General features: G+C 42.5%; 51 protein-coding genes, 1 tRNA gene and 2 pseudogenes (2 of these 54 only partly in view). 5 read left to right on the top strand and 49 right to left on the bottom strand.

The window, feature by feature from the left end; all coding sequences use genetic code 11:
- On the top strand, positions 1–77 hold the final stretch of the coding sequence (locus VZF35_RS23755; protein ID WP_407308879.1) for a hypothetical protein. The gene continues 334 nt to the left of window position 1, outside the view; the window shows 77 of its 411 coding nt (coding positions 335–411); the start codon falls outside the window, past its left edge; the stop codon is at positions 75–77.
- Between the two features lie 212 nt (positions 78–289).
- Here VZF35_RS23755 and aldA read toward each other — a convergent pair whose 3' ends face one another.
- The 10 genes from aldA to VZF35_RS23705 form a co-directional block, all read right to left on the bottom strand.
- Positions 290–1,738, bottom strand: a complete 1,449-nt coding sequence (gene aldA / locus VZF35_RS23750) for an aldehyde dehydrogenase (RefSeq protein WP_407308878.1) — start codon at positions 1,736–1,738, stop codon at positions 290–292.
- Positions 1,739–1,896: 158 nt separating this feature from the next.
- Positions 1,897–2,925 (bottom strand): autoinducer 2 ABC transporter substrate-binding protein, encoded by a 1,029-nt coding sequence (locus tag VZF35_RS23745; RefSeq protein ID WP_407308877.1) that lies wholly within the window; start codon positions 2,923–2,925, stop codon positions 1,897–1,899.
- A 130-nt stretch (positions 2,926–3,055) separates the two neighbouring features.
- Positions 3,056–4,024 (bottom strand): ABC transporter permease, encoded by a 969-nt coding sequence (locus VZF35_RS23740; protein WP_407308876.1) that lies wholly within the window; start codon positions 4,022–4,024, stop codon positions 3,056–3,058.
- Positions 4,021–5,013 carry an ABC transporter permease gene (locus VZF35_RS23735; protein WP_407308875.1) on the bottom strand — a complete coding sequence of 331 codons (993 nt, stop codon included), beginning with the start codon at positions 5,011–5,013 and terminating at the stop codon, positions 4,021–4,023. The genes VZF35_RS23740 and VZF35_RS23735 overlap by 4 nt, the downstream gene beginning before the upstream one ends.
- A 36-nt stretch (positions 5,014–5,049) precedes the next feature.
- Positions 5,050–6,540, bottom strand: coding sequence for a sugar ABC transporter ATP-binding protein (locus VZF35_RS23730; protein WP_407308874.1), 1,491 nt, complete (start codon positions 6,538–6,540; stop codon positions 5,050–5,052).
- A gap of 165 nt (positions 6,541–6,705) precedes the next feature.
- On the bottom strand, positions 6,706–7,020 hold the full coding sequence (gene rhaM / locus VZF35_RS23725; RefSeq protein WP_407308873.1) for an L-rhamnose mutarotase: 315 nt from the start codon (positions 7,018–7,020) through the stop codon (positions 6,706–6,708).
- 42 nt (positions 7,021–7,062) lie between these two features.
- On the bottom strand, positions 7,063–7,890 hold the full coding sequence (gene rhaD, locus VZF35_RS23720) for a rhamnulose-1-phosphate aldolase (RefSeq protein WP_407308872.1): 828 nt from the start codon (positions 7,888–7,890) through the stop codon (positions 7,063–7,065).
- Between the two features lie 26 nt (positions 7,891–7,916).
- Positions 7,917–9,188 (bottom strand): L-rhamnose isomerase, encoded by a 1,272-nt coding sequence (gene rhaA, locus VZF35_RS23715; RefSeq protein WP_407308871.1) that lies wholly within the window; start codon positions 9,186–9,188, stop codon positions 7,917–7,919.
- A 91-nt stretch (positions 9,189–9,279) separates the two neighbouring features.
- Positions 9,280–9,603: an FGGY-family carbohydrate kinase gene (locus VZF35_RS23710; protein ID WP_407308870.1), complete on the bottom strand. Its 324-nt coding sequence runs from the start codon at positions 9,601–9,603 to the stop codon at positions 9,280–9,282.
- Positions 9,593–10,735 carry a rhamnulokinase family protein gene (locus tag VZF35_RS23705; RefSeq protein WP_407308869.1) on the bottom strand — a complete coding sequence of 381 codons (1,143 nt, stop codon included), beginning with the start codon at positions 10,733–10,735 and terminating at the stop codon, positions 9,593–9,595. The genes VZF35_RS23710 and VZF35_RS23705 overlap by 11 nt, the downstream gene beginning before the upstream one ends.
- A 453-nt stretch (positions 10,736–11,188) precedes the next feature.
- Between VZF35_RS23705 and VZF35_RS23700 the strand changes: the two genes are divergently transcribed.
- Positions 11,189–11,947, top strand: a complete 759-nt coding sequence (locus VZF35_RS23700; protein WP_407308868.1) for a DeoR/GlpR family DNA-binding transcription regulator — start codon at positions 11,189–11,191, stop codon at positions 11,945–11,947.
- Between the two features lie 578 nt (positions 11,948–12,525).
- On the opposite strand, the gene VZF35_RS23695 is transcribed toward VZF35_RS23700, so the two are convergent.
- The 9 genes from VZF35_RS23695 to VZF35_RS23655 all read right to left on the bottom strand — a co-directional run bounded on the left by VZF35_RS23695 (position 12,526) and on the right by VZF35_RS23655 (position 21,284).
- Positions 12,526–13,683, bottom strand: a complete 1,158-nt coding sequence (locus VZF35_RS23695) for an acyl-CoA dehydrogenase family protein (protein ID WP_407308867.1) — start codon at positions 13,681–13,683, stop codon at positions 12,526–12,528.
- A 23-nt stretch (positions 13,684–13,706) separates the two neighbouring features.
- The gene (locus tag VZF35_RS23690) at positions 13,707–13,934 is read right to left on the bottom strand and encodes a CoA-transferase (protein WP_407308866.1); all 228 of its coding nucleotides are present in this window, start codon (positions 13,932–13,934) and stop codon (positions 13,707–13,709) included.
- A gap of 11 nt (positions 13,935–13,945) precedes the next feature.
- On the bottom strand, positions 13,946–14,365 hold the full coding sequence (locus VZF35_RS23685) for a CoA-transferase (RefSeq protein ID WP_407308865.1): 420 nt from the start codon (positions 14,363–14,365) through the stop codon (positions 13,946–13,948).
- A 151-nt stretch (positions 14,366–14,516) separates the two neighbouring features.
- Positions 14,517–15,278, bottom strand: a complete 762-nt coding sequence (locus tag VZF35_RS23680) for a CoA transferase subunit A (RefSeq protein ID WP_407308864.1) — start codon at positions 15,276–15,278, stop codon at positions 14,517–14,519.
- A gap of 205 nt (positions 15,279–15,483) precedes the next feature.
- Entirely contained in the window at positions 15,484–16,854 is a 1,371-nt protein-coding gene (locus tag VZF35_RS23675; RefSeq protein ID WP_407308863.1) for a sigma-54 interaction domain-containing protein, read from the bottom strand.
- 342 nt (positions 16,855–17,196) lie between these two features.
- Positions 17,197–17,382 carry a hypothetical protein gene (locus VZF35_RS23670; protein WP_407308862.1) on the bottom strand — a complete coding sequence of 62 codons (186 nt, stop codon included), beginning with the start codon at positions 17,380–17,382 and terminating at the stop codon, positions 17,197–17,199.
- 159 nt (positions 17,383–17,541) lie between these two features.
- Positions 17,542–17,617: transfer RNA gene (locus VZF35_RS23665), tRNA-Lys, on the bottom strand.
- 111 nt (positions 17,618–17,728) lie between these two features.
- Positions 17,729–19,132: a dipeptidase PepV gene (gene pepV, locus VZF35_RS23660; protein ID WP_407308861.1), complete on the bottom strand. Its 1,404-nt coding sequence runs from the start codon at positions 19,130–19,132 to the stop codon at positions 17,729–17,731.
- Between the two features lie 106 nt (positions 19,133–19,238).
- The gene (locus tag VZF35_RS23655; RefSeq protein WP_407308860.1) at positions 19,239–21,284 is read right to left on the bottom strand and encodes a penicillin-binding protein; all 2,046 of its coding nucleotides are present in this window, start codon (positions 21,282–21,284) and stop codon (positions 19,239–19,241) included.
- Between the two features lie 119 nt (positions 21,285–21,403).
- Here VZF35_RS23655 and VZF35_RS23650 point away from each other — a divergent pair, with 119 nt between their 5' ends.
- The gene (locus VZF35_RS23650) at positions 21,404–21,571 is read left to right on the top strand and encodes a hypothetical protein (RefSeq protein ID WP_308895744.1); all 168 of its coding nucleotides are present in this window, start codon (positions 21,404–21,406) and stop codon (positions 21,569–21,571) included.
- Positions 21,572–21,744: 173 nt separating this feature from the next.
- Here VZF35_RS23650 and VZF35_RS23645 read toward each other — a convergent pair whose 3' ends face one another.
- From VZF35_RS23645 to VZF35_RS23605, 9 genes and pseudogenes are all read right to left on the bottom strand, one after another.
- Positions 21,745–22,698, bottom strand: a complete 954-nt coding sequence (locus tag VZF35_RS23645; RefSeq protein WP_407308859.1) for a rhomboid family intramembrane serine protease — start codon at positions 22,696–22,698, stop codon at positions 21,745–21,747.
- A gap of 14 nt (positions 22,699–22,712) precedes the next feature.
- Positions 22,713–23,474: a LarC family nickel insertion protein gene (locus tag VZF35_RS23640; RefSeq protein ID WP_407308858.1), complete on the bottom strand. Its 762-nt coding sequence runs from the start codon at positions 23,472–23,474 to the stop codon at positions 22,713–22,715.
- Entirely contained in the window at positions 23,471–24,250 is a 780-nt protein-coding gene (gene larB, locus VZF35_RS23635) for a nickel pincer cofactor biosynthesis protein LarB (protein ID WP_407308857.1), read from the bottom strand. Before larB ends, VZF35_RS23640 begins: the two co-directional genes overlap by 4 nt.
- A complete protein-coding gene (larE, locus tag VZF35_RS23630; protein ID WP_407308856.1) occupies positions 24,243–25,079 on the bottom strand; it encodes an ATP-dependent sacrificial sulfur transferase LarE in 837 nt (278 codons plus the stop codon). Before larE ends, larB begins: the two co-directional genes overlap by 8 nt.
- 188 nt (positions 25,080–25,267) lie before the next feature.
- Complete coding sequence (locus tag VZF35_RS23625) at positions 25,268–25,549, bottom strand: ferredoxin family protein (RefSeq protein ID WP_407308855.1); 282 nt, start codon at positions 25,547–25,549, stop codon at positions 25,268–25,270.
- Positions 25,546–26,838 (bottom strand): FAD-dependent oxidoreductase, encoded by a 1,293-nt coding sequence (locus VZF35_RS23620; RefSeq protein WP_407308854.1) that lies wholly within the window; start codon positions 26,836–26,838, stop codon positions 25,546–25,548. The genes VZF35_RS23625 and VZF35_RS23620 overlap by 4 nt, the downstream gene beginning before the upstream one ends.
- Before the next feature lie 12 nt (positions 26,839–26,850).
- A pseudogene (locus VZF35_RS23615) lies at positions 26,851–28,181 on the bottom strand (FAD-binding protein).
- On the bottom strand, positions 28,181–29,014 hold the full coding sequence (locus VZF35_RS23610; protein ID WP_407308853.1) for an electron transfer flavoprotein subunit beta/FixA family protein: 834 nt from the start codon (positions 29,012–29,014) through the stop codon (positions 28,181–28,183). Before VZF35_RS23610 ends, VZF35_RS23615 begins: the two are co-directional and overlap by 1 nt.
- A gap of 258 nt (positions 29,015–29,272) precedes the next feature.
- A pseudogene (locus VZF35_RS23605) lies at positions 29,273–30,077 on the bottom strand (FAD-dependent oxidoreductase); the annotation flags it as partial.
- Positions 30,078–30,280: 203 nt separating this feature from the next.
- Here VZF35_RS23605 and VZF35_RS23600 point away from each other — a divergent pair.
- Positions 30,281–33,028 (top strand): UPF0182 family protein, encoded by a 2,748-nt coding sequence (locus tag VZF35_RS23600; RefSeq protein WP_407308852.1) that lies wholly within the window; start codon positions 30,281–30,283, stop codon positions 33,026–33,028.
- A 121-nt stretch (positions 33,029–33,149) separates the two neighbouring features.
- Here VZF35_RS23600 and VZF35_RS23595 read toward each other — a convergent pair whose 3' ends face one another.
- The 10 genes from VZF35_RS23595 to VZF35_RS23550 all read right to left on the bottom strand — a co-directional run bounded on the left by VZF35_RS23595 (position 33,150) and on the right by VZF35_RS23550 (position 41,611).
- Positions 33,150–34,460 (bottom strand): hypothetical protein, encoded by a 1,311-nt coding sequence (locus tag VZF35_RS23595; protein ID WP_407308851.1) that lies wholly within the window; start codon positions 34,458–34,460, stop codon positions 33,150–33,152.
- A gap of 31 nt (positions 34,461–34,491) precedes the next feature.
- Entirely contained in the window at positions 34,492–35,457 is a 966-nt protein-coding gene (locus tag VZF35_RS23590) for a phosphodiester glycosidase family protein (RefSeq protein WP_407308850.1), read from the bottom strand.
- Positions 35,458–35,562: 105 nt separating this feature from the next.
- Positions 35,563–35,838 carry a hypothetical protein gene (locus tag VZF35_RS23585; RefSeq protein ID WP_407308849.1) on the bottom strand — a complete coding sequence of 92 codons (276 nt, stop codon included), beginning with the start codon at positions 35,836–35,838 and terminating at the stop codon, positions 35,563–35,565.
- 309 nt (positions 35,839–36,147) lie between these two features.
- Complete coding sequence (locus VZF35_RS23580; RefSeq protein ID WP_407308848.1) at positions 36,148–36,570, bottom strand: OsmC family protein; 423 nt, start codon at positions 36,568–36,570, stop codon at positions 36,148–36,150.
- 59 nt (positions 36,571–36,629) lie between these two features.
- A complete protein-coding gene (locus VZF35_RS23575; RefSeq protein WP_407308847.1) occupies positions 36,630–37,214 on the bottom strand; it encodes an ANTAR domain-containing response regulator in 585 nt (194 codons plus the stop codon).
- Positions 37,215–37,516: 302 nt separating this feature from the next.
- Positions 37,517–38,182: a hypothetical protein gene (locus VZF35_RS23570; protein WP_407308846.1), complete on the bottom strand. Its 666-nt coding sequence runs from the start codon at positions 38,180–38,182 to the stop codon at positions 37,517–37,519.
- A gap of 191 nt (positions 38,183–38,373) precedes the next feature.
- The gene (locus VZF35_RS23565; protein ID WP_407308845.1) at positions 38,374–39,111 is read right to left on the bottom strand and encodes a phosphatase; all 738 of its coding nucleotides are present in this window, start codon (positions 39,109–39,111) and stop codon (positions 38,374–38,376) included.
- Between the two features lie 149 nt (positions 39,112–39,260).
- Positions 39,261–39,839, bottom strand: coding sequence for a hypothetical protein (locus VZF35_RS23560; RefSeq protein WP_407308844.1), 579 nt, complete (start codon positions 39,837–39,839; stop codon positions 39,261–39,263).
- 97 nt (positions 39,840–39,936) lie between these two features.
- Positions 39,937–40,806, bottom strand: a complete 870-nt coding sequence (locus tag VZF35_RS23555; protein ID WP_407308843.1) for an ATP-binding protein — start codon at positions 40,804–40,806, stop codon at positions 39,937–39,939.
- 37 nt (positions 40,807–40,843) lie between these two features.
- On the bottom strand, positions 40,844–41,611 hold the full coding sequence (locus VZF35_RS23550; protein WP_407308842.1) for a DnaD domain protein: 768 nt from the start codon (positions 41,609–41,611) through the stop codon (positions 40,844–40,846).
- Positions 41,612–41,833: 222 nt separating this feature from the next.
- Between VZF35_RS23550 and VZF35_RS23545 the strand changes: the two genes are divergently transcribed.
- Positions 41,834–42,424 carry an HD domain-containing protein gene (locus VZF35_RS23545; RefSeq protein ID WP_407308841.1) on the top strand — a complete coding sequence of 197 codons (591 nt, stop codon included), beginning with the start codon at positions 41,834–41,836 and terminating at the stop codon, positions 42,422–42,424.
- A gap of 25 nt (positions 42,425–42,449) precedes the next feature.
- Here VZF35_RS23545 and VZF35_RS23540 read toward each other — a convergent pair whose 3' ends face one another.
- The 11 genes from VZF35_RS23540 to cooS all read right to left on the bottom strand — a co-directional run.
- On the bottom strand, positions 42,450–44,186 hold the full coding sequence (locus VZF35_RS23540; protein ID WP_407308840.1) for an MBL fold metallo-hydrolase: 1,737 nt from the start codon (positions 44,184–44,186) through the stop codon (positions 42,450–42,452).
- Between the two features lie 184 nt (positions 44,187–44,370).
- Complete coding sequence (locus VZF35_RS23535; protein WP_407308839.1) at positions 44,371–45,006, bottom strand: response regulator; 636 nt, start codon at positions 45,004–45,006, stop codon at positions 44,371–44,373.
- Positions 44,981–46,144, bottom strand: a complete 1,164-nt coding sequence (locus tag VZF35_RS23530; protein ID WP_407308838.1) for a sensor histidine kinase — start codon at positions 46,142–46,144, stop codon at positions 44,981–44,983. Before VZF35_RS23530 ends, VZF35_RS23535 begins: the two co-directional genes overlap by 26 nt.
- A gap of 123 nt (positions 46,145–46,267) precedes the next feature.
- Positions 46,268–47,368, bottom strand: coding sequence for a hypothetical protein (locus VZF35_RS23525; RefSeq protein ID WP_407308837.1), 1,101 nt, complete (start codon positions 47,366–47,368; stop codon positions 46,268–46,270).
- A 156-nt stretch (positions 47,369–47,524) separates the two neighbouring features.
- On the bottom strand, positions 47,525–48,319 hold the full coding sequence (locus VZF35_RS23520) for a methyltetrahydrofolate cobalamin methyltransferase (protein WP_407308836.1): 795 nt from the start codon (positions 48,317–48,319) through the stop codon (positions 47,525–47,527).
- Between the two features lie 75 nt (positions 48,320–48,394).
- A complete protein-coding gene (locus tag VZF35_RS23515) occupies positions 48,395–49,357 on the bottom strand; it encodes an acetyl-CoA decarbonylase/synthase complex subunit delta (RefSeq protein WP_407308835.1) in 963 nt (320 codons plus the stop codon).
- A 15-nt stretch (positions 49,358–49,372) separates the two neighbouring features.
- Complete coding sequence (locus VZF35_RS23510) at positions 49,373–50,134, bottom strand: AAA family ATPase (protein WP_407308834.1); 762 nt, start codon at positions 50,132–50,134, stop codon at positions 49,373–49,375.
- A gap of 24 nt (positions 50,135–50,158) precedes the next feature.
- Positions 50,159–52,069 carry an ASKHA domain-containing protein gene (locus VZF35_RS23505; protein ID WP_407308833.1) on the bottom strand — a complete coding sequence of 637 codons (1,911 nt, stop codon included), beginning with the start codon at positions 52,067–52,069 and terminating at the stop codon, positions 50,159–50,161.
- 100 nt (positions 52,070–52,169) lie between these two features.
- A complete protein-coding gene (gene acsC / locus VZF35_RS23500) occupies positions 52,170–53,498 on the bottom strand; it encodes an acetyl-CoA decarbonylase/synthase complex subunit gamma (RefSeq protein WP_407308832.1) in 1,329 nt (442 codons plus the stop codon).
- A gap of 90 nt (positions 53,499–53,588) precedes the next feature.
- Complete coding sequence (gene acsB / locus VZF35_RS23495; RefSeq protein ID WP_407308831.1) at positions 53,589–55,769, bottom strand: acetyl-CoA decarbonylase/synthase complex subunit alpha/beta; 2,181 nt, start codon at positions 55,767–55,769, stop codon at positions 53,589–53,591.
- A gap of 17 nt (positions 55,770–55,786) precedes the next feature.
- A protein-coding gene (cooS, locus tag VZF35_RS23490; protein WP_407308830.1) for an anaerobic carbon-monoxide dehydrogenase catalytic subunit crosses the window boundary here: on the bottom strand, positions 55,787–57,671 show its 3' portion. Its footprint extends 134 nt past the window's final position; the window shows 1,885 of its 2,019 coding nt (coding positions 135–2,019); its start codon lies off the right edge, out of view; its stop codon occupies positions 55,787–55,789.

Genomic DNA, 57,671 nt, shown 5'->3' with positions numbered 1-57,671 from the left:
CTCAGTTTAACATCAAAGTCGATTGTCACAAAGATCACTTTGTGACAATGGCCAAAGAGGTTGGATTTAGATATTAATCAACTAAAGGCATCCCATTGGGGATGCCTTTAGTCATTTTTGATAGATAAATTTATATTAAAACTTCTTCATTGTTATTTGGCAAGGCCGCCTGACTTCAAACAGGCGGCCTAAATGTTGTTAACTCAACTAATATTGCCGGGGATGACTGGTTAGTTTCCCAGCAAAAGTCCGAAGGTACCTTAATTATAATTATTCAATCCATGTAACTCTACTTCGCCTGTTGATTGTATTGTAGATAAACCACATGGGTCTGGAGATATTCTTCTAAACCATGCTTCCCATCGGCACCACCAATACCTGACTTACGCCACCCAGCATGAAACCCTTGCATTGCCTCGAAGTTCTCTCTATTAATATAAGTTTCACCAAATTTAATTTCATTGCTTGCTCGCATTGCAACATCTATATTCTGCGTATAAATAGATGAAGTGAGCCCGAACTCGCAATCGTTAGCCATCTCAATGGCCTCGTCTAAATCTTTGAACGTTGTAATTGGAAGAACAGGTCCAAAAATCTCATTTCTCATAATATCCGTGTCGTGGTTACAGTTCGTGAGCACAGTAGGCTCATAAAAATAACCTTTTGGACGTTCGGAAAGCTTGCCGCCCAAAATGAGTCTGGCACCATCTTTGATAGCCTGTTTCACAGCTGCATCGACGTTATCAAGTTGTTGTTTGCTTACTAGAGGCCCCATATCGAGATCTGATTCCGTCAAAGGATTTCCATACTTAGTGTTCTGCATTTCACGAGTTACTTTTTCAATAAACCTCTCTGCAACGGACTCATGGACATAAACTCTTTCTGCACAGTTACACACCTGACCCGTGTTGATAACCCGCGAATCGCGAATGGCTTTGGCAGCTAAATCCAAATCGGCATCCGCCATTACGATTGCCGGCGCTTTCCCTCCCAGTTCTAAGGATACTTTGGTCACATTATTGGCGGCAGCCCTCATTACTTTAATACCACCCTCAACACTTCCGGTAAGGCTTACCAGACCAACCTTCGGGTGACTTGCAAGGGCCTCGCCCACTACTCCACCTGACCCAGATACCAAGTTGAAAACACCTTTCGGCAATAACGCTTTTTCAACGATCTTGGCAAATTCAAAAGCATTATTAGGCGTCTCAGAACTTGGCTTAATCACGATCGTATTTCCTGTAACTAAGGCCGGAGCCATCTTTCTGGCAATCAAGAAGAAAGGAAAGTTCCAGGGCAGTATTCCCGCAACAACGCCAATGGGCATTTTGTAAAGGAAAATATTTTCATTTGGACGATCACTTTGAATGATTTCTCCTTCATACCGGCGGGCAAATTCAGCCATATAGTCCATATAATCTGCGGAAAAATTAACTTCTACCCGTGCTAACTGGATGACTTTTCCCTGTTCTTCAGCAATAGTTCTCGCCAAATTATCAACATTTTCCCGTAGGCCATCGGCAATCTTGTGCAAGTACCCTGCACGTTCTATTGCAGGCATTTTGGCCCAGGATCTTTGAGCTTTTTCTGCAGCAGCTACTGCATCACCTACATCTTCCACCGTTCCTGCTGGAACTTCGGAAATAACTTCTTCAGTTGCTGGATTTATGACAGATATCATCTTCCCGGAAAGCTTTGACACAAACTCACCATCTATGAACATTTGATATTGTTTCATCCTTAATCCTCCAATCTTCATTTTGCATATTATGACAACAGTTTTTCTGAGCCTTAGCTCGTTTTTTTCTTAGTCAATGGAAGGTTCCACACCCCACATTTTCGAGATAGGAACCCCCATAATCATGAAGACATACTGTTCTTAGATGAAACAATGAATTAGAAATTAAATTGATCAACGTTATCTTTCGTAAAGTCCAAAGGAGCACCCATAATAACTTCTTTATTGCCCGCTACATATTGGATTTTTCCTACATTTGGAACATCCATATCATTCGCTACAGTCTGCCCATCGAGCAGTTGCTTGGCCATATAAATGGTTAGCTCGCCAAGCTTTCCTACATCCCACAGGGTGGCACTTTGCGCCGCGCCACTTTTCAAATATTGCTTCATACCGTTAGGAGTTGCAAGACCGACCAGTTTAACTTTACCATCGAGTCCCATCTGTTCAATAGCCTGGGCAGCACCCGGTTCGGCAACCGTTGATAAAGCCGCAATTGCTTTTAAATTCGGGTATGCTTTAACAAGGTTTTGCGTCTGAGCGAAAGCCTTTTGTTGATCTTCTTCACTGGGAGCAATCGTATCCAGCTTGATATCAGGATACTTAGCAGCCAGTTGATCCTTCATCCAATTAATCCAAACATTTTGATTCGAGGCTGTCAAAGATGCCGTTAGAATCGCGAACTCACCTTTCCCACCGATTTCCTTGGCAACATTGTCCATGATGTGTCGCCCCAGTATTTCGGGAGTGGTTTGGTTTACAAAAAGATCACGCGCATCGGGGTTGGAATCAGCATCATAGGTTATGACCTTAATTCCAGCACTCATAGCTTTCTTCAAAACAGGTGCTACGGCGTCTGGGTCATTCGCTGAAACAATGAGAACATCTACTTTTTTATTAATTAAATCTTGGATTACGTTGACTTGCTGAGCTGCGTCTGCTGTGGTTGGCCCGGTATAAGTAAATTTCATACCTAATTGAGCAGCCGCTTTCTTAGCCGCATCTGCAGCAGTATCAAAATAAGGGCTGCCAATTACCTTAGGAACCATAGCTACCGTTTTCTCGCCCGACTTAGCTGTTTGCTGCTGACCGGTAGTATTATTAGCAACACTATTACCACACCCACTCAGCAAAGTTGCCATTGCCAATAAAGTGGCCACAAATAGGGCTATCGTCTTTCTTGACATTTATTATCACTCCTCTTAATTATTTATAAAAGTCTGGATTATCTTTCCGGTTTCTTTACTCAACATCTACCTCCTTTGCGCTAAAGGAATTTCTTCGAAGTTTTTCAGTCCTCCTTATTTTCCACCACCTTTACTTGAAGTAGAGTTGGGTAAAGATTGCAAACTTATTTCTGATGATGGCATGATTGCTGATCAATAGGATTACTATTAGGGCCAAACCCATCATCAAATTTTGGGCAAACGGGCTCACACCTAATAAATTCAACCCGTTCGATAGAACCGCGAAAAGGCATACCCCAATCACCGTACCTCCAATTGTACCTGATCCACCGGCAATACTTGTTCCACCTAAAACAGCAGCCGCGATGCACTGCATTACGTAAACAGAACCCAGATCGGCCCTGGCAGTAGAAACCCGCGACGAGATAATAAGACCCGAAACAGCGGCCATCAACCCGCCAAACACATATACATACATCAGTACCCGCTCAACTTTAACTCCTGAGTAAACAGAGGCAACCCTGTTATTACCAATGGAATATACTCTTTGCCCCCACGGGGTATGGGACATTAGAACCGATGTAACAATGGCCAGAACGGCAAAGATCACTGTTTGGACCGGTATGTTGCCAAAGAGATATCCCTGTCCCCAAAAATAGTATCCATCAGGAAATTTGGAAATGGCATTTCCTTTACTGATTACAAGTGCAATTCCGTTAAAGAATGTCATAGTGCCAAGGGTCACCAAAATAGGCGGGACGCCTATGCGGGCAATCAGAATGCCATTAAACAAACCGCATAACACACCGGTAACAATGCCGGCAAGTATAGCCAGCCCTAAATTGCCGGAGGCGCCATAGGATACCGCTATCACGACAGTCGTGAGTCCCGCGATCGATCCGACCGAAAGATCAATTCCGGCTGTAATTATGATGACCGTAACACCCAAGGCCATGATTCCGAGTTCCGACATTTGTTGCGTTACCGCCATCAGATTATTAATCGATAAGAAATAAGGCGACAATATTGACATGACTGACATTAACACCAGGAAAAGCACAAGCAAAATTACTTCGTGAGTAAGTTTAATCTTTTTCATAGGCTGCTTCCCGCCTTTACATCATCGGCAACATCAATAATTTGCCTGCTCATCTCATTCTTTCGATTGTTGATCACGTCAAACGTCACAGCAATGATGATGATCAGTCCCATTACTACGTTTTGCCAATAAGGTTCAATATGCATCATAATTATTCCATTTTGGAGCGTTCCAAGAATCAATACGCCAATCAATGTGCCCAATAAACTGCCACTCCCACCGAGAACATTAGCGCCACCGATAACTACCGCCGCAATGACTGTCATTTCGAAACCTGTGCCACCATTCGGATCAATCGTCCCCAGCTGTGCTCCGTAGAGTACACTGGAGATCCCAGTTAATGCACCCATATAGGCAAACACGAACAGCGTCACCAAGCCAGTATTGATACCCACGCGAGTGGCCGCGATAGAATTACCTCCTAAGGCATATACACTCCTTCCCAGCGTGGTGTATTTAACCAAGAAGTGGGTTAGAGCCAAGACCGCAACAAAAATCACAATTGGCATAGGTATCATTAAGATCTTTGTGTTATACAAATTTGTATACCAAGCAGGCATTGAAGTCACCCACCTGCCATTGGTGTAAAGCAACAAACTCCCCCGAAAAACATTTAACGTACCCAGTGTCACCACTATTGCCGGAATCTCAGCAACCGTAATCAAGATTCCATTGACCAGACCCAGCAAAATTCCACAAACAATACCAATTAATAGAACCGTAAAAATATTAGAAGACGGCTGTAAGGCCATAAGCCCAACAAAGATGGCCGCAAAGCCCAATTGAGACCCGACCGAAACATCGATGCCCGCAGTTACTACAACCAATGTCATACCCATGGCCATAATTGCCAGAATGATGTTATTCATGACAATACTTAATAAATTGGATGGAGCCAGGAATGAGGGTGCTACTAACGAAATACCCCCACCGATAGCCAATAATATCAGAAACATGACAAACTCACGATTTTTCAGCAAATTTTTCATTTCGTGAGCTCCTTTCCTTATTTTAGCTGCAACGCATTAGGCACCCAACGCTTTTGCCATGATAGACTCCTGAGTTGCTTCATTTTTAGCAACAATACCCGCAACGGTTCCTTGACGCATGATTAATACGCGATCACTGAGCGCTAATATTTCAGGAAGCTCTGAGGAAATAACAATTACCCCGATACCGTTATCCGCTAACTCGCGCAGAACTTTATGAATTTCGATCTTCGCGCCGATATCTACTCCATTTGTGGGTTCATCCGTAATTAAAATTCTTGGTGAAGTCACCAGCCATTTTGCCAGAACCACTTTTTGTTGGTTGCCTCCACTAAGAAATCTAGTTTCTTTCAAAGGATCATGAGGTCTTAGATCGAGCTTTTCAATATATTCCTCAGCTATTTTCAAACTTTTTTTCCTGTCGATAAACATACGATGGCATATCTTATCCAATATCGGCAAAGTAATATTTCTAAACACGGAATCTTTGAGAATGAGCCCCTCTAATTGCCTATTTTCTGGTACATAGCCGATTCCATGGGTCAAAGCATCTGAAGGAGAACTGACAGTCACTGGGTTGCCTTCAATGAAAATTTCTCCTGAATCCGGCTTGTTTAAACCAAATAGAGCTTTAGCCAGTTCAGTCCGTCCCGACCCTACCAGACCTGTAATACCCAAGATTTCTCCCTTTTTGAGGCTAAAAGATATGTTGCGGAAATTTCCCTTTTTGTTCAAACTTTTTACCAGTAAGATATCTTCATTGTAAGCAGTTCGTGCATTCATTTGCTGATAGGCAACATCACGGCCAACCATTAGTCGGATCAATTCCTGCTCATTAACCTCGTCAATAGCGTGTGAAGCAATATATTTACCATCTCGCAAAACGGTAACACGATCCGCCACTCGATATATTTCGTCAAATTTGTGACTAATGAATAATATGGCAATGTTCGCTTTCCTGAGGTTATCAATAATCTTATATAGATTTTCAACTTCGCGAGATGACAAGCTCGATGTTGGTTCATCCATAATAATTAAACTGGCGTTAAAACTGATCGCCCTGGCAATTGCGACGATTTGTTGCGATGCAACATTTAAATCTTTCAAAATCGTGGCGGGATTTAATTTGAAGCCCACCTTGTCAATTGCCGCCTCCGCCAGTTGCGTGATCTTCCCCCAATCCAGCTTTTTCCGCCAAATGGAATTGTTGCCTATACAAATGTTTTCTGCAACGGTTAGGTTCGGAAACAAGCTAATATCCTGGTAAATGACCGAAATCCCTTTGCGTATTGAGTCTAATGGATTCTTGATAATGGCTTGCTTTCCATTAATATATATCTCTGCACCTTCATCAGGAAAATGGACACCAGCCAGAACCTTAATTAAAGTAGATTTTCCAGCACCATTTTCACCGACTAAAGCATGCACTTCACCTTTTTTAATCTCTAAAGAAACCTCGTCCAAGGCTTTTATTCCCCCGAAGGTTTTGCTGATATTCTTTAATTTAACAAAATATTCTGATGCCATTACCAACACCTCCTTAGTAGTGAACTCGTTCAGCCTAAGCTGAACATCGAGACTTCGGTGGGACTCTACCCACCGAAGCAGAGTACGGAGGACCCACTCCCACTTGTAGAAGTGGGAGTCTTACGATTGGATGAAAGTGGATTACCTGTTCTCAGTCTTTAGTTGTCACTTCAAGTAAAAGACCTCTTTCAAGTCGATAGTTACCGGCGAATTGTCCGAATTGGTTTCCATAATATCCTTCATATAAGCCCACCAATTTTGACAGATTTCTGTTTCCGCGCTCAACTTCCATTTTTCCTCATCTTCAATTTCCAGGTAGGCAAACAAGGTATTAGCGTTCGGATCAAGGTGGATAGAATAATTGTTGGCACCATTCTCTTTTAGCATCCTTACCATGTCAGGCCATATTTCAGCGTGCCTTTTTTCATACTCCCTATTATTACCTGGAAGCAATTTCATAATGAATGCCTTACGCAACATTCTTGTTACCCCTTTCTCGCAAATAGCCCTCTGCCTGTCATATCAGACGTTCAAAATACCTTTTACAGGAGTAACTCCAAAAGCTTCGGCCAGCTCAAGCAAGTTTTGATCGGTCATAGGCTGTACGATCTCTTTATGTTGATTGACAAGCATAAAAATTTTCGCTGCTTTCTCGACGGTCTCAATCAGTCCGAATGTTTCATCCATGGTTGTTCCAGCCCCAAGAATTCCGTGCTGGGGCCATACAACCAAACGACAATCTTTCATCTTATCCGCAGTGGCACGTCCTATCTCATTGGTCCCTGGAACAATCCATGGAATTACCCCAATTCCGTCTGGAAAAACAACAAGACATTCGGTACACATTTTCCATAATGTCTTTGTGAAGGATTTTTCATCGAGTTCATGAACAAAGGTCATTGCCAGCACATTAGTTGCGTGGCTATGAATGATAACGCGATGTTGTGGATCTCTTTTTAAGCGCTCAATATGGCTCATGAAATGGGCCGCCAACTCACTGGTCGGCCGGCAGCCGTCTGCATATCCCCACAAAATTTCTATGCCGTTTCCGTCCTTTGTAACGCGTATTATACCAAGATTTTCTTCAGGATTTAGGCTCACATTCTTAAAATACTTACCGGTCCCAGTCACAATGAAATATTTTCCCGCCAGTTCGCCCACCGGAAACTGCAAGGGGTAGGTACATTTGACATTATTTATGTCAATGTACTTTTTGATTTCGGCCTCATCAAGAATATAGCTGATATTACCACCGTTGCGTTCATCCCAACCCATTACCCACATATTGCGTGTAACTTCCATCATCTCCCTTACAAAAGGGATTTCATTTTGAATCATTATCGAACTCACTTGTATTCCTCCCCATCTTCTACAGATCACGACTTCCTTGTTGGATATCGTTTCATTAATATTTCACTCTCATATTGTTTCACGTCCACCAGCCACGTTTCCCGCACAGGAATATCCATCTTTGCACAATAATAATCCCAGACCGAACCGAAGGGATAGGATTTTAATTCTTCCAGCATAGCCAAGCGGGTTGTGAAATCGAATTCCGCTTCCGCTTCCTTTAGTTTTTCCGTTGGCTCAAGCATAGCTAGAAGCAAGGCTTTGAGTATGTTGCGTGCTCCAATCACCCAGGCAGCAATTCGATTGATGCTGGCATCAAAATAATCCAGCCCAATAAAAGTCTTGTCCAACAGATTGTTACGCACAAGTTCGTGGGCGATGGCCTGTAGTTCGTCATCCATTATGACAACATGGTCGCTATCCCAGCGAACCGGCCGACTCACGTGGAGAAGAATCTTGGTGTCGAACAAGGCAACACTGGAGATTTTTTGGGAAATCTTTTCGGTTGGATGAAAATGACCTGCATCCAGGCAAACCAACTTATCGTGACTGAGGGCATAACCCAGGCAAAATTCATGGGAGCCAACGACATAGCTTTCTGAGCCAATGCCGAACAATTTACTTTCAACAGCATCCAAATTATATTGCGGGTCGATTTTCTCGGAGAATATTTCATCCAAGGCTTCCTTCATCCGTTTTCTGGGTGCCATACTATCCACTGGCTTTTCTTTAGATCCATCTGGAAACCAAAAGTTAGTAATACAAACTTCTCCTAGTTCCTTGCCAAAATATTCTCCAATTTTACGGGCAGTTTTACAGTGTTTAATCCAGAACTGCCGAATTTTGGGGTCCGGATGGCTGATAGTAAATCCGTCGCGGAAGTTGGGGTGAGAAAAACAAGTTGGGTTGAAATCTAGTCCCAGACCCCTCTCTTTGGCCCATTCTACCCATTTTAAAAAATGTTCAGGTTGCAACTCATCAACCTCAACTTTTTCGGTACTATCGGCATAAATTGCATGCAAATTAACCTTGTGCGTACCTGGAATTAGCGACAATGCTTTTTCTAGATCTTGACGGAGCTGTTCTGGCGTATGAGCAGCTCCCGGGTAATTGCCGGTAACTGAAATTCCTCCTGACAATGCTTCGTTTTTGAGAAATCCATGTACATCATCCCCTTGCCAGCAGTGCAAGGAAATCTTGACTCTCTTCAATTTTTCTAACACTGCATCCGTGTCCGTACCGAGTTTGGCATAAAGCACTTTTGCCTGTTCATATTGATTTTTCAACAGTTGATCCACGTTTGTCTCCCCTTATCTCCTGAGTTTTTTACTTTTCGAATATATTTTCTTCTAATTATAGCCATATATCATCCTCTTCATTGAAGTTACGCTATGCAGAGACCAGCCGGTTAAACTTCTCAAAGACTTCGTCTAGGTTCGGAATCTTTCTGGGTTGGTACACTTTGATATCGAAAGAAACCATCACCAGTTCTCTTGCCGCTTTGATATTTTCCAGCTCACCGGAATAGATCATTTGGACCAAAATATTCCCCAGCGCCGCGGACTCCACCGGACCGGCGAACACTGTGCGTTCCACGACATCTGCTGTGAGTTGGCATAACAGATGATTTTGTACTCCCCCACCGACAACATGCAACGAGCGAATGGGGTGACCAGTCATTGTGGAAATATCCTCCAGTGTTTTACGGTACATCAAAGCAAGACTGTCGAATATGCAGCGGGCAAGTTCCCCCCGTTTCTGGAATAACCTGTCCTGTTTCGCGGCAATATTGTTGAATTTCCAGGATCATGTTGGCAGGTTTTAAGAAACGTTCGGCATTGCAATCAATCAAAAACTTAAAGGGCTCTATAGTCTCTGCTTCGGCTGCCAGAGCAGCAAACGACGGTTGATGGCCTAAACAGCGGCGAACTTCTTGTATTAACCAAAGCCCCATAATATTCTTCAAAAAGCGGTATGTTCCGTAAGCACCCCATTCGTTCGTGTAATTGTTAGCCTGCGAAAGTTCACTGATGATCGGAAAAGTATTTTCCACACCGATCAACGACCAAGTTCCGCTGCTAAGATAGGCAAATTGTTCGTCTACTCCTGGTACCCCAAGAATAGCAGAAGCTGTATCATGCGAGGCCACACAAACCAGTTCACATTGAGGCAGATCATATTGCTTACGCAGTGTTTCTCGGATGGGTCCCACCATTTCTCCAGGTTCTCTGAGACTGGCAAATTGTTCACGCCGCACACCAATAATTCTCAATAAATCTTCATCATAATCTTTGGTTTGAATATTCAGCAATTGCGTCGTGGAAGCGTTGGTCTTCTCGCTAATCATCTTTCCGGACAAACAATAGTTCAGATAATCAGGAATCAGGAGTATCTTACTTGTCTTATGAAGTTGTTCCTTATCATGGACATACAATTGAAATAAGGTGTTAAAATTCAAGATCTGAATTCCCGTTGTTTTATAAACTTCTGTAAGTGCTTTTAAGTTTTGAAAGTCTTTGATGGCATTTTTGGTTCGACCATCACGATAGGCATAAACTTCACTGACCAGGCTTCCGTCTCTTGCCACCAAAGCATAATCTACCGCCCATGTATCAATGCCTAAGGTGCATTCAAGAACGCCTAATTCTTTTGCAACTTTTAAGCCTATTAGAATTTCGCTCAATATCTTTTCGATATCCCAGAAGCAGTTTCCGTTTTGTTCAATGATCTTGTTTTCAAAACGGTAGATTTCCATCAAATTAATTTTTTCGTTGGTAAGAGTTCCGAGCACCAAACGGCCACTCGAGGCACCTATATCCACTGCAATATGATTCTTCGTCTTCAATCACCCCTCAGCTAGACAAAATCTCTATGATCTCCAAATATATTTTGTTTGTAAGAAACTATCCCCAGAGTGTTTTGTCTGTATTTTGTCTTGAATACGAATATTCTGTAATCCCAACACCTTTATTTTAACTCGTTTTTAAACATTGTCAACACAAATCAATAAATTTTTCTTTTGTTGTCTTTGTTTATGTTGGATATTTTCCATCCTCCGTCCAGTTTCCACCCTAGTGGTGTTATTCTATGTTGATTTCACTCTCCGCCAGATAATGATTGTTTGAGATGAGGAATTAATTGTTTACTACTCATAAATTTATAGAGTTTATCTGCTTTTAAAAGTATTTTTAAGTACTTTTAGCAGCTTTCCGTAAAATTAATCTGTTATTTTGTTTGTTTTTGGTTTACTATAGTTATAATTAAGTTAGTATGACATTTTTTAAAGGGGGTCCCATTAATGCTTGCCATAGTGCGTCGACAAAAAATCGCAGAAATAATTCATAAGGATAGGAAAGTATATGTATCAGACTTAAGTCAGCTCTTCAGCGTCACGGAAGAGACCATCCGCCGTGACTTAGAAAAGCTTGAAAGTGAAGGGTTATTGACCCGAACTTATGGAGGCGCTATAACTAGTCAACATACCAATGAAGATTTGCCATTCCCCTTAAGAACAACCATGAATCTAGAAAGCAAACAGGTGATTGCTGCAAAAGCAGCAACTTTAATCAACGACGGTGACACAATTGCCATAGATGCCAGCACTACCTGTTCAGAACTGATGCAGACTCTGGGAAAGAGCAAAGTTGACCTGACAGTCATTACAAACTCTGTAAAAATACCATGCGATTTTATTTCCTCTAAATTTAATATTATTTCCACAGGTGGAACGCTTCGTGCACATTCCTTTGCCCTGACAGGACCTGTAGCCCAAAGCACGATTGAAAATTATTATGTAGATATTGCTATCATGAGCTGCAAGAGCCTATCTCTAGACAAAGGGATAATGGAATCTAATGAACCTGAAGGTGAGATTAAAAAAAAGATGATCCAACAGGCAGAAAAGACTATTCTGCTTGTGGACCATAGCAAATTTGATAAAACTTCTTTTGTAAAGCTTTTCGAGTTTGATAGCTTTAATTATATCGTTACTGACCGTGAACCAGCCAGTGTATGGATGGAACTTTTTCGAAAGTATGACATTCAGGTGATTTACTAATATTAGTACGCAAGAAATTTAGCCAATGTGACGCATCTCTCATCCTCCAGCTTTACCGGTTTGGTAAGGGGGAGCGCCTTTGGTTATCCAATGGGTAAGGACATCGGCGGCATTACCCGTTAGGGTTCCTTTTCGCCCGCCAACACTCCCGGCGTGGTTCGATCTAATCTAGCAACATACCCACACCTCTAAGTCACCCACTATCCCTTCACTCCACCCCAACCTACCCAAGTCGAGTAAACCCGAGGACTTTCACCCCGAGCTTCTCAGTCGAGTAAGCCAAGGGAATTTCGCCCTTAACTTCTCACGGAACCGGACTTGAAGTAGAGTAGGCACCCAGCGAGTTGCTATCCTATAATAGTACTTCTCCAGATGCCCCTCTCAGAACGGAGCGTGCAAGTTTCCTGTACACTCCGCTCGCCAGCGATTTACTGTCAGCTGACATTAGCATTACAATAACGTCCTATTCTACTTCTACGACCGACTAATATCAAGGTTTTTACTTAACCTAGATATAGCACTGTTATTGTCTCTAACATGCCTGTTTCGATATAATCCATAAGCTATCTTCCAATAGATTAGCAATTTACTCCGCCTTTCATCTTTGCGACAGCTGAACCCACAACCATCTTCAGCACTTCCGATGTGCCCATCCCGATATCGAGCAGTCTTGCATCCCGTGCATAGCGTTCCAAATCGTTGTACTTCATGTAGCCGTGACCGCCAAATATTTGCAGGGCCTTGTAACAAACTTCATTAACGACTTCAGCTACAAATATTTTTGCCACAGAAGTATCCAAAGCGTAGTCCTTTCCGCTATCTCTTTTCTTTGCCGTTGCAAAGACCAGCAAGTTAGCGGCTTCTAATTTTACATACATATCCGCTAACATTTCCTGAACCGAAAAAAGTGTGTTCAGTGGTTTGCCGAAGGCGTTTCTCCTGTTTGAATATTCCGCTGCAGTCTCCAAGGCGCCTTCGGCTATGCCCAGCCCCATGGAGGCCATTCCAAGACGTCCCCCTACTAAACCGTACATGGCGATTTTAAAACCGTCATTTATTTTGCCGATAATGTTGTCATGGGGGATGACGCAATCCTTAAAGCTTAATCCTGTGGTATAGGAACTACGGCAGCCCATTTTTTCTTCCGGAGCGCCAATCGCAAAACCAGGCATCCCTTTTTCTACGACGAACATGCTGATGCCTTTTGCTCCGGCATCCACATCGGTCTTAAAAGCGACGAGATAAATATCGGCTAACCCGCCATTGGTGCAAAAATATTTAGCTCCATTCAAAACCCAGCCGGCATCGGTATTTGCAGCCACAGATTTAATTCCGGCAGCATCAGAACCGGCCTGAGCCTCACTGATATCATAGGCGGCAATTTTTTTACCCTGAAGAAGATCGGGCAAGTATTTCTGTTTTTGGGCCTCGGTTCCAAATTTCAAGAGGACGTCAACCGCCATCCAATGAACATGAAAGGTTAGGGCTACCCCGGCACTCGCTTTGGCCAATTCTTTAGCAAACATATGGGTTGTCACGGAATCACAGCCACCACCGCCGTACTCAGTGGGATAATTCATCCCAAAGAATCCCTCTTCGGCCATCGTACCTGACAATTCACTCGGGAACCTACACTCTAGATCAAGATCCCTGGCAATAGGCCGGAGGTGATTTTTACAGAATATCCTGGTTCTCTCTATAACATCACTACATGCTTCATTTTCTGAAACGTTCATAAATCCACCTCCTTTTGAACAGATTACAATTTCATTTCACAGAAAGTATCGGCAACGATAAAGTCAGCCTCAGTACATGCTTTAATCTCTTGGAGGGTTACACTCGGGGCATGTTCTTTTAAAATAAGGACATTTTCTCCGATATCAAACACAGCCTTTTCGGTGATGATCGTCTTTACACAGCTTTTCCCCGTAAGTGGGAGGGTGCATTTTTTAAGAATCTTGGATTCCCCTCTTTTGTCGGTATGCATAAGGCACGCAATCACTTGTTCTGTGCCATAGCAGAGATCCATAGCTCCCCGATCCCTGGCCACCACTTGCCGTTGCGTTGAACCGCCCAGTTGGCAACGTTACCTAACTGGTCAACTTCCAGCGCACCCAAGACGGTAATATCCAAGATCCCGCTGCGCATTGCTCCTAATGAAGTCGCCAAATCCATAATGGCTGCCCCAGGTAAAAGAGTCACGGGTTCCGAACCGGCATTGGTCATATCAGCTTGAGCTGCTGAGGCTTTCGGTTTGGGCCCAACCCCAAAAACGCCATTTTCCGCATGAAACATAACCTTAACGCCCTCAGGCAAATAATTTGAAGCCTGGGTTGGCATGCCAAATCCTAAATTGACAAGTTGTCCGTCTTTCATTTCATGTGCGACGCGTTTTGCAATTAATATTCTCGGATCCATGTTAGTTCCTCCTCAATTGTTAAGCTATTCTTTGAGAGCTTGCAATTTCGGCAAAAGTCTATCCTCAGGCGGTAGCGTTCCTAAGAAGTAGCGCCTTCGGCGATACTGTCCCCCGGACAGTATCGTACCGGAGACTTTCGTCTAAAAGTTCCTATTCTTCAAGGGTCAATTTTCCGATTTTGAGCCAATGCCGGCGATAAATCTCGTCATGTTCTTCCAGGCTTAATCCTTTAAACACCGCTTGAACAAAAGGAGCCGGGGTTCCTACCCGCTCCGGAGCAATGGTACCAACAGGAACAATCTCTTCCACTTCGGCCACTGTATAATCACAGGCCATGGCAACCATCGGGTTACAATTCATGCTGGTATGACGATACTCCAAATTACCCATCTCATCGGCGCGCCATGCTTTGACCAGGCCGACCGGCGCTCTTAGAGCAGGTTCAATAAAGCATTTAATCCCGTTGACATCTACCACTTGTTTCGGTTCTTTCAACTCAGGGAAGAGTGCTGGATCGTTCAGAATGCCTACACCAACAGGAACAAGGACACCGCCAAGTCCCATGGCACCGGCCCGGACTTTTTCAATCCAGGTACCCATCGGGTAAAACTGTTCCACTTTCAAGTTGCCCTTCAGGTATTCGTCAGTCGATTCTTGGGTCGTTCCAACGTGAGATGAAATAATTTCTTTTACTAAACCGTTCTTGTATAACATGGCCCTGCCGAAACCGCTTAAGCCGGGTTCATTGGTAATCAGGGTAATTTCACGTATTTGGTTTTTGATCAACCACTCAATACAACAAGTGGGTTCTCCGGCACCAACAAATCCTCCCATCATAATGGTAGCGCCGTTTTGGGGGATAACGCTTAGTGCTTCATCTATAGATTTAAGTTTGTTTGCAAATTTGGACACTTACATTCCCTCCACAAAATCGTAATCTTTCGTTGGTTTAAAACTGATGGCCATCAGCATCTTCATATTGATGCAATAACCATGCCAAAGACGTATACAGCAGCAATCAGAGTGTTTGTAATAAAAAAGCCCCTGGTTGTCTATTCCAGGAGCTTTTTTGCTGTGACTTTAGAGGACAGGTGTCGCAAAAACCTTCACTTAAGATTTATATTAGATTCAGTTTTTCCATCTTTCTATACAATACAGAACGCTGCATATTTAATACTCGTGCTGCCTTAGCCTTGTTGCCGTTCGTTTGTTGTAAAACATGCAGAATCATGTCGCGTTCGGTGTCGGCGATATGACTGCGAAAACTTTGGCATTCAATCACGGTCGAATTTCCCGGGCCGGGCTCATTCTCCCAAGGCCTGATCGGAATATTGCGAATGTCGATGATCGAATCCTGACTCCAGTTAATCGCTTGCTCAAGAATATTTTCCAGTTCCCGCACATTTCCTGGCCAGTGATAAGCTTTCATAATCTTCAGGGATTCCGGGGTTAAGCCTTTGGCATCAGCACCAATTCTCAAGTTGATCCGAGTAATCAAGGCCTCTACTAAGAGAGGTAAGTCTTCAACTCTATCCCGCAGAGGCGGCATAATAATTTCCAATACATTTAAACGGTAGTAAAGGTCTTCACGAAACTTCTTTTCTTTGACCAGCTTTTTTAAATCCAAATGAGTTGAAGCAATAACCCGGACATCCAGCTTGGTGGGAGAGGTGGCTCCAATTCGCCATACTTCCCTTTCCTGCAAGACCCTGAGCAGCTTAACCTGCATATAGTGAGGCATATCGCCTATTTCATCCAATAAAATGGTGCCACCGTCAGCCAACTCAAACTTACCTGGGTTTCCTCCCTTTTTAGCTCCCGTAAACGCCCCCTCAACATAGCCAAATAATTCGGATTCGAGAAGGTTTTCCGGTATTGCGCCACAGTTAACACTTATAAAAGGGCCCTCCCGCCTGACCGAGCGGGTGTGAATCGCTTGGGCAATAATTTCTTTGCCGGTACCGCTTTCCCCGGTAATTAGTAAGGTCGAGCTGGTTCGGGAAGCTTTCCGGGCTAGTTTTTTCACATATAACATAGGAGGTGTTTCGCCCATAATATCCCGGCAAGTACAAAGCATCCGCGCAGTGCTTTCCGGTTTACCCGGCCGCGCTAGTTTTTGCACGATTTCCTTGGCGATGGTTTGATCGGGGAACAACGTTTTGACCATCGCCCCAATAATCTGGCCGTCAATTTTTAAGGGGAAACGGGCCACCAGAAATTCTCTGGCATTGATCTTCAGTGTCTCTCCCCAAATAGAATAGCCTTGACCAACTGTCTCAAATAACCTGCAGTTAGGAATTACATCCCAAATTTTTTTCTCCAATACATCCTTCTCAGCGTAATTAAGAATTTCCAGGAAAAACGAGTTAATAAAAAAGATGGTTCCTGTGTTGTCGATCGCCATAATACCTTCAAAGGGATTGTCCAGAATTAACCTTAACCTGTCGTTTTGCCGAAAGCTTAATTGTTTAGCAACTACAGCGTTCATGACTAAACCTCCTGACTAATCCTTAAACTTCTAAATATATACTCTCTTGCAAAAACAGTACCAATCACACGTTCCCTCAAAATACGGACCTTTTAATTTAACCCTGAATTAATTATGTCTCTTTTAGTGACACTTGTCCACTATTGAGTCATTATAAAATAAAAAATCGTCTTAAACTGTTACACTGTTTACTTATTTTATACAGTGTTTGTCATTATAGTTGGCGCTAACTCATTAATTTTATAGGTTATTTTAAAGAACTCATCCACGGCAGAGAAATCTGGAGCTAACTTGACCGGGGAACCTACGCCGGATGCTTCAAGGGACGGAAAGGAAGATGTCTTACAACTTTTCCGCGTAGACCATTCGCTCGATCGGTGTTGAGGCTAGTAGCCGACCAGTAGGTTTAACATATCTCTCAGCCATTTCATCATAACCCATGTCCTCTACTACCTGCCAAACGTATTCTTTTAGAAAGTTTGGCCACGCTTTGGGGTCCATTCCAAAAATCCAAATCTTACTTGTCACGTACCTTTTGTAGCCCTTTTCCCAGTCACACATAGCTTGCCCATCAAGAAAAAAGCGTGCTATCGCACGCGCTCAGAGCAGTTATCCACAGGTCGCCAATTATATACTTTCCTAAGCAAAAATAAAAACCCGCAATTACTTGCGGGAGTAAGACTTTATTGGTGCGCCACCCAGGATTCGAACCAGGGACCTGCCGATTAAGAGTCGGATGCTCTACCAGCTGAGCTAGTGGCGCAATTAGAAGAACAGTCTCTAGTATACCCAAGGATCTTAGAATAGTCAAGCCTTTTGTCGATCTTTCAATTCTGACTATTTAAGACCATTTTCTAAGTAGTTTCTTAGTCAATTAACGATATTCAGGATCGCTGGCTATATTTAAAATAGCCTGAGCGTATACCTTTGTCGTTAAAAGAATATTGTCAATGGAAATGTATTCATCTGCACAATGAATTACTTCGGGTTCTCCCGGAAAAACAGGACCAAAAGCAACTCCTTGAGGCAGTGCTTTGGCATATGTCCCACCCCCAATGGCAAAGGCATAGGGTTCAAGCCCAGTGACATCAGCATAAGCTTTAAGCAGGGATTGAACTAAGGCACTATCTTTAGGGACATGATGGGCCTTCTGATGGTTGATCACTTGAAGACTATAACCTCCTTTCTGGGCAACTTTCTCAATAGGCAATACCACATCGTCCCGCCCATACGTTACAGGATAGCGTATATCAAGAACGAAACGTATCTCACCGGACGTCAATTCTAGAATACCTAGGTTGAGAGATAGTTGACCTGAGGGTTCATCACGTAAGGCAATCTCGAAACCTTCTCCAAAGAAGCCTGTGCCCGGATACGTTAAAATAAAATCGAGAGTTTCTTGCTCTTCCGCGCTCAGAGGCAAAAGCCGCAAAAATTTCAAAGCATAGAGAACCGCATTCTTACCGTGTTGAGGAAGACTTCCATGAGCGCCAACACCCTTAAAAATAAGCTTCATTTCCTGTCCGGCTTGTTGATCTTGCAATTGCCCGTTGACATCCTCCGGAAAAGCAAATTCCTTTAAGGATTGGGCAACACTGTCGCGATCAAGTCCAGTCAAAATAACTTCACATACATCCGGAACAACATTGGCCCGTTCTCCGCCCCGGATACTGACAAGATGCGGCAAAGCGGCTGCAAAAGATTTTTTAAATTCAAGATGAAGTATCCCTTTTTCGGCATGGATCAATGGGAACTCAGCGTCGGGTGCAAAACCCATATAGGGAACTTCTTCTTTTTGAAGATAATAATCCATGTCAGCCCAGCCAGATTCCTCATCCGTGCCAAGTATCAAACGAACTCGCTTATTCAAAGGTATTTTAGCATCTTTTATTGCTTTCATGGCAAATAGAGCGGCCAAAGACGGTCCTTTATCATCCAAAGCGCCCCGCCCATAAATTTTTCCATCTTTAATCGTTGCACTATAGGGTGGAACAGACCAACCGTCCCCTTCTGGAACAACATCTAAGTGACCCAATATTCCCAAGAGATCTCCAGAACCCATTTCTATATGACCTGCATAACCATCGACATTTTTAACATCAAAACCAAGCTTTTCACCTAATCTCAAAGTCCACTCTAAAGCTTCTCTTATTCCAGGCCCAAAGGGAGCTCCTTGAGCGGCGTGGGCATCGTCTTTAACACTCTTAATTCGAATACAAGCTTGGACAGCTGAAACTATGTCTTCTTTCATCTTGTCAATTTGATCTTCGAGACGCATTATCAATCATTCCTCCGTCTTTTAATGTTGTTCTTAATTCATCCTATCATACCCAGCTTGGTAAATGAAGTTGCATCACAGGAAACTCTGACCTACAAACCAAGAACTAAGGCGTTAACGTTGAAAACTTAACATTAATTGTTGTACCTTTGGTCACTACTTTTCCTGCCTGAGGATTTTGTTCAGCTACTAGGCCACTACCTGAAAAGTTAAAATGAAGTTCGGACTTTGCCAGTATATCACCTGCCTGACGCATAGTCATTCCTGTTAGGTCAGGAGTAACAACTTCTCCGCCAACTGGCGAGCGGTCTGGGGTGACAGATTTCGGAGAAGGTCTTACCGGAGAATCGCCGGAAGATATAGTAACCGTGCTTTGAGTATCTTTAGCTACCGGTAAACCATAATATTGCAAAGCCCCTTCTATAATGGCTTTAGCTGGAGGGCCTCCTAAAGTTCCACCTTGATGCCCTTCGGCGCTTTTAGGTGTATCAAGGATCACTAGAACCGCTATTTTAGGATTCTCTGCTGGGGCATACGCTGCGAAGGAAGCTACGAAGTCTGTCGTCGAATATTCCCCGGTCTTAGGATCCACCTTTTGAGCAGTTCCAGTTTTACCAGCAACATTGATGCCGGGAATTTGAGCAAGATGACCTGTCCCCCCTGATACAACTTGTTCAAGGATACCGGACATCTGTGAAGCTGTCGCTTTCGATATCACTTGACGAATTGGAATAGGTTTTTGTTGTTGAACCACTTGGCCATTCGGAGTAGTAATTTTATCCACGATATAGGGTCGATATAAAGTTCCGCCATTGGCAACTGCTGATATTCCAGTCAATAATTGAATGGGTGTCACCAGATTAGCTTGTCCAAAGGACATGGTTGCTAGTTCCAGATCCCTAGCTTTATCTTGCGGCACAAGCAAACCACTTTCCTCGCCTGAGATGTCAATACCGGTTTTCGAACCAAACCCAAAGGCTTTTAAATACGTATAAAAGGTATTCTTTGTTAATTTCATACCTACTTGAGCCAGTACAACATTTGAGGATAGCTGCATCCCTTGGGTGAATGTAGGGTTTCCATGTGGTTTTTGGTCTGAGTCCCAATTCGTAATTAGGCGGGGACCTACCCGCAGATAACCGGGATCGGGAAACGTTTCATCGGGGCTGATCACACCTTCTTCTAAGGCGCTGGACCCCGTGATAATTTTAAAGGTTGAACCAGGTTCATAAGACATGCTGATGGCTAAATTTCGTCGGTCTTCAGGAGATGCTTTTGAGTAATTGGTCGGATCAAACGTTGGCCGGGAGCCCATTCCCAAAAGACGTCCCGTCATAGGATCCATAGCTAGAATTGTCACGCTGTTAGCCTGAGTCGTATGTTGTAAATTATCTAATTGTTGCTCGATTAAGTATTGAATCGTTGAATCTAAGGTAAGTGTCAGAGAATTTCCCGGACGAGAAGGAGCACCTTGATCATTGGCTTCAAGAATGGAACGGGCCCGGGTGTCTTGTTCCTGTGACTGAAAACCCGGTTTACCAAACAGTACTTTATCATAATAAGACTCTATACCTTCTACCCCATGGCCTTCCAGATTAACGATACCAAGAGCTGCCGCTGCTAAGCTTCCCATAGGATAAACACGTTTTTCTTCCTCATTTATTCCTACCCCCGGAATTTTCAGCGCCATGATTTGATCCGCTTTTTGAAGGTCCACTTGATGAGCTAGGCTAATCCAAGACAAATTCTTATTCAATTTATCAAGAATATCCTTGGAGTCAATTTCTAATATTCCCCCGAGTTCTTTGGCCACATTCTCTTTAGTATCTTTGAATTTTTTTTGGGACATTAAATTACTTAAAGTTTTAGGGTCAGCATAAATTTCTTTCACGGGAATACTCTGGGCTAACACATTTCCCTGTGAATCGTAAATTGTTCCACGTTCAGGCTGGAGACTTTGATCTGTTGTCCGACGTTGAATTCCCTTAGCCTGAAGATCAGATGCCTGAACAACTTGCAGAACAATAAGCCTCCCTACTACTAGGAAAACCAGAAGAAACAGCCCGATATGGACCCATCGATCACGTGCAAAATAGTTTATAATGCGCTTGTCCCTTTTTTTCAAAAAGCTCTCCACCCTCCTTTTGTTCATTATAGCATTTAAACACTCACTTCCTAGCCCCTTTTTAAACTTAAGAAATAAGCGAACTATGCGCACGGATTATTATAAACATCATAAGCTATAGAAAAAAAGCAGAAGGGAGTTTTGTTATGAACAGTCCTCAGGAGATTGCGACACGTATTACTATGGCTTGGTTAAACGCTTTTGCCACGGTTACTAAGGAGTTAGGCCATGTCGATCAACATATTCCCACACCACAAGAAGTGAGTGAATTTTTCATTGAAATTCATCGCACAGCTCAACAAACCAATACTTAAGAGTAATAACTGAAAAAAGTAAACCGTCAAAAGAGCTTACGTTATCTTAACTAACGATGGCATTATTAAAGCCACCTCGCTAAGAAACCGTAAGCTCTTGATGGTATTTTGCCCTCAGTTGGGTGGAAACTATGCCTGTTAAGAAGAGGTATATTTATGAAAGTTTGGTACACTTAGGTTTTAACATTTAAAAGCTGAGATAATAAAAAACCCATTGCCACTCCAGAAAGAAGTCCGCCTAAATGAGCAAAATTGTCAATTCCCGGTTGAGAAATTCCAAACCCGAAATTTACTAAGATAACAATTACAAGATTTAATCCCAAGCCGGATTTCCAAAGATACGGTCGTTGGTAACTATAAACTAACTGGGCACCCAAAAGACCGAAAATCGCCCCGGAGGCTCCGGCCGAAAGTGCCGGAGAAAATATATAGCTTGCCAGAGATCCTCCTAGCCCGCTTAGAATGTAAATCGCAAAATACTTCCAATGTCCATAACTTTCTTCGGTCAAAGGTCCCAGGGCCCATAATGAGTATAAATTAAAGGCTAGATGCATGACTCCTATATGGATAAACATGCTCGTTAATAAACGCCACACTTGACCGGCTTGAATCAAGGAATTCACTTTCGCCCCAAAGGTAATCAGAACAAGTTGATTTGTCGATCCACCTGCTAATGTCATAAGCAAAAAAACAATAAGGTTAATTCCTAAAAAAGTAAATGTGACATAGGGAGTGCTATGATTTCGGTCTTGTGGCCCAGGCTCCAGCGAGATTGGAGAACCGCTGGCAATCTGCCGAAGCAGGCGGGGAATTTCTTGTTTTTGCGAAGGAGGATACGGGAACAAATTGCCTAGTTTCAAATCCCAATACCATAATTGAATGTCCGGGAAACGATGTTTCTTCAACTCTGAGGAGTCAACTCCCGAAGGGCAAAAAACGATAGCATCCCATTTTGACATACCGGCAAATTCGGAAACCTTAGGCCTGAAATCCGCAGGCAACTCACTTAAATACCCGAAAAGAAGCCCCCGCTGCAGAGAGTCGTGAGTGGCACAAACCCAGTTGTCCTCAAAAATTCTAACGCTCCAGCCAGATTGTCTGAGGTTAGAGGTAATTTGTTCTAACATGGCATCTCCTTGCTCTATATCTCTCCAATAACCCCACGAAGCAGGCTCGGTATTCCATAGTCATTTTTACCAGAACCATAGCCAACGTTATGGATAACCATTTCCGGAAATTCTGTTTGCTGGGCTAAAGCTCTAATAAGAGCCGCTCCTGTAGGGGTAATAAGTTCGCCTGTAATTCCAGAATCCCGGAATTTGAACCCACGTAACAACATAAGAGTTGCTGGAGCGGGCAAGGGCAACGTCCCATGAGCACATTGTACAAATCCTTTTGACCACGGAAGTGTGGATATCCGAATCTCCTCAATATTTAACTGATCAAGAGCGATGCAAGTACCTACAATATCGACGAGAGAATCCACTGCCCCAACTTCATGAAAGTGGACTTGGTCAAGAGTCGTTCCATGGACCTGGGCTTCTGCTTCAGCTAAGACGTTAAAAACCTGTAAAGCATTTTTTTGGGAACGTTCGGATAAAGTTCCGCTCAAGATCATTTTCTGAATATCAGGAAGTCTCCGATCGTGATGGTGGTGATGTTCATGTTCAGACTGATCATCGGCATGATGATGCTTATCAAGATGATCATGAATAATAACATCAATGTCAGTCGCTTGGATGCCCTGGACTTGACGGGAACGAATATCTAGTTTAAATTCTGTTAAACCCATAGAATGCAATTGCTCTACGATCGCTTCAGAATCCGCACCCAGAGCAATTAATGAACCTAAGGCCATATCTCCGCTGATACCAGCAAATGTGTCCCAATAAAGAATTCTCAAGTTGAAGCTCCTCTCAAATGATGTTTAGATATTCTGTGAATAATGGTTGACGCTAAAGAAGCAGCACCAAAACCATTATCAATATTAACGACTCCTATCCCAGAGGCGCAACTGTTCAACATACTGAGTAATGCTGCTAACCCTTGAAAGTGTGCGCCATAGCCCACACTTGTCGGGACGGCTATGACGGGTTGCTCGACTAATCCGCCGACAACACTGGCCAGTGCTCCTTCCATACCAGCGACGACGATCAGGACCTCTGCGCTGTCCATCGTCTCACGCTGGGCAAGAAGACGGTGTATGCCCGCAACTCCAACATCGTAAATTGTATCAACTTCATGACCCATATAACGGGCTGTTATCCATGCTTCCCGGGCAACCGGCAAATCTGCAGTGCCTGCCGTCATGATTAAAATTTTACCCGGAATTGTTGGTTCTTCTAAAGGACATAGCAGAAGACACCGTGCTAGAGGGTCATACTGAGCCTGGGGAAAATGAGGCAGGATCAAATCAGCATGTTCTGGGATGAGACGTGTCGCCAAGACATTTTTAGATTTAGCACCTAAATGCCTTAAGATCGAGATAATCTGTTCCGGTTGTTTCCCTTGACAAAAAATAACTTCGGATTGACCTGTTCGCAACCCTCTATGATGATCCAAACGAGCAAATCCTAAGTCTTCAAAAGGTAGTTCTTTCAATTGGCCCAAAGCTTCTTGAGGAGTGCATGAACCCTCCTTGACTGCCTCGAGAAGAGCTTTAATGGTCTCCTCATTCATATTGCAATTCCTCCCTCAGGTTCGGATTTAAACTTCCTGAGCGAAGTCCGCCTAAGTCTAATGTTACAAATCGGAAACCCAGCATTTTAAGTGAGTTAACAATCTCGGAGTGTTTTTGAACGAAAGGAAGGAACTCCTGGATAGGGATCTCGATGCGCGCTATTTCACCATGTACCCTAACACGACACTCTGCAAAACCGTTGCTAAAAAGGATCGTTTCAGCTTGGGCAATTTTAGATAATAATTCAAGGGTTATTGTATCTCCATATGGTACCCTTGAAGCAAGACAGGCCATCGAAGGCTTATTCCAGGTCATTAAATTTCGACGCTGAGATAATGCTCGTATCTCGTCTTTAGTAAGTCCAACTTCCAACAATGGACTTTTAACCTTTAATTCCTCCAAAGCCTTTCTTCCCGGGCGATAATCTTGGGCATCAGAGGCATTTGTACCTTCGATTAAGGTAGTATAACCCAATTCCCTACATAACGCTAAGAAAGTTTTAAATAGTTTCTTTTTGCAAAAGTAACATCTTTCAGGTGGATTATCTCGGAATTCCTGTAACTCCATTACGTTTATATCAACTATTTCCAAAGGAAATTGATACGTTTGAGCTAAAGAGAGAGTTAACCTTTGCTCTTGAGTAGAAATCATTGCCCCACGTGCAAAAATACCCCTACAGTTTTGTCCTAAAGCCTCTTGGGCAATTGCCATAAGATATGTAGAATCTACTCCTCCCGAAAAGGCTACCATAACGCTTTTAAAAGATTTTAGGAGTTCGATAAGTTGGATTTCCTTCTTCAAAGTTTCTGCACTAAGTTTTAATACCATGGTTTTGCTCCCTTCCACTCTATTCTACCTATCGTTTAAATGCCTGTCAAAGAAACTTTAGAATCGAAATTCTAAAAACGTAATTTGCGGAGTTTCGTTAAAAAATAGAACAGGGTCAGTTTTATAACTTCCCTGCTCTAATTGAACCCATATGAATTGACGATTTACTCAGGTTAATCCCGATTAATTTAGCCATTTTTCCAAGAAACACCGAACCCACCTCTTGGGTACCTCCAATTGATGTTGCCATAGGGACAACCAATCAAACAGGTACCACACTCGAGGCAGCCTTCGTACCCCACTGAAATACGCTTTTCTTCATCATCCCAATCATAGACGTGGGCTGGGCAGAAACGTGTGCAGGGTTTATCTTGGCATTGATTCAAGCAAACTTTGGGGTCACTAATTTTGATATGATTCAGCTTGTCGGTATTAAATCGCACTAAATAAAGTTTATCATCTAATTTCATAGCAAGGCCCTCCATGCCCCATAGATATCTTTAAGAAGTCCGCCCTTGGATCGATGTTCAAAAAGCATGTTGATAATTTCCTTTTGGCGTTGTTTCTTTGGGGTCCCATCTGCCGATAAATACATTTTAGCAGCTTTGGAAAACATTTTGGGATAAAGTTTTAAAAGATGAGGGTTATTTTCAAAGAATTCGCCCATATGTCGATAATGATAAAGGTCCTTAAGCACAAAGGAATCGCGCAAACGAGTTTCGTAGACAGCCATGGCTTGGTCGCTCAAATCTCCGGCTTTGATGGCTTGGGCCGCGACTTCACCGGCAATTTTACCGGATACCATGGCAAGATTAGACCCTTCTCGGTTGAGTGAGTTCATCAGCATGGCAGTATCACCAACGACCATGACTCCCTGACGGTGCAGCCTAGGAACTTGCGTATAGCCACCCTCTGGTATTAGATGGGCTAAATATTCCTTGGTTTCGCCCCCTTGTAAAAGTCGTTTAACATACGGTTTAGATTTCAGGTTCTCTAAAAGATCGTTAGGAGTCCACTGTTCTCGAATCAGGCGATCCAGTATTGCTCCAACTCCAATGGATATTGAATCCTTGTTTGTGTAAATAAATCCAACACCCATCATACCTGCAGTAGAGTCTCCATATAATTCTATGGTAGCTCCTTGTCCCTCATCGAGACAGAAACGATCTTCAATCTTTTCTTTCGGCAGAGCAATGACTTCTTTAGCAGTCACAGCAACTGAAGCAGGTTTTAAGGACTTTGCCAGTCCTGCTTTAACCGCCAAAAAGTTATTAACCCCTTCAGCGATAATCACAACTTTAGCGCCTAAATCTCCTTCTGAGCGCCCTGTGCGAACCCCCACGACATTCCCATTTTGATAAAGAAGATCTTCAACGAGGGTTTCCGTGATGATCATAACGCCGGCTTTTTCCGCCTGCTGAGCCAGCCAGCGGTCAAACTTAACGCGCAAGATCGAATGAGCATTATAAGGCTCCGCTGCCCATGCCGGATCTCGATAGCCGGCGAGAATAGACTCATCTCCACTTAACATAGCAATTCTCTGTTCGATAATCGGCCGCTCCAGCGGTGCCTCTTTCCAAAACTCGGGTACAACCATATCTGTTGCTTTGGTATAGAGAATACCGCCCATTACATTCTTCGTGCCAGGATAATCCCCGCGTTCAATGACTAATGTTTTCATACCTGCATTAGCAGCACTAATTGCGGCAGATAGGCCAGCAGGACCGCCTCCGACGATGATCACATCAAAGTTTTCCATGGTTGCCCCTCCTTAATTAGCCACGCCGTGTTGAAGGCGTTTTTTGAATTCCGCTGTCAATGCCGGTACTATTTGAAAAAGGTCTCCAACAATACCATAATTAGCGACCCTTAAAATTGGTGCCTCTGGGTCATTGTTAATGGCAATAATGAAATCTGAAGTTTCCATGCCTACTAAATGTTGAATCGCTCCGGAAATCCCAATAGCAATATATACCTTGGGGCGAACCGTAACTCCTGATTGCCCAACTTGTTGATCATGGTTTAGCCATCCGGCCTCAACAGCTCCACGGGATCCGGCAAGAGTGGCACCTAAAGCGTCCGCCAATTCTTCTGCCAAAACCAAATTACGTTTGGCGGCAATTCCCAGGCCTACAGCGACAATAATTTCAGCTTTATCCAAAAAAGCGCTCTTAGCATCTGCTGGAATAAACTCTAAAACTTTTGTACGGAAATCACTCTCTGTTAACGTGAATTCTTCATGAATAAGTTCCCCTGTTCGACCTTCAACTCGGGCAGGCATTTCCATAACCCTAGGCCGAACGGTTGCCATTTGAGGGCGTCTTGTGCGGCAAAGTATCGTCGCCATAATGTTCCCGCCAAACGCAGGCCGGGTTTGTTGGAGAAGCTTCGTCTCGGGATCAATTCCTAAGACTGTGCAATCAGCCGTTAGACCTGTTTGCATTTTCGTGGCAACAGCGGGGAAGACATCTCGTCCCATTGAAGTCGCACCCATCAAAATAATTTCTGGTTGATATTTGCGAACCAAATCCGTAATTGCTTCGGCATAAGGTTCTGTACGATAATCCTTAAGTACTGGATGATCTATAACATAAACTTTCTCAGCACCATAAGCAAACGCTTCGGGAATCACGCCCTCAACCTGGTACCCTGTGATTACTCCGCAAAGTTCGCAGCCCAGTGAATCAGCAAGCTTACGGCCTTCACCCAGCAACTCCCAGGATACAGGGGCAACCCTTCCGTTGCTGTATTCAATGATAACCCAAACTCCACTCCACACATCCCCGCCTGCAACGGGAGGCACTTGAGAACGGATCGTCTTCTTCTCATTACCTTGGGAATAATCACTGACAGAATCAGGCAGGGGTCTTTCAGATTAAACTTTGAACCTGCTTCAGGGGAAATCTGTTCAGGGTTTGCCTGGTGTTGAATGGAAAGGGATAAGGCGTTCGTCGGGCACACTTTAACACAAGCCCCGAGGTCTTTACACTTCTTAGGATCAGGAACTGCGAGTCCATCGACAAGATCAATGGCTTCAAGTGAGCATTCCATGACACAGGCTCCACAACCGATACATTTTGTTTTATCAACAGCTACCGTCATTAGTGTTTACCTCCCTTCATGAGGGGATTGACCATGATGACATTTTGTTGGAAAAGTTTTTGAACGACCGATGCAGCAATCCCCGAAGGGTCTTTCGTACCGTCAATAATCTCTCCGCCAGAGCGTCCAGGAGGTGCAAAAATACGGGAGACACTCGTTGGAGATCCTTTAAGGCCCATTTGTGTCATATCAAAAGGCAGGGAGTTAACATTCCACATTTCTGGTTCATAAGCAGCGGCTTTCATCATATTGGGAAGGGATGCATAACGCAAATCATTTAATTCCTTTTCAACAGTAATTAGAGCAGGCAGCTGGGCCTCAACTATTTGACGGCCGCTTTCTGTCTTTCGCTCCACAGTTACTGTTGTTTCGGTCAGATCCTTAACTTTAATTGCATAGGTCAATTGGGAAAAGCCAAGTCGTTGGGCGATACCAGGACCTGTTTGAGCTGTATCGCCATCGATCGCCTCTTTTCCGGCGAAAACTAAATCAATCGGTTCAGTTTCATGAATCTTCTTAAGGGCAGATGAAAGAATATAGGCAGTTGCCAAGGAATCTGAGCCGCCGAATGAACGATCACTTAGGAGAACTGCACGATCAGCCCCAAAAGACATGGCTTTTTTCAAAGCTTCTTTGGCTTGTGGGGGGCCCATACTGACGATAGTTACTTTACCTCCAACTTTTTCTTTTAAACGAATTGCTTCTTCTAAACCATGGGCATCATATGGATTGATGATAGAAGGTACCCCCTCCCGCATGAGGGTATTGGTATTCGGATCGATTCGTACTTCAGATGTATCTGGTACTTGTTTTAGGCAGACTACAAAATGCATAGAACTTCCCCCCTCTATTAATTAATAGTTTTAATTGTTTGATATGAAATTATTATTTCAGCTACATTACAGCATAGTACATACTATCTGAAATATCAAGGTTTACACTACTCCATGATACTAAAAGTTCATTTGACGTATCACTTACTTGTTTTGCATCTCTGAAAGATACTTCTCAACCTCATTGGCAGCTAATGCACCATCGCCTACCGCCGTCGCAACTTGACGCAATGGAGTGTTGCGAATATCGCCTGCTGCGTACACCCCCTCAATATTGGTTTGTAAGTATTGATTAGTATAAATATACCCTCTTTCATCTGTTTTTATCTCACCGTGAATAAATTGCACATTAGGATCTGTTCCAACATAAATGAATACTCCATCAGCTGGAATTTCCTGCTTGGTTGAGTCAAGAACATTACAAATTCGGACACCTTCAACATGATCCGAACCAAGGATTTCCTCAACAACATAATTTAGTTCAAATCGAATTTTCGGATTCTCTTTTGCTCGATTTATGACAATCTGGGAAGCACGGAAACCTTCACGACGATGAATAATGATAACTTCATCTGCAAACCTTGTAAGGTATACTCCTTCTTCGATGGCTGCATCTCCGCCGCCAACTACGACAACCTTCTTCCCGGAAGAAAGCTCCGTCACACGTTGCGCAATAGGAGACTCCCCTTCCTTTAAAGAAATCTTCGCCAGGAACAGCTAACAAGCGTGGTTTGGAGCCTGCAGCAATTATAATTGATTTTGCTTCTAAGACTCTGCTGTCTGTTTGAAGTTTCTTCACTGTGTCCTTGAGATCAAGGGTTTGGACTTCTTCAAATATAAATTCTACACCAAAGGACAAAGCTTGCTGATGAAACGCATTCATAAGTTCATATCCATTAACCCCCTCCGGAAATCCTGGATAGTTTTCAATCTTCTCTGTTGAAGCTGCCTGTCCACCTGGCATTGCTAACTCAACAATAGCTGCTTTAAGTCCTCCACGAGAGGCATAAATTCCTGCTGTCAGGCCTGCGGGACCCGCTCCCACGATAAGAACGTCATACATTCATAAACACTCCTCTTTGAGTTCCAATACATACCCCTTATGGGTATTATGAAATATTATAGCATAATAATACTAAATTTTGAAAGAACTCAAATCACATTTCTAAAAATTTTGGGAGGGATTTTTATTTGTTGGGAAGAATATAACCAATACAATCCATTAGAATATTATTTTATTGATTGGGTTTGAAGGAGGTATTTTTGTTGCAACGTTTTGCCAAAATTATTATTGGCCTTTTCCTAATTGTTGTTTTGCTAACAGCATCAAGCGGGTTATTTGAAAATTGGCTGTGGTTTAAAGATCTTGGCTATCCTCAACTGTTTTGGACACCTCTCTTAAGTAAGGTGCTTTTCCAAGCTGTTAATGGGACAATACTTTTCATTTTCATAGCCGGAACTCTATTCTCTGTACGCCATGCCATAGTGACGTTTGTCAATGAACGTCTAAGGCTTCGTTTACGTTTGGTGCACGATATGAATCGGCCAGTTCTGAGCCTAAGCCAACGAAAAGTGACCGTTTGGTTACTCGTTATTTCGGCTATAGTAAGTTTCGGCGTAAGCTTTGTTGCCGGTTTTACCGGCTGGTTAGACGTTTTATCCTTTATTCACGCTACACCCTTTGGGCAGGCAGATCCCATATTTGGTAAGGATTTAGCGTTTTATTTCTTTCAATTGCCTTTTTTGAAAACATTATTTAATGCCTTTTTTGGTCCTCTGTTTCTTCTCACCCTATTTACCGCAATCTTTTATTTCGTTACAAGAGTATTAAAATTCCACTCGCTGAAATTTTGGCGCAAAGGGTCTGTGGATATAACTGCAAGTGCTCGAAAACATCTTGCCCTATTAATTGGTATTCTTTTTGCTCTCAAAGCCTTTGGTTATTATCTTGACATATTTCAGCTACTTTATTCCGTCCACGGGCATGTCGTTGGTGCAGGCTGGGCTGATTTAACAGCGACATTACCCGCACTTAAAGTTCTGATAGGTATCAGCATTGTCGGGTTTACCTCAGCGATCATTGCCCAAACATTTAAAGACCCTCGCTTGTTAACCGTTCCGGTTGCGGGAATCTTTACGATAGGAATTCTAATTTACGGTATTTTTCCAACATTACTGCAATCGTTTATTGTTATTCCTAATGAGCTGACAAAAGAACAACCCTACATCCAGCACGAAATTGAAATGACCCGATATGGATATGGTTTGAACCATATCTCAGAAATTGATTACCCTGGCAATACACCAATAACCATAAACGCTTTAAAGTCTGATCAAGGAACTCTCAATAATATCCGGCTTAACGATACCCGTCCATTGCTGCAAACGTTCACTCAGAAGCAAGGAATTCGCCTTTACTATAAATTTAATGATATAGATATTGACCGTTACACTATAAATGGGGAATATCGACAGGTTATGCTGGGACCCCGCGAAATTTCCACACCTGATTTAGATCCAAAGGCTCAAACCTTTGTTAATTTAAGGTTCAAATATACTCATGGTTACGGCGTTGCTGCCTCATTTGCCAATGCAGTCAGCACTGAAGGACTTCCATCTTTCGCCATTCGTGACGTGCCTCCGGTTACGGATTTCCCGGAACTCAAACTCAAAGAACCGCGGATATACTATGGAGAACTAACAAATGACTGGGTTGTTGCTGATACTTCGGTCAAAGAGTTTGATTACCCTCAAGGGGATACCAATTCAGAAACATCTTATACAGGCAAAACAGGCATTCCCTTTACCCCTATTAACAAATTAATGCTCTCCTTAAGCCATGGTACTGCGCGATTTTATCTGGCGAATGAAGTGACCTCAAGTAGTAAAATGCTGATTTATCGCAACATTAAAGAACGAGTTCAAAAACTGGCTCCCTTTCTAACGTATGACTCTGACCCTTACATGGTCATTGATAATGGCCGGCTAAAATGGATTATTGATGCCTACACCACCTCGGCTGCTTTACCTTATTCAAACAAATACTTAGACCAAGATTTTAATTATATTCGAAACTCCGTGAAGGTCGTTATCGATGCTAATGACGGAACTGTTGATTTTTATGCTATTGATCCTCAAGATCCAATCCTAAGAACATACATGAGTATTTTCCCCGGTGTATTTAAAGATTTTACAAATTTCCCTGCGTCATTAAAAAGCCACCTGAGATATCCTGAAACGCTCTTTAATGTCCAAAGTAATATGCTAAAAACATTTCACATGACAGATTCCTCAGTATTCTATAATAAAGAAGATGCGTGGGACATTGCCAAAGAACTTTACCAATCCAATCCCCAAAATGTTGATCCTTATTATACGATTATGACGCTTCCCGGAGAAACAAAACCAGAGTTTGTACTCATGTTACCTTTTACTCCTGCCTCAAGCTCTTCTAATTCTCGGAATAACATGGTCTCTTGGATGGCAGCACGAATGGACGGTAGCCATTATGGCCAATTATTACTCTTTAAACTTCCGAAAAATATTGAGGTCGATGGCCCTTTGCAAATTGAATCCCGCATCGATCAGGATCCAGATATTTCCAAGCAGCTTGCCCTCTGGGATCAAAAAGGTTCCAGTGTCATCCGAGGAAATATTTTAGCCCTTCCTATTGGAGGAAACTTCCTATATGTCGAACCTATTTTTCTCCAATCCGATAAGGGAGGGAGTATCCCTGAAATGAAACGAGTCGTGCTCGCCTATCAAGATCAATTAGTTATGACTGAAAATTTAGGTTCAGCATTGACTCAGATTTTCGGAGAGGGAACGCCACAGCCAACGACACCTGGACAAAGTGCTTCTCAGCCAATTACACCGCCACAAACCCAAACTCCAGCGAATCAATCACAATCCATCTCTTCGATTCTTGATCAAATGAATCAGATCCGTGACATACTTGATAATTTGGAAACTCAACTTAAAGACATACAGAATTCACCAAATCCTGCTCAATGACCAAATGCGTTATAACTCATCTCTTATCCATATAACTTGACTTCAGTGAGACTTAGCTAATCAAGAAAAGGAGCCTTCATCGGCTCCTTTTCTTTAAGTCATAGTTTAAACTACTCTTATCTTAATTAGATTTGAGCGGCTGCAGCTCAGCAATGGTAGAATTCCCGTCCTTTGTAAGTTGAATTAATTCTGCACCATCAACTGAAACGTAGTTTTCATCTCCATGCAATTTAACTTCTGAAAGCTTACCATTGGTAACAATGTAGGCAGTTTGATTGTCATAAACTACAACTTGGCCATCTGCTCCGATGAGAGTTCGTACAGAATCATCAAAGGGGATGGTACCTTCCCATTCGGTTTTTAAGGAAGGGTTACTGGTCACGTGGGTAAGGTCATCGGTCGTTTTAATTTTGACCAATTGATTGTCTTTCACTTCACCGATATAAACATTTCCGTCTCTAATACCCAAGATCTGGTCGGAATTGTTTTTGGAAATGGTAACACGTTTTGAACTATCTAAGGCCAAAACCTGATGAGTAGATCCTACTTTACTGTCAATATAAAGGGTTCCATATCGGTCGGAGGCCGACATGTTATCAATAGTTTCTCCTGATTTGCTCAAGGTTTTAACATTTTTCATGACATCGATTTCAAGAAGTAATTCGGACGATTCACTTTTTACTGTGAGGTACATCAGATTGGTGAAGGTGGAAACCACTAATTCCTCGATTTTACCACCTGCAGGAAAACTATCAATCGTTTGATTGAAACGATCATCCGGTGCAGTGGTGACGTCATCACTATCTGGAAGTTCCAGGGAATACAACTCAGTAATTTGTGGGTTGTTATAACGTTTCTCAACATGAGGTTGTGCCGGCGTTTCCTTAGTTTCAACCTTGGCCGGTTCTTTGGACGTGCTTTTATCATTAGTTTTACTATTGGTTTTTTCATTGGGGTCTTCCGTTTTAGGATCTGTACTTGTAGGAGTCTGTGTCGTAGTCTGTGTCTGAGTGGTTTTTTGCGGTTCAGTTTTGGTAGGATAAACGGTAACATAGCTTACGGGATTAGGGTTTTTCTTAGCATAAAAATACAACAGCGTATTTCTGTCAGGCAACCATTGGTAGGTTAAGACTCCCAACGATTTGTCGTTTGAAGGGGCCGCTTTTTCAAAAACAACCTTTTCCTTTTTAAGATTAAAGACTTTGAAAGTACCACTTTCAGTATAGGCAATATAATCCTTTGCATAGGAAACTTGAATATTAGTCAGGTTTGATCCTGGGATTTCAGCTTTGAGTTGAAGGGTGATTGGAGCGGTGTTTGTTTTGGGATTCATAACTTGTTTAACTTTATTGTTTAAATAAGAATATGCCCCATATTGCAAAAGCAAGGAAATTAATGTCCAGACGGTGATAATTCGCAGTTTCTTCTTCATGAGATTTCTCCTTTTTCACAGAGATTCAAGTTTAAGGGGTGACGACAAACGCAGTTGGGATATAACGTTCACCAAAAATATCCCAAAGCTTGTTTTGGACTTTCCCATTATAGACGAGTTCTGAAGAAGAACCTCCATCCAGATTAACAGCATTGACAGCATGATAATCATTAAAGACATTCATGAGATCTCTCAGGGTTGCTCCGATGCTCCACGTTGGCTGACGGCCATCGATTACTACGAAGATCACAGTTCCATCGGCCATTTGTCCTATTCCTGTCCGTGGAGCAATCCCCCATCCTCCATCTCCAGAAATCACTGACTTGCCATTTACTATTAAATTCGGTTCAAAAGACACCGCCTCTTGGATGTGTTTCTCTTCGATCTGGCTGGCGGTCATATCACCGATCACCAAATTCCCTTGGTCATCAAACCCTACAATATTAACAGTTTGATTGCCAACATTATTATGAACTAATTTACCATTTTGGACAGTCAGTCCATCAGGGAAGGCTCCGTTTCCTTTACCGTTAGGATCATAAAATCCTCCGGCATTAATTCCCGCGATCGCTCCCATATCTTGAACAAGATCACTGACTCGCTCCCCTGTCGTGCCAATTTCTTTAGTCACTGCCAACTTTACACGTTTAGGATCTTTAATCAACATTACTTTACCTTTAAAGCTTGGACCTTGTATATCTTCGATCGTAATTCCTGAAGTTGTATCATTGACAACACTATTCCGTGAAATGTCTTGACCTGTGCTGACTCCGCTGCCATTATTACTATTCATAATTTTATCAATCTCATCTTGTGATAAAAAGGCTTTGACAACCTGTGGATGACGCGAAGTATAAACAGAACCCACGGCAACAGTTTTGAGTGCCTGGAATGGTCCCCAGAACAGAATAAACGGAGAAAGAACAGCAGCAAAAATTAGATTATAGCCTACAAAGGCCAAAATCTTTTTCATTCTGACAGTACGCTTTTTCTTCATATAATCCCTTTTCTCCTTCTCTAATCTCATGAAAATTTAAACTGTAAGTTTATCAACGAATAAACTCTTCAAAAAACAAAGCCGCAGTTTTGCGGCCTCAAACCCTTATTGACCTCGTTTTTTCAGTTCATCGATTAGCTTCCATATAGAATAAATAATTAATGCCAGATAAAAGTAACTGCTAATCTGAATAGAAGACCATTGAGCAGTTCCAAGATAAACTCCAAGAAGTTGGATGAGTAATCCCGAGGTCATACCGACAATAATGATGACCCATAAATAAATTGAGACATTATGTTTTTTTCTTTTAGTAAAGTAGTAGAGATAAAGCGCTACAGAGATAATAAATATGCTTCTTAAGACCATCAGTATTATTGACATTCTTCATCCTCATTCGTCATCAAAATATGGTGGTACACCGTAATAAGTATAACAAAACATATTAACTCAAGCAAGGATTGTCTTTGAGGTATCCATTGGGAACATTTATTACACAAAAAACTTTGCTGGTGCCCAAGACACTATCGTCGCACTCGTTAGCCTTTGGCGCAGCCGGTCCTTCTCGTCATACTTGGCTCAATGGATACTCGGCAATCTGCAGCCAGGGCCGCCGAACTAACCTTATGGGAAGGAAGTATTCAACGAAGTAATACTTCCTGACAGTAGAAAAAACTCGGCTTGCGCCGAGTTCTATTCTTGATCAGGATTTACTTCAATCCGATAGGTTAAATTTGCTGCTTTATCGACCATATTCGCCACACTGCAATATTTCTTCATGGAAAGCTGAACGGCTCGCTGCAATTTATCTTCAGGAAGAGATTCGCCCCAAAACTTATAGACTACTTCAATATCCTTGAATACTTTTGGATGATCGCTAGCCCTTTCTCCTTCTACCGTCGTCTCAAACCGTTGAAATTTAACTTGCATTTTGCCAAGTATTGATACTATATCCATACCACTGCAACCCGCTATAGCCATTAATAACAGTTCCATTGGATTAGAACCGTGTCCTGATCCTCCGGCCGTCACAGCTGTATCAATATGAGTAACCATTTTGGAACTTCCTTCACCTTGAAAATGCATCCCTTTAATATGTTTTACAGACACTTTCATAAAAAGCACTCCTTTTTACATAAATTTCCATCCGCAAGCTTCGTTTAAAAACTCGAAAATCATTCGTTAATACTTGGTAACCATACCCCTTTTATGACATCTTGAGCTACAGTTCTCAAAGATTTACGTGTTGCCATCGCCTGATTACGAAGCGCTTTATAGGCAGCCTGTTCTGTAATTCCTTGCTCTTGAATAATGAACAACATTGCCTGAAAAATTAGCTTACGTGTTTTGAGTTCATCTTCTAAGCGCTGTATCTGCTGTAGGTGCTCAGATTCTCGCTGATAACGATGCTCAGCCATCTGTATACCGGCTACCATTTCTAACACGCGCCAGGGGTATACAATCACATGGTGAGCATCTGCTTCTATTACTTCTGAAAGAAGATAATGCTCTTCTTGATTTAGGACAACGACGATAGGACAAAGATGCTGTAATACAAGATTTTGGAGAACTTCTGACGAACTTAGTCCCCGAAGGTTCCATCCCATAATAATAAGATCCGGCTCAAAGCGGTGAATAAAACGTAAGGCTTCCATACCATTATCGGTTGTAGCTAGGAGTTGATAATTAGCTAAGGGCAACATGGATTTTATTTCCTGGATCAATGAAGCTTTTCCAGATACTAATATAGCCCTTTTCATTCGAAATCACCCATTTCAATTCCGTAGTTAGTAGTTGAGAGTTAACAATTGTATTAATTTCTTCGACAATGACTACTCATTTCCCTGCTAGAGAACTTGGCGGATGATATTGGCACTGTCATCAACTCATACGTATGAGATAGATATCGAGTTCACTGAACTTATGTTTCCAGAAAGTTTATGAATGTATGTTAGATTTTTAGATCTTTTAGTTAGGGACATTGATTGATGCTGTCTTTGGTATTTATTAGTCATGACAGTATGAAAAAACGCTCGCGAAGAGCGTTCTTTTCAAATAATTATTATTTAGCTACTGCACCAATATGTTCGTCCGTTGAGCAAAATTCAGAATCTTGTTGAACTGAAGAAACAGTATGTTTTGCAGAATCAATTTTAAGCGGGAAAATCAAGACAAAGAGAGCAATCCCACCAAAAGCGAACGCCAGATATTGCAAAAATATCAGCGTGAAAACGATGGAAATAAGGTTAGATGGAGTACCGATAGCATAACTAAATGGTTGAATGAGTTTAAGATTGGCGTTTTGCAGTTCGTTCGGCGTAGCATCCGTGATCGTCGTTTTATCAGAAAGAATCCAAACCGGTTTTTTTTCATTGTCGACGGATTTAATAAGTTGTTGCCCAATTTTATAAAACGAATCCAGCGACGAAAAATAAATAAAACCCTGTGTCGTATAAATTTTATCCAGTTCTACAGGAGTACCTGTAATACTAGCTTTCGTATAAGTCTTTTCTATCCTCAAAATCTCACTTTTGTCTACATTTATAGGGCCGTTATCCGTGACAACAGTGTATAAATCGCCGTCAACCACTTCGATATTCGATATTTTCACATCCAGATACCTGATACTTAGCATTGACAGGAAGATCACCAATAAACTCATGATTATGATAGCTCCAGCCAAGCGTTCACGATCGATCTGCCTTTCTTTATTAAACAACTCTGACACGTCCTTTTCTTACTTCTTAAAAACTATAATTATTAGTTCTTCTAGTTTAACCACAAAACTCATTGTACTATAAATAATTTTGTGAAACAAATTTTTTGTAAAATCACTATAAGATCAGCCTATTGAAAAAGAAGGCCAAGTGCCTTCTTTTTCAACAATCTTCATGATAACTCTTCTTTTCTTATATGGAATCAGGCACTCTGTGTGTTAAAACGTTTTTTGCGCCTCATGACTAAATAATCAAGAACCCGATCTGGTGATGTATTAAATACTTGATCATCCTTAATTCCGACGTCTCGAATCAGTTCAAGAGAACGATCGAATACTCCGACACGATCCCAATAGTGAGCGTCACTTCCTAAAATGACAGGTCCCTTGTATTTTGCCATATATCTCGCAAAGCGATGACAATTTTCTTGAGTAATTTTTTTACCGGAAGACAGAGAACTGTTGTTAATCTCCACAGGCACATTTAATTGAGCCGACTTATGAGCAATTTTTTCAAGGTCTAGTTCGAATTCTGGACGTCCCGGGTGAACCATCATATCTGTAAAAGGATTTTCCATCGCCTTGATGTATGCTTGAGTATTTTGTTCAACGGTTCCACCAGGATAACAAAACTCATGAAGTCCGGCGAGAACAAGTTTCATCCGAACCAAATAGTTAGCTGGTATATCTAATTCTCCTTCATGGCTGATAATGTTGGCCTCTACCCCTGGTAAAATCGCGACCCCATAAAGTTCCTGTGGTAAAATCGATAGATTTCCAAAATGGTAAAGAGACGGAGCCCCTAGCATACTGGGACCATGATCTGTCATTCCTAAAAGTTTTAGTCCTTTACGCGAAGCAGCTAAAGCATTTTCTGAAATAGTGCTATAAGCATGCCCGCTTGAAATAGTATGTGTATGTAGATCTACTAGCATCTCCATAATGCAACACCTCCAGATTATTATAACACCATCGAAAGTTTTTAAGCAAAGTTGACTTGATCGGAGCAGTCTACACACTGAAAAAGGACTATACCAAATTTGGTATAATCCTCTTCCCAAAGAACAATATTGCTTCATACTTGATTTGTCTAACGTTTACCTGCTGCTGCAGGAGCCTTAACGGTTGAATCTACTACGAAACGGAAGCTTGCTTCAGTAGCTTGGTCTAGGCCTCCAACGGGATTTGATTTAATCCTTACCGTCATTATATGCTGCCCAGCAGTAGCACTTTTTCCTAAAGCATCCCCTAAACATTTGATCTGACGAAATGCAACACGAGCTGTCGCGCCTGGTTCTAAAGAAGGCAGCGTCCCTGGTGACGTTACTTTCTTGGTCTCATCCCCAGCCAGTGATACTTGCAGCTCAACTGGAATATTAGTGATTTTTTTAGCAGTCGTATTTTGAACCGTTACAATTAAATCAAACGTTTTACTGGTAATAACCTGCACCCCTTTGAGAGTAACATTGCCATACGTTAGATCTTTGACAATTGAGGTTGGTTCCACAGCGACTCCTAACATTTGAATTTCAGGCGTACCATTAATCTTAGAGACACTTGCTTGCTTATTCTGCCAAAGTGAATACCCCGCGATACCTATTAGACCAATTAGTAAAACACAGGTCACCAAAGCGATGTATTTGCGGTTGAGCGCTACAATTTTGGTCAAAGCTGAAAACCTCCTATATTAATTTTTCTATAAAAAACGTATGCATGTCCGTTTAAAGACATGCATACGTTTTGAAAATTTTATCATAAAATTTAATTTACTTTTTCGGTTTACTTTCACGTTCTTGATATAGCTGATGCCGTATATCTTTGTGAACTGTTAAACGAAAAATGCGCGTTGACTGAATAATTCTTGAAGTTGTACGTACCCCTAAATACTCTTCCATTTCCTCAAGTGATAGATTTGAAGTGATAATCGTTGGTAACTGTTCATTCATCCGGTAGTTAATAATCGAATACAAACGGTTACGGGTCCAATCGGTGTAATTATGAGCCCCTAAGTCATCCAGAATCAGTATTGGAATCGATCGGGCAGTGTCAAGTAAATCAAATTCATTGACATCCGACTTAAAAGTTGCTCTTAATTCATCTAAGAGATCTGGGACAACCAAAAAGAGGACCTGATGCTGAGCCTCCATGAGCTCATTGGCAATTGCTGCTGCCAGAAAGGTTTTTCCCGACCCTACAGGACCGGAAAACATTAACCCAAGAGCATTAGGATTATAACGGCATTCATCCACAAAACTTTGGGCCGCCCTCAGAGCTTTTATGGCACTTTCACGGTGAAGGTGATCGTCTGCATCAGAAAGATAATAATCAAATCTGAAATTTTCGAACCGACATTTTTTCAAATCTCGTGAAATTCGAGCAGTGCGAAATTGATTCTCTAATTTTCTTATGTTCATACAACTACAAGGGTAAGCTACATCTCCTTCGAGCAAGATCCCTCGATCCTGGCAAAGTGGACATTTGTACTTTTCGTTAGATGGAGCGTCCTGCCCTGTTTCGGGAAGCTTATTGGGTGTTAAAGACTTTGATTGAAGATTCAAAGTCCTAACTAAATCAGACTTAATTTCGGCTTCTGTAACCAGGGCATTATTATTTAAGAGATCTTTGACACGTTTCATCTTAAAACCCTCCCAAACAAAATTACAACTCTATGAACTAGAGATAAAAGTTATCATATTTGTTAGAAGAAGTTTTAGGTCCTTGTTTTTTCGGTCTAGAGGTTTTCTTTTCCTGCCGGGATTGAAAATAGGCATCTTCCGCTTCAATCTCAGCTTTTGTGCGTAATCCCTTTTTTTCCCATTCCCGAAGTATTGAATCCAAGTAGCGAAAATTTCGAATCCCCGCACTGACTCCTCTTCTTAAGGCTTCAATAATAAGTTCTTCCGAAAAATGGGACGACAACCAACGATCAAAATTCTCACACTCGATACTTGTCAGAGGCCTGCCTAACTCTGACTCAAAAACTCGAACTAAATTTTCCATTGATGATTTCACAGGCATAGCCGGAGAAGTATTTGACATCGATTGAGTCTGACGTAGAACTCGTTCTTCCTCTAATTGTTGGGAACGTTCAATAGCCCATAGTTCAGCTAGTTCATCAATCAATCCGACGAAACGATAACTATTTAACCATTTTTCTTCAGTAGGACTCCAATATCGTTCAATTGACAATAAATTTTGTTCTACCAGATGACCTACACTCTCTTCAATGTCGGATAATGAAGCAGTCATACGAGCTGCTAGGGACGCTAACGAAGGATAGGGATTCATCTCAGCATCACATAAAATTTGAAGCAAGATCATAACTTCACGATCTGTTAAACCAATGACTTTATAGTGAGTCAAAAGGTATTTGGGAACTGAAACGACACCGGAAAAGAAAAGAGCTTGTGTGAAGCTCCCATAAACACTTACCTTATTCATTAATATCACTCCCTAGGTATATCCATTAAATAATTCATAGCATATTCTCTCTTTTGCAAGCTATCCTTCCTAAAAACAAGTTACTAAGCTTATTAAGCTATAAAATGTCTAATTTACTATATTAGAGGGTGATTTTAAGTCAATTTATTACCATATTTTAGGAGGATTTTAGGGACCCTTTGGCGTATATAGTCTGGAAAAGAAACTAAGGAGGCCAAATTTATGGAGTTCCGGCAAGAACTTATCCAAATCGTTGACAAATCAGGTGCGCATCCAGCCTGGGGAATTAAACATTGCTTTAGAGTATATCATTTGGCAAAAGAACTTTCCACTCATTTGACACTCGATGATGAAGCCTTATTTACTGCCGCAATGCTCCATGATACAGGAAAATATCCTATCTATGCCATAAAAAATGTTGACCACGCTTTACGATCTAAAGGAGTCTCGGCAAATCTTTTACAACAGCTTATGTTTTCAGCGGATAAACTGCCTCTGGTTTTAGATGCTGTTGAAAACCACATGTATTATTCTGAGCCAGGCAGGAGCGATGAGGCGGTATATTTGCGAGAATCTGACATTCTGGATAATTTAGGAAATATCGGCTTGATGAGATTATTTAGCTTAGTGGGACAAGATGAGCTGATCCAAACACCTGAGCAAGCCGTTGACAGAGCTCGTCTCTTCGCTGATGCACTGCCTGATAAAGTATCCACCAAAGCAGGGAAACGTTTAGCTATTAAGCGTCGAGAAGAAACTCTTCGTTTTCTAGCTGGTATAAAACGACAAACCGCAGAGTTTGCCTGGATTTGAATTTGCAGGTATTTCTTACGAGCAGTTAAGAATTACGGCCGCTTGCTCGCTCTTGCTCTTCAAGCCAATGGTTTAAGCCATCGAGCAGATAAACCGCCCGGTCATAATTATGAGTACGTTGACCTTCATCCAAGAGCCTCTTAAGATGATGTCGCAGTCGAATGTAGGCACGATTGAACTGAGCCCGAGTATGGTGAGTTTCAAGACGTCTTGTTGGTTTTGTTGGGATAGGAGCAGATTGAGGTATAGATTCCTTGATAAAGCTCTTAGATGGATGTCCCTGTTGGGCCTCTTGCGGCTGATTGGAAGGCTCCTCTGCTATCCAGGCCTTTTGAGGTGCATGTCGGACGATCTCATTTAATCTATATTCAAACATTTCACCCAATTGAGGAATAACTGGGGTTTTTCCAAAGGCTTCTTGAACCTTATTTGAAAAAACGGATTGAGCCTCGAATTCTCCGTGGATAAGAACAATTTGCTCTGCGTTTTTCCCTAAAAGGGAAAGCCAATGAAGAAGTTCAGCCTGATCAGCATGGGCTGACAAACCATCCATGTGACTTATTCGAGCTTTAACTGCAACTTTCTCCCCATGGATCGTAACAGTTTCAGCTCCTTCGGAAAGAAGCCTGCCGAGAGTTCCTTGGGCCTGATAGCCTACAAACAAAACTGTAGCATTCTCGCGCCAAAGATTATGTTTAAGATGATGCTTAATTCGTCCTGCATCAGCCATTCCACTGGCAGCGATAATTATGGCACCACCATTTATCTCATTTAGGGCCATTGACTCCTCAGCTGTTTGACTAAAATGAACATTGGCCATATTAAATGGGCTGCTGCCGTGCTTAATAAGTTCACGCGTTTCTATATCGAAATGCTCTGTATTTTCTTGAAATATCTTTGTTGCTGCAATCGCTAAAGGACTATCTATATATACAGGTAAAGTAGGTATACGATGTTCATCCTGCAGTTTACGTAAATAATAAAGCAGATCCTGCGTACGTTCTATGGCAAATGCAGGAATAACTAGATTTCCTCCAGCCTCATAGGTTGAACGTATCGTTTCAGCCAGCTGTTCTACTCGATCTGGTTTCTTACCGCCGTCATCATGGAGACGGTCTCCATACGTTGTTTCCATGATAACAATTTCAGCATCACTTAAAATGCTGGGGTCTTCAAGATACGGTTGATTAACATTACCAATATCGCCAGAAAATACGATCGACTTATTGAAATCTGATTCTTTTACGTGAAGCACTACATGTGCTGATCCTAAAATATGACCGGCATCAAACATTTGAAACGACACAGTAGGAACGAGTTCACCAAGCTCTTGGTAAGTTATGGCTTGAAAATATGGAATCGTGTTCAGAGCATCTTGGACCGTATAAATTGGGACGAGCGGGGAAAGTCCTGCTCTGAGACGTTTCCTATTTTTCCGTTCTACCTCCATTTCTTGAATGTGACCACTGTCAGGCAGCATTATAGAGCATAACTTAATTGTTTCCGGTGTAGCCCAAATGCGTCCCTTAAAGCCGGCTTTCACTAACTTAGGAAGCATTCCTGAGTGATCAGTATGAGCATGGGTCAAGATAACGGCATCCAAACTGGCAGGATTAAAGGGAAAGTCTCCGTAATTGAGCTCTTTAAGCGCCTTTGATCCTTGAAACATTCCACAATCAATCAAAATTCGAGATTCACCAGATTCTACGAGAAACGATGACCCAGTTACAACTTGAGCTGCACCAAAAAAGCTTATTTTCATTGACAATCCTCCACTCATAAATCCAGCGCTAATCGACCCGAATTTCAATTTAATTATTTAGATAATAGATTCTCTGATAAAGTGGTTGTTTGGAGCCTCCAGAGGAATTTAGTTCGTTGGATCAGTTTATACTATATTACCTTTTTAAAGCATGTTTAGCAATGAAATAACCCAGCTAATTTTATTAATCCAAATGTATAAATTTAAGTTTAACGGCTTTAAGTGCAGCCTGAGTCCTATCCTCAACCTCTAGTTTTCTATAAATGCTCGACAAATGGTTTTTTACCGTTTTTTCGCTGATAAATAGAGCTGTACCTATTTCTCTATTTGAAGATCCTCGTACTACATAGTGAAGAATTTCCAATTCCCTCTCGCTGAGACCACATGTGTTCTTGACAGGTGGATGGGATAGTTGACCCAGTAATTTTCCTGTGACAGCTGGAGATAAAATGGGTTCGCCATTAAATACTTTGTGGATGGACTGAATCAAGGTTTTAGAGTCAACATCTTTGAGCAAATAACCGGCAACTCCAATTTGAAGGACCTGAAAAACCTTGTCATCGGAATCATCAACTGTAAGAACTAAGATACCAATATCGGGTTTTTCGCGGCGAATTACTCGCCCGGCTTCTAAGCCATTTACTCCAGGCATATTGAGATCCATTAATAAAATATCAAATTCCACATTTCGCGCTACATTAATAGCACCTTGACCGTCTCCGACTTCCGCAATGACTTCAATCCCATCTTCAAATTCTAAAATACGGCGTAATCCCTCTCTCAACAGCGGGTGATCATCGGCAATGACGATCCGAATCATGGTTTGTGCCTCCCTCATGCCTGGATGGAATCGAAAATTCGATCGTTGTCCCCTTCCCGTAGGTCGATTGAATAGAAAATCGCCCGGCGAACATTTCTACTCGTTCTTGCATACCTATGAGGCCAAAATGTTCTCCTGGAGTCATCATTGCAGATTCGACTTCAAAACCTTTCCCAAAATCCTGGATTCGAGCTAAAGTCCAATCGTCTTGAAAATTCAGGTACATACTAACTTTCGGAGAGTGAGCATGTTTTGCAACGTTCGTCATAACTTCTTGAACTAAGCGAAAAAGGGCAACTTCTACTGCAGGAAGAAGCCTTTTCACTCGACCTTCAATCCGTAATTCACATTCAATTCCATAGTTTTCACGAAAATTTTTAAGATATTTAGTAATCGCAGGTATTAATCCCAGATCGTCTAGGGCCATAGGTCGAAGGTCAAATATGATTCTGCGGATATCTTGAAGATTTGCCCGAACTAAATTCTTTAGATCCAGCAGCTCGGCCTTTACTCGTTGGGGATCAAATTCCAGTAACCTTTCAGCAATCTCTAAGCGTAATACTATATTGGCAAGTGTTTGAGCCGGCCCGTCATGTATTTCTCTGGCGACGCGACGTCTTTCATCCTCTTGGGCTTTTATCACTCTTAAACCCAATTCTTGTCGCTGTTCATGATTCTGGCTATTTAGTGCTCCTTCAATCTCACCTTTTATTAAACTAATAGCCATACCGACCTGTGTCATCAAATTCTGAGCCCGTTCGATTGTCGCTTCCATTTGATGCAAAGAACGTTCCAGCTCATCCCTTCGCTTACGCAGTTGCACTTCTTTTGCTTGCAAAAGTTGCAAATTTACTTGTGCATCTTTAGCCTCTGCATAAGCTTCAATCATTTCTTTTTGAGTATATCTCTGAAAGGCTCTATTAACTTCCATAAGCCTTATACGCTTTTGTCTATCGACCTTTTCTTGACTATTTACTTGTGAAATGATCTCAGAAATATCCGATTTAAGCTGAGAGAGTTCATTTGTCAACCGAAGGGTCTCATTCCGTGAAGTTTCTGCTATAAAGAAAATTTCCTCTTTTCCTGATTCAATTGCCGCTAAGGTTTTCTTTAAAATTTCTCCCAACTGATCAGACAAAAATTATTCCTCATTTCACTGTCGATGTTATCGAATCCATAGCTAAATCACTAGCTATGTGATTTTCTATATTAGAATTCGACAAAGAAATGGTATTTCCTACTACCTACTAATAAAATTCCCTTAATCCACTGACAATCTTTGTTTGCTCTCTCGTAATATTTGTCGGATCCCTCTTTCCACCCTGCGCGGAAACATTAAATCTTCATTACTGCAAACATAAACCTTCCAACCTTCGCGACTCATTTTTTGAGTATTGCAAGGAATGTTGGGATCATTTAAGCAAACCAGTAAATCCGCAATTTGTGCAAAAACAAGCTGATCAGCTACTTTAATGTTCCAGCGGATTGCTTTTTGGGGATAGATTTTTGACAATACATAGTCTAAGCACTTTTGCTGTTCAGGTTCATGAAGTGCTTGACTTGGACTTACGCCACGATCATGCGCCTCCACAACGTCGGGAGCAATTGCCAGCCCCTTTTTCATTGTGCTCTCCGGCCTAGTCAACTCCTCTCGGAGATTATCAGATTGTTCTTCTTGATCAAAGCCAGACACATCCCTGCTAAATACTTCTTGTTCAAGGAATGGATTTTCTTGTTCAGCTTCTTGATGCAGTGAGCTTGCTCGATTGAAAGCAGCGAAAGCTGGGGCTAGTTCTTCAGTTGAAGCTAACTCTTCAACTGAGGCTTGCTCTTCTGCTGGGCTTAGCTCTTCCTCTTGAATTAGCCCTTCTATAGGTTGCCTATCGTTTTCTTCCTCTTGGTTCAAAGAAATTCCCACGTCGATTATCTCTCCATCTTCAGAAACGATTTTCTGATCTGCTACTTCAAATGCAAGCTCTCGAGAATCCATTGAATTCGCCAAGTGAGGAATTTCTTCGTCGATTTGAGTCGTTATTCCCTTAGTTATTCCCTTAGTTATCCCCTTGGCTATTCCTTCATCAAGCATACGTTTTTTGATATCGTGAAAAGATGGAAAGTTATTGATAATCCGCGCATCGGGAAGTTGTTGTTCGACGAGCTGTTTTACTCCATCTTCCAAATATTCTGGCGGAAATGTTGAGATGCCCTGAAGCAGAGTGGTTAACTTAGTGACAATTTGACATCCCTTATTAAATTCTGTTTCAGCATCTGCTCCTTTTAAAAGGCAAACTGTAAATACTTTTTCCGTGATTTGATCAATCCATTCAGAGATACGCGAGTCATTATGAAAATAAGTTTCCAAAAAAATCCACCTCCAGATTTTGATATCTGTAGATAGCTATGCTTGTTTCTTAAATGGTATGAATATAATCCATGAATAATCCATTACATTGGGCGTACAATGCAAAACTCCTCAGATGTTGTCTGAGGAGTTTTGGCTGGGACGAGAAGGTCTGACTTAGCGAGAGCGGAAAACTTTCAAATAAGAATCAGCATAAATGCTCTTATTGAGTAAGATTTGAGCCGTAGCAGCTACGTCAACCAAGGCATCGTCATTTGCGTCCATTATGGCAGCATCTAGACCTGAAGCAATAGCCATTGCCAGATATGTTCTATTAATCAAGTTACGGTCCGGTGATTTTTGAGAAACGTTTGATAAACCAAGAACTGTACGAGGGGCCGGATTAGCTAACATTTTCACTTGGCGTAAGCTTTCAAGAACTTCCGGGGCATGTTCTTGAGCGACGTTGACTGGGAGAATTAAAGGATCAATAAAGAGGTCTTCCATTCTCAGACCATATTCATCAGCTGCAGCTACTAATTCCATGGCAAAGGCTACTCGGTTTTCAGCGTCTTTGGGAATACCCTTTTTGTCCATAGTTAATCCGATGACGCCAGCATTATATTGAATAGCCATAGGAAATACTCGTTCAATTTTGACTTGCTCAGCGGGGCAAGAGTTAATGATTGCAGGGCGTTTGCATACCTTTAAACCTGCCTCAATGGCATTGTAATTGGTTGAATCTAAAACGAGCGGCAAATCAGAAACTTCTTGTATTACATTAACCATCCATTCATAGGCTTCGACACGTTCCTCAGTAGGAATTGCAGGTCCAGAGTTAACGTCGAGGTAATGGGCACCGCCTTCTTGCTGTTTTACTGCCCAGTATTGCAATGGCTTTGGATCTTTACTGCGAAGAGCATTTCCAATATCAGTAAACATTCCATTAATACGTTCTCCAAAAATAAGCATCTAGTCACGACCTTTCATTATTATCGAAGGTATATAAGAGAGTCAAAACCTTTGATCTTAAAATTGTACAGATTATTATTTATTCGTTAAACTGGCAATATTTTTCTGTACGAGACGGACCGATGAAGGATTGCGCATCACGAGAATACTGGCTCCAACTTGGAGCATAGCCGAAGCGGTCATTGCTTCCCATAGTACCCCTCGATCTTGAAGATCGCCCCAGCCCGGGAATTCATCTGCAGAGGCGTTGGCTTCCTTGCACCGATTAGCCTCATAACCAACAGTACAGATCATGGGCATCGAAAGCATTTTATCATTGGCCAAAGAACCTAGGCGAGCACGTTCCATGATCGAATAAGCATACTCAATTCCAAATCCAAGACCGCCGATCATGGGGTCAATTACAATTTTATTGAGAGGCAAGCCCATTTCATTAATTAAAATGTTCAACTGTTTACAAATATTGATATCCAGCGGAGAGCGAGCAATGACGGTATGCTTATGAACCATTGCGGCAGCGGTTATAGATTTATAGTTATCTTGCTCCGCCAGGCCAAGGAGAAGGTTTTCCCCTGAGGTAGCTTCTGCGATTGCAGCGATAATTTCATTGTTTTTTTGGTCATTGTCACACCCGGCAACGATGAGTGGAACCCCAACTGCGGCCAAAACTTCTTTAACAATGCGTGCGCAATCTTCTGGGGAACGATTTTCACCATCTGGGTCTGCACCGATAAATTTCAAATAAATCAAATCTGCTTTAAACTCGTCGACACATTTTTTGGCCCAGGCAGCAGGATCACTGAGAACATTTCCGAATTGGCTGATAATATTATCATTCCAAGAAGGTACGATGTCGTTGACCTCCATAGCAATCACTGGACGATTTTGCATTTCGCCTTCAAAGTGAAGAAATGGTAAAGCACTGTCTCCGCCTACTGTTACAGTTGAAGTTCGTGTTCCTCCTTGTTCAGGAGTTGCGCCGAGAACAACTTCTCCGACCTTACTAGAATATCTTTCTTTCACTAATGTAACGGACATGAACTTCTCTCCTTTCTAGTTGAAGATTCCGGCACGGTTCAAAATACTTGCTACAGCTTTGACCGAGACGGCATCATCTGGTAATTCGAATAATGGCTTTCCTGCAAGGTCATATTCCGCAACCAGAGGATCAAGCGGGATATCACCCAGTACAGTGAGGCCTGTGTGTTCAATTTCTTCGTTAAGGGATTCCAAACTTCCCTCATTCGTCTTAGTTACGATCAGATATAATTTTCCTACTGCGGATTTAAGTCCTCGAATGAGATCATGAACCCGTCCTGCTGAACGAATCCCTCGCGCCGAAGAATCGCTGATAACAAACATGACATCAATATGGGGAATCGTTCGCCGGCTAATATGCTCGAGACCTGCTTCAGAGTCCACCGCTACAAAGTCATAGTTTTCTCCGATGTTCTCGATATGCTTGCGCAGGATATCATTAGGATAGCAATAGCATCCTGCTCCCTGAGGCCCACCCATGACGAGAAGATCAATATCCTTAGTCTCCACCAACGCTTGTTGAAGCTTATACTCGATAAAGATATTTTTAGGCATCCCATTAGGAATCGCTTTGGGGTCTTTACTTTGTTCCAGCAACTCTGAAATTGTCCCTGTAACTTTTAGACCTAAAGCCTCATCGAGATTTGCGTTCGGATCAGCGTCCACGGCAAGAATAGAAATCCCTCGCTTTTGTTGAACCATTTGCCTCAATAATAACGCGGTGAATGTGGTTTTCCCTACTCCGCCTTTACCTGCAACTGCAATATATTTTGCCATTTAAGTAGACCTCCATTTATAACGTTAATGACAAGAAGGGAATAGGGCTAAGTCTGTATGAGGCAAAAACAGAGCAGAAACGTACTCATCCATAAAGGTTGCCCCAACTGATAGTTCAATGTAAGTCATTTTACGTCCCAACTCTTCTGCTTCGTGCCATGCCGCTTGGGATAAAAGAGCTAATCGCGCACCTTTCACAGAAGAATTCCCAATAAACTCAAAACGTTCCGGCTCAAGGTCTGGCAGTAACCCTATTTGTACGGAATCATGCACATTGAGGTAATTACCAAAACCGCCTGCAATAACAATTCGACTGATCATGTCAATATCTACTGCGACCATATTGAGCAATGAGCGAATTCCTGCGTAAATAGCCCCTTTGGCACGGATGATATTTTTGACATCATTTTCGGTAATGACGACATCTTTTTGTCCACCCGCTTGAAGAGCCCAGGCCAGGACAAACTCTTTGTCATCTTCCGTTGCTCGTAAACGCGGAGAGCCTGAAGGATGTCCAAGTTGGAAATTTCCAGCACGATCGATAATACCCGCGCTAAGAAGTTTAGCCATGCAATCAACGAGTCCAGATCCGCAAATGCCAACAGGCAGGCCCTTGCCAACCACCTTCAAGGATACATCAAGTGTCTCAGAATCGATGACAACTCGTTCAATTGCTCCAGGCATCGCTCTCATACCAAAGGTAATCCCGCCTCCCTCAAAACTCGGACCTGCTGAACAAGCGCATGCCACGAGCCAATCCTGGTTTCCAAGAACAATTTCTCCGTTTGTCCCAATATCGATAAAAAGAATGATATCCTCTCCATTGGCCAAATCTGTGACTAGAGTTCCTGCAACAATATCTCCGCCAACATAACTTGCTACCGATGGATAGCAGTGGACTAAGGCCTCAGGTAACATGTGCAGCCCAATCTCCCGAGCGGAAACTGGAGGAATTGTTGACATCGTCGGAATATATGGCTCCAGCCTAATGTATTTTGGATCAACTCCCAAGAACAACTGGGTCATCGTTGTATTCCCTGCCACCATCGCACTAGCGATATCAGTTGGCTTTATTGATCGTCGACTAAGGATTTTATCAATCAGCTCATTGAGCGTTTCCACAACAGCGTGACGAATTTCCTGCAAGTGTTCCTTGTTTTCAACAGCATATACGATACGGGAAATGACATCATCTCCATATCTCGCCTGCTTATTGTAAGATCCCTGCTGATCAATAGTCTCACCAGTCAATAAATTTACTACATAGACAACCACTGTCGTTGTACCGATATCAATAGCTAGTCCATACGGAGGGCTATCGTTGCCGGCTTCAAGGTGAGTCACAGTAAACCCTGAGCCGAGATCTGTTAAAGTGACTGATACGTCCCAATCTGCTTTCCGCAAAGTCTCGGGTAAGTGTTGAAGAACAGATAAAGGAATGTGGATGGGGTTTTCTCCGGCCTTCAAAACGCGGCGGAGTTCCAAATGTAGACGAGCCCAATCGCTGGTGTTTTCCGTCAAAGTCGGAACTGACAGCACTATTCTTTGTTTCGTTGCCAAAGGGTGATGCCCAAACTTTTCGAGTAAATCATGTTCGCTCTCCTGTAAAAGTCCTGTTTGGGTGTCCCCCAATAAAACCTGATGCTCTTGTAAACGGGACTCAGGAGGCACCTCAATCGTCAAGTCGCCTTGAATAATTGTTTTGCAGGCTAGCCGCACCCCCTTGGAAAGTTGTTCCGGCGTGAGGTTTCCAGTTCCCGTCACTTGGGGCTCCCCGCTTAAAACGACTACTTTACAGGCACCGCACGTTCCCTTACCTCCGCACCCTGATTTAATGAGTATTTCTGCTTGTGCAGCTGCATTGAGCAGCGTAGTACCACTTTCAACTTGAATAATGCGGTTCTCGGGCATGAATTTAATTTGAAATAGGGGCATCGCTTTCACTTCCTTAATCTACCAAGAAATCCCTTTTACAAGCCTTGTAAAAGATATAACAGTGCTCTCTTTTAAGGACTAGACTCTAACAAGACTGTCATTATGACAATTGAGATTTAGAAAACGCCATGATTCCGCTTGATTCACGGGGACCAACAACAACTTTCCAACCGGTCAGTTCGGCTAGTTTACCCGAGATTACAGCCACATAACCTGGAATAATCACATTGCGATGGGTCACTTTATCGGTAATCCCACTAGCAGTCATTGCGTCGGAAATTTTATCCGGCTCAAATTTACCGGCTGCATAAGCAGTAAGCACAGAAGTTCCATCTGTATCAATAGGAAGAATATAACTAGGTATTTTGGTGGCTTCAACTTCACCTTCAACGCTGTAGTACGTTAAGGAGAAGTTCGTCGTGATATACAGCGGAGAATTCTCATTGACATCTCCCACAGAATGTAGTTTTGGTTCAACTTGAATCGGCTTCTGCGGATCTGTGTAGAGGTTCTGGCGTAACGTCATTAGCGGCAAAATATGAGCCTTGGCACTCGTATTTAACACGACTGCACTAGCATATTTAGCAACATAGACTGACGCTTCCATAATTTCATCGAGAGGTTCTGGTTGACTGGAATATGCGATCACCGGATAACCAAACGGCCGGAATTTTTTCTTGATGGCTAAGCGACGCATATGGGTCAAGTTAGCTAAGGTTTCAACCGAGCTTCTTGCCCCTGGATCTAAGACGAACTCTTTATAACCCAAGGCTTGAGCTTTCTCGACAAGGTCGTTAAGAGCATCGAGTCCTTCGGCTTTCAAGATAACTGGAACAGAATTTTCCTTGGCAAGATTGACAACCGCTTCATAATTATCTGCTGTAGCCTCACCTATCAGAGGTTTACGAGCTGCCAGGGGTCCAAGAGCTGCTTTCAATGCCGCTGGGTCACTGCTAAGCAAGAGTAAAGATTTATCTGTCCCTGCCGCTACAATACCAGCGACTTTCTCAAAGCGAGCTGCTTCCCCTGATTCGTTTACAACAGCGACGCCATCAATAGAATAATGTAAACCTACTCGGTCAAACTCCAGACCATTGATTTCTTGGATCTTAGCCTCTAATTCTGCGTCACTTAAGGTATCAGACACTCTGATTAATAAAGTTGTTGGATGATAAAAGGTTTTATCATGACGGAAGAGAACGTTTTCATCGCCAAGAATGGAATCTTTTCCGAATTTAATTGCTTTAATAGGGGGGGCGGAGGCAGAATCCAGCGCCTCTTTGGCGGCTGCCGTGACATATTGGCAGGTGTCTAACGATGCTTTGCCGGAAGCTAAAGCCATAGCAAAGGCCAGACAAGTCGGTACTCCACACTCTCCGCAGTTTTTCTTAGGTAATTGCTTATAAATTTCTAAACCTGTTAGAGCCATATTGAAACCCCTTTCTTTTTGACTTTAGTAAGTAAGCAGACTCTAAGGCCCCTTCAGCAGAAACTATGGGGCCTAGAGTCATCATACTTCTTACATTAATGGTTCAAGATTAAAGCATGGGTGTCCATTTTCTTCAAGGAACGGTACTATTTCCTCAGCTGTGGTTCCAATGGACTCGTCCGCAATCTTGTCGATGAAATCTGCACCTAACCCTTCATCAATCGAACGTTGGACAAAATCCTCACGCAAGAATTCTTTTAATTCTTTAGGCATCCAGACTATACGAGCAATACCGCCGTCCGCGGGAATAAATTTCTTACTAAGGAGATACGTACGCCCGATACCCATAAAGCCCGGTGTTTGCATACCACCACCACAGGTTCCTGCCAGTGTAGAGAATGTCATACCAGAAGGTGTCATTCCTGAATGTTCGCGAGTCGTGAGCATAAGACCATTGGCTTCCGGAACAATCGCCATAATTGCCTCGAAGCAACCGCAGGAAGTCATCGGTTTGTCCATTAATGTGTAGAGGTTAACTTCCTCCAACGTATTGTTTGAAGCCTTATATAGGTAATCATTGGTACTTTGCCACATACCTTTTAATTCATCAATCGCAGGTCCTTTGGGAATTGGCTGATTAGGACCATTCGACGCAATTTCATGGGATGCTTTGGCATCTAACCAACTCACCGCGCCGCAAAGACCAACCCGTTCCGGTGTAACAATACAGACATGGTTGGGGGCAAAGGATTGGCAGAGCAGACAGGAATAAAAGTCTTCAACAGATTCATCCGTCAGGCTCCTCATACGGTCGTCGCGAGCCCTATAACGTTCGCGGGCAAGAATGATACCTTCATCGACTGCCGCTTGATCAAGCATAATCGTGACTTCGACCCGGTCAATAATAGCGGGGAATTCTTCTTTCAGCTTGGCAATTAACAGTTCACCGAAGTGCTTCATTAAGAAACCTTTTGCTCGAGCATCTTTAGAGATCCGTACCCAACACAAATCACGTTGAGCCACGTGCCATACGCCTTCACCATAGTTAGCAAAATAGTGGATTCTTCGTTCAAAAACACCTTCGAAGTCTGCTTGCATTTTTCGTCCATAGATATCAATTTTAATTCCCAAAGGAAGTTTGGATCCTTCTGGAACACTGTCAATATCGGGGCCTATAACAGTCACCTGGCCATCTACGATATTCTCGGGCCCTACCATTTGGACAAGTTCGAAAGCAGTGGTTCGTCCACCACCAAATTCGACGTAGGTATCCCCTTTACGAATCGTCTCACCTTCGAAGGCTGGACCAAAGTTAACCGGAATCGGTAATTCGACGTTTGTCAATTTAATTCCACGAACTTCCAAAGCTAGCGGCACTATTTTCTCATAATCAGGTTCTGAAATATACCAGTCCGGGATCTGCATATCTTCGCCAAGTTCTTGATCTGTCAGAACAGGGAAGCCCATAAAAATTGCGCCCATTTCAGCAGCTACTTTGACATCGTCGAGTTCTCCAAGATGGAGTACAAAAGCCCGGACCCGACGACGCTGATAATCACGATGGTTTTCTCGTTCTCCAGCAGGAATTCCACCGAAAGCGAGACCTGCCCTGAAGGCGTAGTTTACAGCATGAATTACCTGAGTGAAGTTTCCTAAGGGGAAAGCAATGTAATCTTCCCCGATTTTAACGTTCTCTTCGAGTAATTGTTCAATGACCTCATCACAAAGGAAGATCATAAACCCTTTACCCATTAAATTATCAATGATTTTCTTAGCTGCTTTAGAATCTTTGGCACGTCCAAGAATAACAGCAACACCAGGGATGGTCCAGTCGACCATCTTAATCCCGTGTTTCCGTACGACTGGGTCTCCCAAAAATCCTGTCCACGGTTTCACCTTTGGTTCATCTCCGCAAAGATAATGAATTGTCTCAATAATCTCAGCGGCATAAAGAACAGATTCACCCCAAAGTCTAGCATTTTCAAACGTGAGTTCCGTGCGAACCTGACTACGCATGCGGTTTAAGATCGGAACCAATTCACCCAAAGTGGTCACCTTTTCACCAGAAAGACATGTGATGACCGGGAGATGGTAAGCCGTGTCAGGATAACCAATGGTTTGAGCTGTTCCGTAATCTTTAATAGCTCGATTAAGAAGAATTTCAGCATAAGTCATGGCGATAACAGTTCCATCATAGGCTTTGCGCAATAATTTTTTCGGTTGATTATTAGGATCCTTAATTGCTTCTTCGTATATTTGTTCCATAGACATCAGACATTCCTCCTTTCTTACCAACCTTGGGCTATTGGGGTTTCATTTTTTTCGGCTGTCTTTTTATGAATATTGAGTTTCCAAGTTCGGTACTCCAAAGCATTCAGAAGTTTCTGAGCTCCAATGACCGGATCTACTTCAAAAATGAAGTTTCCTCCAAAGACATCATGAGCAATTTGGGTGGTAATACCATAGATGAGATCGCTGCCTTCGACAGGAGGCAAAGAACCAACGTGAGTCGGTAATCCCATGGTTACAGCCCACGTACCAATCGCGACTGCCTTTTCATGCATGGCTTCTGGGGCAGAAGCCACGAACGGTACTTTTGGAACATCGACGCCGAGTTCGTTGGCCATAGCCATCGCTAAATCAATACCGCGGCTGTTGTCCACACAGGACCCAACGTGGAAGACCAGCGGTAAGCCAGTGGAAAGTTGTGGATTGGCTTCTTCAAGTGTTTTAAGGAAAGATTTAAGTCCTTCTCCGGCATAGGCATCCACTGCCAAAGGTGACATAAGTCCAAATTTGGCATAGGCACCGGCCGAACAACCCGTTGCAATCACAAATACGTCATTTTTAACAAGTTCTTTTAAGACAGTGACATGCCCTTCATCCTGCGTTCGCTTGAGGTTATTGCATCCGGCCATCAAAGCAACTCCCTTAAGTTGTCCACTTAAGATGGCATCCGTTAATACGGAGATTGGCCGTTCAGGGCAAATTTTTGCGAAGATCTCAGTAAGCGCTTCAATACTGAACCCAGCAACAAGTTTATGACGTTCCGCAGGAATAGAAATTTTCTTTGGATCACGATGTTTATAAGCTTCAATCGCAATTCCAACAAGTTTCTGAGCATCCTCCATAGCGGTTTCTGTTTTAAAGGCAACGTGCTGTGCTCCAGGAGTTTTCATAATCGCTTCAGTTGTTATCACTTTCGTGTGGTAACATTCCGCAGCGGTTTGTACGGATGGATAAATGCATTGGATGTCAACAACCATCGCATCAAGAGCACCGGTCATAATAGCCATCTCTTGGGATGCGGAGGAAGTTGCTAAATAAACTCCTTCTCTCATAAGCAACTCGTTACCAGTGCAACAGATTCCAACGACGTTGATCCCTTCAGCACCTGCTTTTTGAGCTTCTGCTTTCATTTTCCGGGCCGCTGCTACCACCATTTCACTCAGAACAGGATTGTGTCCATGGACAGCGATATTGACCATCTTCGGATCAATGACACCGAGGTTAGCTTCAGAAACAATGGGTTCGGGTACTCCAAATAAAACGTCACTTAAATTAGTTCCAATATACTCCCCACCCAAATCGGCCAGCGCGGCTTTAAGCCCTCCAAATATTATATTGACAGGATCATTGTCAACTCCCATGGCAGTTTGAGCAATTAGCTCAGTGACTGTGCCGTCAATTGCTTTGGGCATTACGTTAGTATGCTGGAATTTTTTACGGCGTCCTTCCGTCAAAAAGGAATCAAGAAAGGCTAACGGGCGATCTTGGTAGCGACCAAAATCAGCATAACCAAGTTCGACCACATCTCTAAGAATCTCTTTGTCCTCCCGGTCAAGGGTAGAAATTCCCAATTTCTGTGCTAATTTATGAAGTTTGGCTGATGATTTAATTTCGTAGTCGGGAGCATGACCGTCAACCAAAGCGTGAGCAGTGTGTAAGACATGACGTGCGTGCTCAGAATGAGATGCAGTTCCTCCGGCAATTAGGCGTACAAGATTACGAGAAACAATGGTATAGGCAGATGCTCCACAAATCCCTCGACTGCCAGGTCCCTCTTCTTTTTTCACACGACAAGGACCTGCAATACAAATTCTGCAGCATACACCTTTATATCCAAAGGTACACTGCGGTTGTTGTGCCACTACACGGTCAAAAACTGTTTCA

This window comes from Desulfosporosinus paludis (assembly GCF_045689965.1).
In the GTDB taxonomy this organism is placed as follows: domain Bacteria; phylum Bacillota; class Desulfitobacteriia; order Desulfitobacteriales; family Desulfitobacteriaceae; genus Desulfosporosinus; species Desulfosporosinus paludis.
The sequence above is the reverse complement of the archived record's forward strand: the minus strand, read 5'-3'. Positions and strand labels throughout refer to the sequence as shown.

Bases quoted from the DNA above. Each gene is read 5' to 3' on its own strand.
- aldA (WP_407308878.1), bottom strand. From the start codon at position 1,738: ATGAAACAATATCAAATGTTCATAGATGGTGAGTTTGTGTCAAAGCTT.
- VZF35_RS23745 (WP_407308877.1), bottom strand. From the start codon at position 2,925: ATGTCAAGAAAGACGATAGCCCTATTTGTGGCCACTTTATTGGCAATG.
- VZF35_RS23740 (WP_407308876.1), bottom strand. From the start codon at position 4,024: ATGAAAAAGATTAAACTTACTCACGAAGTAATTTTGCTTGTGCTTTTC.
- VZF35_RS23735 (WP_407308875.1), bottom strand. From the start codon at position 5,013: ATGAAAAATTTGCTGAAAAATCGTGAGTTTGTCATGTTTCTGATATTA.
- VZF35_RS23730 (WP_407308874.1), bottom strand. From the start codon at position 6,540: ATGGCATCAGAATATTTTGTTAAATTAAAGAATATCAGCAAAACCTTC.
- rhaM (WP_407308873.1), bottom strand. From the start codon at position 7,020: ATGTTGCGTAAGGCATTCATTATGAAATTGCTTCCAGGTAATAATAGG.
- VZF35_RS23710 (WP_407308870.1), bottom strand. From the start codon at position 9,603: ATGTACCGTAAAACACTGGAGGATATTTCCACAATGACTGGTCACCCC.
- VZF35_RS23700 (WP_407308868.1), top strand. From the start codon at position 11,189: ATGCTTGCCATAGTGCGTCGACAAAAAATCGCAGAAATAATTCATAAG.
- VZF35_RS23695 (WP_407308867.1), bottom strand. From the start codon at position 13,683: ATGAACGTTTCAGAAAATGAAGCATGTAGTGATGTTATAGAGAGAACC.
- VZF35_RS23690 (WP_407308866.1), bottom strand. From the start codon at position 13,934: ATGCATACCGACAAAAGAGGGGAATCCAAGATTCTTAAAAAATGCACC.
- VZF35_RS23685 (WP_407308865.1), bottom strand. From the start codon at position 14,365: ATGGATCCGAGAATATTAATTGCAAAACGCGTCGCACATGAAATGAAA.
- VZF35_RS23675 (WP_407308863.1), bottom strand. From the start codon at position 16,854: ATGAACGCTGTAGTTGCTAAACAATTAAGCTTTCGGCAAAACGACAGG.
- pepV (WP_407308861.1), bottom strand. From the start codon at position 19,132: ATGCGTCTCGAAGATCAAATTGACAAGATGAAAGAAGACATAGTTTCA.
- VZF35_RS23655 (WP_407308860.1), bottom strand. From the start codon at position 21,284: ATGAACAAAAGGAGGGTGGAGAGCTTTTTGAAAAAAAGGGACAAGCGC.
- VZF35_RS23650 (WP_308895744.1), top strand. From the start codon at position 21,404: ATGAACAGTCCTCAGGAGATTGCGACACGTATTACTATGGCTTGGTTA.
- VZF35_RS23645 (WP_407308859.1), bottom strand. From the start codon at position 22,698: ATGTTAGAACAAATTACCTCTAACCTCAGACAATCTGGCTGGAGCGTT.
- larB (WP_407308857.1), bottom strand. From the start codon at position 24,250: ATGAATGAGGAGACCATTAAAGCTCTTCTCGAGGCAGTCAAGGAGGGT.
- larE (WP_407308856.1), bottom strand. From the start codon at position 25,079: ATGGTATTAAAACTTAGTGCAGAAACTTTGAAGAAGGAAATCCAACTT.
- VZF35_RS23625 (WP_407308855.1), bottom strand. From the start codon at position 25,549: ATGAAATTAGATGATAAACTTTATTTAGTGCGATTTAATACCGACAAG.
- VZF35_RS23620 (WP_407308854.1), bottom strand. From the start codon at position 26,838: ATGGAAAACTTTGATGTGATCATCGTCGGAGGCGGTCCTGCTGGCCTA.
- VZF35_RS23610 (WP_407308853.1), bottom strand. From the start codon at position 29,014: ATGCATTTTGTAGTCTGCCTAAAACAAGTACCAGATACATCTGAAGTA.
- VZF35_RS23595 (WP_407308851.1), bottom strand. From the start codon at position 34,460: ATGAAGAAGAAACTGCGAATTATCACCGTCTGGACATTAATTTCCTTG.
- VZF35_RS23590 (WP_407308850.1), bottom strand. From the start codon at position 35,457: ATGAAGAAAAAGCGTACTGTCAGAATGAAAAAGATTTTGGCCTTTGTA.
- VZF35_RS23585 (WP_407308849.1), bottom strand. From the start codon at position 35,838: ATGTCAATAATACTGATGGTCTTAAGAAGCATATTTATTATCTCTGTA.
- VZF35_RS23580 (WP_407308848.1), bottom strand. From the start codon at position 36,570: ATGAAAGTGTCTGTAAAACATATTAAAGGGATGCATTTTCAAGGTGAA.
- VZF35_RS23575 (WP_407308847.1), bottom strand. From the start codon at position 37,214: ATGAAAAGGGCTATATTAGTATCTGGAAAAGCTTCATTGATCCAGGAA.
- VZF35_RS23565 (WP_407308845.1), bottom strand. From the start codon at position 39,111: ATGGAGATGCTAGTAGATCTACATACACATACTATTTCAAGCGGGCAT.
- VZF35_RS23555 (WP_407308843.1), bottom strand. From the start codon at position 40,806: ATGAAACGTGTCAAAGATCTCTTAAATAATAATGCCCTGGTTACAGAA.
- VZF35_RS23550 (WP_407308842.1), bottom strand. From the start codon at position 41,611: ATGAATAAGGTAAGTGTTTATGGGAGCTTCACACAAGCTCTTTTCTTT.
- VZF35_RS23545 (WP_407308841.1), top strand. From the start codon at position 41,834: ATGGAGTTCCGGCAAGAACTTATCCAAATCGTTGACAAATCAGGTGCG.
- VZF35_RS23540 (WP_407308840.1), bottom strand. From the start codon at position 44,186: ATGAAAATAAGCTTTTTTGGTGCAGCTCAAGTTGTAACTGGGTCATCG.
- VZF35_RS23535 (WP_407308839.1), bottom strand. From the start codon at position 45,006: ATGATTCGGATCGTCATTGCCGATGATCACCCGCTGTTGAGAGAGGGA.
- VZF35_RS23520 (WP_407308836.1), bottom strand. From the start codon at position 48,319: ATGCTTATTTTTGGAGAACGTATTAATGGAATGTTTACTGATATTGGA.
- VZF35_RS23515 (WP_407308835.1), bottom strand. From the start codon at position 49,357: ATGTCCGTTACATTAGTGAAAGAAAGATATTCTAGTAAGGTCGGAGAA.
- VZF35_RS23510 (WP_407308834.1), bottom strand. From the start codon at position 50,134: ATGGCAAAATATATTGCAGTTGCAGGTAAAGGCGGAGTAGGGAAAACC.
- VZF35_RS23505 (WP_407308833.1), bottom strand. From the start codon at position 52,069: ATGCCCCTATTTCAAATTAAATTCATGCCCGAGAACCGCATTATTCAA.
- acsC (WP_407308832.1), bottom strand. From the start codon at position 53,498: ATGGCTCTAACAGGTTTAGAAATTTATAAGCAATTACCTAAGAAAAAC.
- acsB (WP_407308831.1), bottom strand. From the start codon at position 55,769: ATGTCTATGGAACAAATATACGAAGAAGCAATTAAGGATCCTAATAAT.